At 61.2% G+C, this 55,202-nt stretch carries 61 protein-coding genes and 1 tRNA gene (1 of these 62 running past the window's edge); 22 read left to right on the top strand and 40 right to left on the bottom strand.

Translation table 11 applies throughout. The features are described from left to right. Positions 1–7 carry the 5' portion of a phosphoadenosine phosphosulfate reductase family protein gene (locus NO931_RS13310; RefSeq protein WP_256392823.1) on the bottom strand. Its footprint begins 971 nt before the window's first position, so 7 of the gene's 978 nt are visible here — the first part of the coding sequence; its start codon is at positions 5–7; its stop codon lies beyond the left edge, outside the window. A 149-nt stretch (positions 8–156) separates the two neighbouring features. On the opposite strand from NO931_RS13310, the gene NO931_RS13305 reads away from it, so the two are divergent. Both NO931_RS13305 and NO931_RS13300 read left to right on the top strand, forming a co-directional pair. Beyond that, complete coding sequence (locus tag NO931_RS13305) at positions 157–2,424, top strand: spermidine synthase (protein WP_256392822.1); 2,268 nt, start codon at positions 157–159, stop codon at positions 2,422–2,424. 99 nt (positions 2,425–2,523) lie between these two features. After that, a complete protein-coding gene (locus tag NO931_RS13300; RefSeq protein WP_256392821.1) occupies positions 2,524–3,108 on the top strand; it encodes a hypothetical protein in 585 nt (194 codons plus the stop codon). Positions 3,109–3,243: 135 nt separating this feature from the next. On the opposite strand, the gene NO931_RS13295 is transcribed toward NO931_RS13300, so the two are convergent. Next, on the bottom strand, positions 3,244–3,759 hold the full coding sequence (locus tag NO931_RS13295; RefSeq protein ID WP_256392820.1) for a DUF7529 family protein: 516 nt from the start codon (positions 3,757–3,759) through the stop codon (positions 3,244–3,246). 125 nt (positions 3,760–3,884) lie between these two features. On the opposite strand from NO931_RS13295, the gene NO931_RS13290 reads away from it, so the two are divergent. The 5 genes from NO931_RS13290 to NO931_RS13270 all read left to right on the top strand — a co-directional run bounded on the left by NO931_RS13290 (position 3,885) and on the right by NO931_RS13270 (position 10,459). Beyond that, positions 3,885–6,353 carry an ABC transporter ATP-binding protein gene (locus NO931_RS13290; protein ID WP_256392819.1) on the top strand — a complete coding sequence of 823 codons (2,469 nt, stop codon included), beginning with the start codon at positions 3,885–3,887 and terminating at the stop codon, positions 6,351–6,353. 85 nt (positions 6,354–6,438) lie between these two features. Then, positions 6,439–8,106 carry an ABC transporter substrate-binding protein gene (locus tag NO931_RS13285; RefSeq protein WP_256392818.1) on the top strand — a complete coding sequence of 556 codons (1,668 nt, stop codon included), beginning with the start codon at positions 6,439–6,441 and terminating at the stop codon, positions 8,104–8,106. 33 nt (positions 8,107–8,139) lie between these two features. Next, positions 8,140–9,183: an ABC transporter permease gene (locus NO931_RS13280; RefSeq protein ID WP_256392817.1), complete on the top strand. Its 1,044-nt coding sequence runs from the start codon at positions 8,140–8,142 to the stop codon at positions 9,181–9,183. Next, positions 9,180–10,118: an ABC transporter permease gene (locus NO931_RS13275; RefSeq protein ID WP_256392816.1), complete on the top strand. Its 939-nt coding sequence runs from the start codon at positions 9,180–9,182 to the stop codon at positions 10,116–10,118. Before NO931_RS13280 ends, NO931_RS13275 begins: the two co-directional genes overlap by 4 nt. Continuing rightward, entirely contained in the window at positions 10,118–10,459 is a 342-nt protein-coding gene (locus tag NO931_RS13270; RefSeq protein WP_256392815.1) for a DUF7268 family protein, read from the top strand. The genes NO931_RS13275 and NO931_RS13270 overlap by 1 nt, the downstream gene beginning before the upstream one ends. Before the next feature lie 26 nt (positions 10,460–10,485). On the opposite strand, the gene NO931_RS13265 is transcribed toward NO931_RS13270, so the two are convergent. From NO931_RS13265 to NO931_RS13255, 3 genes are all read right to left on the bottom strand, one after another. After that, a complete protein-coding gene (locus tag NO931_RS13265; RefSeq protein ID WP_256392814.1) occupies positions 10,486–10,749 on the bottom strand; it encodes a HalOD1 output domain-containing protein in 264 nt (87 codons plus the stop codon). Between the two features lie 233 nt (positions 10,750–10,982). Then, positions 10,983–11,969 carry a patatin-like phospholipase family protein gene (locus tag NO931_RS13260; protein WP_256392813.1) on the bottom strand — a complete coding sequence of 329 codons (987 nt, stop codon included), beginning with the start codon at positions 11,967–11,969 and terminating at the stop codon, positions 10,983–10,985. Between the two features lie 210 nt (positions 11,970–12,179). Next, positions 12,180–13,211, bottom strand: coding sequence for a hypothetical protein (locus NO931_RS13255; RefSeq protein ID WP_256392812.1), 1,032 nt, complete (start codon positions 13,209–13,211; stop codon positions 12,180–12,182). A 38-nt stretch (positions 13,212–13,249) separates the two neighbouring features. On the opposite strand from NO931_RS13255, the gene NO931_RS13250 reads away from it, so the two are divergent. Together NO931_RS13250 and NO931_RS13245 are read left to right on the top strand one after the other, a co-directional pair. Continuing rightward, complete coding sequence (locus NO931_RS13250) at positions 13,250–13,522, top strand: hypothetical protein (protein ID WP_256392811.1); 273 nt, start codon at positions 13,250–13,252, stop codon at positions 13,520–13,522. 20 nt (positions 13,523–13,542) lie between these two features. Continuing rightward, a complete protein-coding gene (locus NO931_RS13245; RefSeq protein ID WP_510629984.1) occupies positions 13,543–13,899 on the top strand; it encodes a type II restriction enzyme NmeDI-related protein in 357 nt (118 codons plus the stop codon). Positions 13,900–14,263: 364 nt separating this feature from the next. Here NO931_RS13245 and NO931_RS13240 read toward each other — a convergent pair whose 3' ends face one another. Beyond that, positions 14,264–14,926, bottom strand: coding sequence for a hypothetical protein (locus NO931_RS13240; protein WP_256392809.1), 663 nt, complete (start codon positions 14,924–14,926; stop codon positions 14,264–14,266). Between the two features lie 299 nt (positions 14,927–15,225). Here NO931_RS13240 and NO931_RS13235 point away from each other — a divergent pair, with 299 nt between their 5' ends. Further along, positions 15,226–15,891: a hypothetical protein gene (locus NO931_RS13235; protein ID WP_256392808.1), complete on the top strand. Its 666-nt coding sequence runs from the start codon at positions 15,226–15,228 to the stop codon at positions 15,889–15,891. Positions 15,892–15,999: 108 nt separating this feature from the next. On the opposite strand, the gene NO931_RS13230 is transcribed toward NO931_RS13235, so the two are convergent. Beyond that, positions 16,000–17,388: a pentapeptide repeat-containing protein gene (locus tag NO931_RS13230; RefSeq protein WP_256392807.1), complete on the bottom strand. Its 1,389-nt coding sequence runs from the start codon at positions 17,386–17,388 to the stop codon at positions 16,000–16,002. A 128-nt stretch (positions 17,389–17,516) separates the two neighbouring features. Beyond that, on the bottom strand, positions 17,517–18,107 hold the full coding sequence (locus NO931_RS13225; RefSeq protein ID WP_256392806.1) for a DUF7110 family protein: 591 nt from the start codon (positions 18,105–18,107) through the stop codon (positions 17,517–17,519). A 209-nt stretch (positions 18,108–18,316) separates the two neighbouring features. Here NO931_RS13225 and NO931_RS13220 point away from each other — a divergent pair, with 209 nt between their 5' ends. After that, positions 18,317–18,985, top strand: a complete 669-nt coding sequence (locus NO931_RS13220) for a bifunctional 4-hydroxy-2-oxoglutarate aldolase/2-dehydro-3-deoxy-phosphogluconate aldolase (RefSeq protein ID WP_375142058.1) — start codon at positions 18,317–18,319, stop codon at positions 18,983–18,985. 104 nt (positions 18,986–19,089) lie between these two features. On the opposite strand, the gene gfcR is transcribed toward NO931_RS13220, so the two are convergent. After that, complete coding sequence (gene gfcR / locus NO931_RS13215) at positions 19,090–19,734, bottom strand: transcriptional regulator GfcR (RefSeq protein WP_256392804.1); 645 nt, start codon at positions 19,732–19,734, stop codon at positions 19,090–19,092. 201 nt (positions 19,735–19,935) lie between these two features. Continuing rightward, positions 19,936–21,003 (bottom strand): glucose 1-dehydrogenase, encoded by a 1,068-nt coding sequence (locus NO931_RS13210; protein ID WP_256392803.1) that lies wholly within the window; start codon positions 21,001–21,003, stop codon positions 19,936–19,938. Between the two features lie 286 nt (positions 21,004–21,289). On the opposite strand from NO931_RS13210, the gene NO931_RS13205 reads away from it, so the two are divergent. Beyond that, entirely contained in the window at positions 21,290–22,633 is a 1,344-nt protein-coding gene (locus NO931_RS13205; protein WP_256392802.1) for an HAD family hydrolase, read from the top strand. A 25-nt stretch (positions 22,634–22,658) separates the two neighbouring features. On the opposite strand, the gene NO931_RS13200 is transcribed toward NO931_RS13205, so the two are convergent. Further along, complete coding sequence (locus NO931_RS13200; RefSeq protein WP_256392801.1) at positions 22,659–23,225, bottom strand: DUF5518 domain-containing protein; 567 nt, start codon at positions 23,223–23,225, stop codon at positions 22,659–22,661. Between the two features lie 133 nt (positions 23,226–23,358). On the opposite strand from NO931_RS13200, the gene NO931_RS13195 reads away from it, so the two are divergent. Further along, positions 23,359–24,129 (top strand): class I SAM-dependent methyltransferase, encoded by a 771-nt coding sequence (locus NO931_RS13195; RefSeq protein ID WP_256392800.1) that lies wholly within the window; start codon positions 23,359–23,361, stop codon positions 24,127–24,129. Between the two features lie 45 nt (positions 24,130–24,174). Here the strand turns inward: NO931_RS13195 and NO931_RS13190 are convergent, their stop codons facing one another. The 11 genes from NO931_RS13190 to NO931_RS13140 all read right to left on the bottom strand — a co-directional run bounded on the left by NO931_RS13190 (position 24,175) and on the right by NO931_RS13140 (position 33,975). Next, positions 24,175–25,290 carry an alanine racemase gene (locus NO931_RS13190; RefSeq protein WP_256392799.1) on the bottom strand — a complete coding sequence of 372 codons (1,116 nt, stop codon included), beginning with the start codon at positions 25,288–25,290 and terminating at the stop codon, positions 24,175–24,177. A gap of 3 nt (positions 25,291–25,293) precedes the next feature. After that, the gene (locus tag NO931_RS13185; protein ID WP_256392798.1) at positions 25,294–26,508 is read right to left on the bottom strand and encodes a M20 family metallopeptidase; all 1,215 of its coding nucleotides are present in this window, start codon (positions 26,506–26,508) and stop codon (positions 25,294–25,296) included. A 27-nt stretch (positions 26,509–26,535) separates the two neighbouring features. Beyond that, positions 26,536–27,972 carry an APC family permease gene (locus NO931_RS13180; protein WP_256392797.1) on the bottom strand — a complete coding sequence of 479 codons (1,437 nt, stop codon included), beginning with the start codon at positions 27,970–27,972 and terminating at the stop codon, positions 26,536–26,538. Between the two features lie 83 nt (positions 27,973–28,055). Further along, a complete protein-coding gene (locus tag NO931_RS13175; RefSeq protein WP_256392796.1) occupies positions 28,056–28,793 on the bottom strand; it encodes a helix-turn-helix domain-containing protein in 738 nt (245 codons plus the stop codon). Between the two features lie 313 nt (positions 28,794–29,106). Further along, a complete protein-coding gene (locus tag NO931_RS13170; protein ID WP_256392795.1) occupies positions 29,107–30,156 on the bottom strand; it encodes a tyrosine-type recombinase/integrase in 1,050 nt (349 codons plus the stop codon). Further along, the gene (locus NO931_RS13165; RefSeq protein WP_256392794.1) at positions 30,153–30,791 is read right to left on the bottom strand and encodes a hypothetical protein; all 639 of its coding nucleotides are present in this window, start codon (positions 30,789–30,791) and stop codon (positions 30,153–30,155) included. The genes NO931_RS13170 and NO931_RS13165 overlap by 4 nt, the downstream gene beginning before the upstream one ends. Continuing rightward, on the bottom strand, positions 30,791–31,282 hold the full coding sequence (locus tag NO931_RS13160; RefSeq protein ID WP_256392793.1) for a DUF6884 domain-containing protein: 492 nt from the start codon (positions 31,280–31,282) through the stop codon (positions 30,791–30,793). The genes NO931_RS13165 and NO931_RS13160 overlap by 1 nt, the downstream gene beginning before the upstream one ends. Beyond that, positions 31,275–32,189 (bottom strand): hypothetical protein, encoded by a 915-nt coding sequence (locus tag NO931_RS13155; protein WP_256392792.1) that lies wholly within the window; start codon positions 32,187–32,189, stop codon positions 31,275–31,277. The genes NO931_RS13160 and NO931_RS13155 overlap by 8 nt, the downstream gene beginning before the upstream one ends. Continuing rightward, positions 32,182–33,057: a beta clamp domain-containing protein gene (locus tag NO931_RS13150; protein WP_256392791.1), complete on the bottom strand. Its 876-nt coding sequence runs from the start codon at positions 33,055–33,057 to the stop codon at positions 32,182–32,184. The genes NO931_RS13155 and NO931_RS13150 overlap by 8 nt, the downstream gene beginning before the upstream one ends. Continuing rightward, a complete protein-coding gene (locus NO931_RS13145) occupies positions 33,054–33,773 on the bottom strand; it encodes a hypothetical protein (protein WP_256392790.1) in 720 nt (239 codons plus the stop codon). The genes NO931_RS13150 and NO931_RS13145 overlap by 4 nt, the downstream gene beginning before the upstream one ends. Further along, complete coding sequence (locus tag NO931_RS13140) at positions 33,766–33,975, bottom strand: hypothetical protein (protein ID WP_256392789.1); 210 nt, start codon at positions 33,973–33,975, stop codon at positions 33,766–33,768. Before NO931_RS13140 ends, NO931_RS13145 begins: the two co-directional genes overlap by 8 nt. A 216-nt stretch (positions 33,976–34,191) precedes the next feature. Here NO931_RS13140 and NO931_RS13135 point away from each other — a divergent pair, with 216 nt between their 5' ends. Next, the gene (locus NO931_RS13135) at positions 34,192–34,503 is read left to right on the top strand and encodes a winged helix-turn-helix domain-containing protein (RefSeq protein ID WP_375142057.1); all 312 of its coding nucleotides are present in this window, start codon (positions 34,192–34,194) and stop codon (positions 34,501–34,503) included. Continuing rightward, on the top strand, positions 34,503–34,793 hold the full coding sequence (locus NO931_RS20980) for a winged helix-turn-helix domain-containing protein (protein ID WP_510629983.1): 291 nt from the start codon (positions 34,503–34,505) through the stop codon (positions 34,791–34,793). Before NO931_RS13135 ends, NO931_RS20980 begins: the two co-directional genes overlap by 1 nt. Before the next feature lie 47 nt (positions 34,794–34,840). On the opposite strand, the gene NO931_RS13130 is transcribed toward NO931_RS20980, so the two are convergent. Next, on the bottom strand, positions 34,841–35,377 hold the full coding sequence (locus tag NO931_RS13130; RefSeq protein WP_256392787.1) for a hypothetical protein: 537 nt from the start codon (positions 35,375–35,377) through the stop codon (positions 34,841–34,843). Between the two features lie 449 nt (positions 35,378–35,826). On the opposite strand from NO931_RS13130, the gene NO931_RS13125 reads away from it, so the two are divergent. After that, the gene (locus NO931_RS13125) at positions 35,827–36,546 is read left to right on the top strand and encodes an HFX_2341 family transcriptional regulator domain-containing protein (protein ID WP_256392786.1); all 720 of its coding nucleotides are present in this window, start codon (positions 35,827–35,829) and stop codon (positions 36,544–36,546) included. Positions 36,547–36,554: 8 nt separating this feature from the next. Here NO931_RS13125 and NO931_RS13120 read toward each other — a convergent pair whose 3' ends face one another. The 5 genes from NO931_RS13120 to NO931_RS13100 all read right to left on the bottom strand — a co-directional run bounded on the left by NO931_RS13120 (position 36,555) and on the right by NO931_RS13100 (position 41,100). Then, positions 36,555–36,848, bottom strand: coding sequence for a hypothetical protein (locus NO931_RS13120; RefSeq protein ID WP_256392785.1), 294 nt, complete (start codon positions 36,846–36,848; stop codon positions 36,555–36,557). 70 nt (positions 36,849–36,918) lie between these two features. Continuing rightward, complete coding sequence (locus NO931_RS13115) at positions 36,919–37,458, bottom strand: tyrosine-type recombinase/integrase (RefSeq protein WP_256392784.1); 540 nt, start codon at positions 37,456–37,458, stop codon at positions 36,919–36,921. A gap of 295 nt (positions 37,459–37,753) precedes the next feature. Beyond that, complete coding sequence (locus tag NO931_RS13110; protein WP_256392783.1) at positions 37,754–38,842, bottom strand: restriction endonuclease; 1,089 nt, start codon at positions 38,840–38,842, stop codon at positions 37,754–37,756. A gap of 200 nt (positions 38,843–39,042) precedes the next feature. Continuing rightward, positions 39,043–39,651 (bottom strand): hypothetical protein, encoded by a 609-nt coding sequence (locus NO931_RS13105; protein WP_256392782.1) that lies wholly within the window; start codon positions 39,649–39,651, stop codon positions 39,043–39,045. A 162-nt stretch (positions 39,652–39,813) separates the two neighbouring features. Then, positions 39,814–41,100 carry a hypothetical protein gene (locus NO931_RS13100; RefSeq protein ID WP_256392781.1) on the bottom strand — a complete coding sequence of 429 codons (1,287 nt, stop codon included), beginning with the start codon at positions 41,098–41,100 and terminating at the stop codon, positions 39,814–39,816. A gap of 1,124 nt (positions 41,101–42,224) precedes the next feature. On the opposite strand from NO931_RS13100, the gene NO931_RS13095 reads away from it, so the two are divergent. Both NO931_RS13095 and NO931_RS13090 read left to right on the top strand, forming a co-directional pair. Next, positions 42,225–43,280 carry a hypothetical protein gene (locus NO931_RS13095; RefSeq protein WP_256392780.1) on the top strand — a complete coding sequence of 352 codons (1,056 nt, stop codon included), beginning with the start codon at positions 42,225–42,227 and terminating at the stop codon, positions 43,278–43,280. A 64-nt stretch (positions 43,281–43,344) separates the two neighbouring features. Continuing rightward, positions 43,345–44,154 carry an HNH endonuclease gene (locus tag NO931_RS13090; RefSeq protein ID WP_256392779.1) on the top strand — a complete coding sequence of 270 codons (810 nt, stop codon included), beginning with the start codon at positions 43,345–43,347 and terminating at the stop codon, positions 44,152–44,154. Between the two features lie 6 nt (positions 44,155–44,160). On the opposite strand, the gene NO931_RS13085 is transcribed toward NO931_RS13090, so the two are convergent. The 11 genes from NO931_RS13085 to NO931_RS13040 form a co-directional block, all read right to left on the bottom strand. After that, positions 44,161–44,544: a PD-(D/E)XK family putative nuclease gene (locus NO931_RS13085; protein ID WP_256392778.1), complete on the bottom strand. Its 384-nt coding sequence runs from the start codon at positions 44,542–44,544 to the stop codon at positions 44,161–44,163. A 157-nt stretch (positions 44,545–44,701) separates the two neighbouring features. Then, positions 44,702–45,871, bottom strand: coding sequence for a helix-turn-helix domain-containing protein (locus NO931_RS13080; RefSeq protein ID WP_256392777.1), 1,170 nt, complete (start codon positions 45,869–45,871; stop codon positions 44,702–44,704). Next, positions 45,864–46,637 (bottom strand): hypothetical protein, encoded by a 774-nt coding sequence (locus NO931_RS13075; protein WP_256392776.1) that lies wholly within the window; start codon positions 46,635–46,637, stop codon positions 45,864–45,866. Before NO931_RS13075 ends, NO931_RS13080 begins: the two co-directional genes overlap by 8 nt. After that, positions 46,634–47,185: a DUF8063 family protein gene (locus NO931_RS13070; protein WP_256392775.1), complete on the bottom strand. Its 552-nt coding sequence runs from the start codon at positions 47,183–47,185 to the stop codon at positions 46,634–46,636. The genes NO931_RS13075 and NO931_RS13070 overlap by 4 nt, the downstream gene beginning before the upstream one ends. Positions 47,186–47,187: 2 nt before the next feature. Continuing rightward, on the bottom strand, positions 47,188–49,122 hold the full coding sequence (locus tag NO931_RS13065; protein ID WP_256392774.1) for an Env/VP5 family phage fusion protein: 1,935 nt from the start codon (positions 49,120–49,122) through the stop codon (positions 47,188–47,190). Continuing rightward, a complete protein-coding gene (locus tag NO931_RS13060) occupies positions 49,123–49,254 on the bottom strand; it encodes a hypothetical protein (protein ID WP_256392773.1) in 132 nt (43 codons plus the stop codon). A 25-nt stretch (positions 49,255–49,279) separates the two neighbouring features. Beyond that, on the bottom strand, positions 49,280–49,717 hold the full coding sequence (locus tag NO931_RS13055; protein ID WP_256392772.1) for a DUF8023 family protein: 438 nt from the start codon (positions 49,715–49,717) through the stop codon (positions 49,280–49,282). A gap of 63 nt (positions 49,718–49,780) precedes the next feature. Further along, entirely contained in the window at positions 49,781–49,927 is a 147-nt protein-coding gene (locus NO931_RS20930) for a DUF7563 family protein (protein WP_445668786.1), read from the bottom strand. Beyond that, complete coding sequence (locus NO931_RS13050) at positions 49,924–50,313, bottom strand: hypothetical protein (RefSeq protein WP_256392771.1); 390 nt, start codon at positions 50,311–50,313, stop codon at positions 49,924–49,926. The genes NO931_RS20930 and NO931_RS13050 overlap by 4 nt, the downstream gene beginning before the upstream one ends. Before the next feature lie 196 nt (positions 50,314–50,509). Beyond that, positions 50,510–50,893 (bottom strand): hypothetical protein, encoded by a 384-nt coding sequence (locus NO931_RS13045; RefSeq protein ID WP_256392770.1) that lies wholly within the window; start codon positions 50,891–50,893, stop codon positions 50,510–50,512. Between the two features lie 261 nt (positions 50,894–51,154). Further along, positions 51,155–51,228 (bottom strand) — tRNA-Tyr (locus tag NO931_RS13040). A 150-nt stretch (positions 51,229–51,378) separates the two neighbouring features. Between NO931_RS13040 and NO931_RS13035 the strand changes: the two genes are divergently transcribed. The 4 genes from NO931_RS13035 (at position 51,379) to NO931_RS13020 (ending at position 54,071) form a co-directional block, all read left to right on the top strand. Further along, positions 51,379–52,005, top strand: a complete 627-nt coding sequence (locus NO931_RS13035) for a double zinc ribbon domain-containing protein (protein ID WP_256392769.1) — start codon at positions 51,379–51,381, stop codon at positions 52,003–52,005. A 219-nt stretch (positions 52,006–52,224) separates the two neighbouring features. Next, positions 52,225–52,401: a transcriptional regulator CdrS gene (gene cdrS, locus NO931_RS13030; RefSeq protein WP_256392768.1), complete on the top strand. Its 177-nt coding sequence runs from the start codon at positions 52,225–52,227 to the stop codon at positions 52,399–52,401. 2 nt (positions 52,402–52,403) lie between these two features. Further along, a complete protein-coding gene (gene ftsZ, locus NO931_RS13025; protein WP_256392767.1) occupies positions 52,404–53,618 on the top strand; it encodes a cell division protein FtsZ in 1,215 nt (404 codons plus the stop codon). Between the two features lie 141 nt (positions 53,619–53,759). Beyond that, on the top strand, positions 53,760–54,071 hold the full coding sequence (locus NO931_RS13020) for a hypothetical protein (protein WP_256392766.1): 312 nt from the start codon (positions 53,760–53,762) through the stop codon (positions 54,069–54,071). 62 nt (positions 54,072–54,133) lie between these two features. Here NO931_RS13020 and ncsA read toward each other — a convergent pair whose 3' ends face one another. Beyond that, a complete protein-coding gene (gene ncsA / locus NO931_RS13015; RefSeq protein WP_256392765.1) occupies positions 54,134–55,153 on the bottom strand; it encodes a tRNA 2-thiolation protein NcsA in 1,020 nt (339 codons plus the stop codon). Positions 55,154–55,202 lie beyond the last annotated feature (49 nt).

The following is a 55,202-nucleotide window of genomic DNA, read 5'->3' as shown; positions in this document are numbered from 1 at the left end:
GCGCCATCGTATAATTAGATGTCATTACGCGGGTTGAAGTTCTTTTTGGGTGCTGTCCGATTAGATGCGCGTTACCGAGTAACAAGCAGAGTCAGAGCGACTTCGCGCCGGCGGCCCCGCCAGTCCTTAATGCGTACTCGCCCTACGGGGAGACAGATGGCCACACAGGCGGGAAGCGTGCTGCGCCGACCGGCGAAACCGGAGATTGCGGTGTTCGTCTCCGGCGTCGTCAGCATGGGACTGGAGATCCTGGGCGGCCGGATCGTCGCGCCCGAGTACGGGAGCAGCATCTACACCTGGGGGACCGTGATCGCCGTCTCACTGGCGGCGCTGAGTCTGGGCTACCACGTCGGCGGGAAGCGCGCCGCCGAGCGCGCGAGCCTCGGACGATTGTCCTGGCTGCTGCTCGCCGCGGCGGCGTACGCCGGCGCGCTGGCGTTCGCGCACGAGCCGATGCTGGCGGCGACGGCGAACGCTCCGCTGCCCACCCGCTTCGAGTCGCTGCCGGCGGTGACGCTGCTGTTCGGCGTCCCGACGTACCTGCTCGGGTTCGTCAGTCCCTACGCCGCGGAGTTGACCCGGAAAGACGGCGTCGGTGCGGCGTCGGGCCACGTGTACGCGCTCGGTACGATCGGCAGCATCGCGGGCGCGTTCGGGACGACGTTCCTGCTCGTGCCCGCCCTGAGCGTCGAGCGGATCGCTCTGGCGTTCGCCGGCGTCCTCGTCGGCGGCGCGCTGCGTCTGGGGCGACCGACACTGTCGTGGAAACTGTGGGGCTCGGGCCGCGACTGGTCGACGAGGGCGTCACGGCCGGTCCTGCGAGGGCCGACCGACGCGGAACTGGCGGTGTTCGTCTCCGGGCTCGTCGGAATGGGGCTGGAGATCCTCGCGGGCCGCGTCGTCGGAACGCAGTTCGGGAGCAGCATCTTCACCTGGGGCAGCATCATCGGCGTCTCGATGGCGGCGCTGAGTCTGGGCTACCACGTCGGCGGGAAGCGCGCCGCCGAGCGCGCGACCGACGCGCGCCTGGCTCGGTTGCTGCTGGGCGCGACGGCGTACGTCGCCGTCCTGATCTTCGCTCGCGAGCCGCTGCTGGGCGCGACGACGGCGCTTCCGCTGTCGGCCCGCTTCGCGTCGATACCCGCGATCGTGCTGCTGTTCGGGCCGCCGACGTATCTGCTGGGCGCCGTCAACCCCTACGGCGCGGAGCTGTCGACGGTCGAGGGGACGGGCGCGGCGTCGGGCCACGTGTACGCCGTCAGCACCGTGGGCAGCATCGTCGGCGCGTTCGCGGCGACGTACGTCCTGATCCCGTCGCTGTCGGTCGAGGGCATCGGGCTGTTGTTCGGCGTCGCGCTGCTCGCCACCGCCGTCCGAATCGTCGTGTCCGCGCCCGCGCCCGAGCGACGCCCGACCGTCATGTCCGTCGCCGTCGCGCTGTTGCTCGTCAGCTCCGTCGCGGCGCCGTCGCTGGGCTACTCGATCCACGGGGAGGTCGTCCATCAGACCCAGACGCCGTACCAGGAACTGGAGGTCGTCGATCGAGGCGACACTCGGACGCTGTATCTCGACGGGAAGCGCCACAGCGCGATGGACCTCGACGACCCGAACCGTCACGTCTTCGAGTACACGCGCTACTTCCACATGCCGTACCTGCTCGCCGACGATCCCGACGAGATCGACCGGGTGCTGTTCGTCGGTGGTGGCGGGTTCACCGGGCCCAAACGCTTCGCCGAGGAGTACAACGCGACCGTCGACGTCGCGGAGATCGATCCGAAGGTGATCGACGCCGCCGACCGGTACTTCGGGCTCGACGAGTACCGCGAGTCCGGCGAGATAAACGTGCACAACGCCGGCGGGCGCCAGTTCCTCCAGGAGACCGACCACACCTACGACCTGATCGTCATGGACGCGTTCAAGCAGGACAAGGTGCCGTTCCAGCTGACGACGGTCGAGTTCATGGAGCTGGCGTCCGATCGGCTCTCCGAGGACGGGATGCTGTACGCGAACATGATCTCGGCCCGCAGCGGGCCGGCCTCGCAGTTCTACCGCTCGGAGTACAAGACGATGGGCGAGGTGTTCCCGCAGCGGTACAGCTTCCCGACCGACGACGCGAACGTCGTCCAGAACGTCGAGGTGATCGCGACCAAGGACGACGCGCCCGTCACCGAGTCGGAGCTGCGCGAGCGCAACCGCCGGCGCGACATCGGCATCGATCTGACCGAGGAGATCGGGTCGTACCAGCGGTCGGTCCCGACCGACGACGTGCCGATCCTCCGGGACGACCGCGCGCCCGTCGACAGCCTGCTGGAGCCGATGGTCGGACAGCGGTACGTCGTTCAGGAGACCGACGAGTCCGAGAGCGCGACCGCCGCGGGGGCGGTCGTTCGGGACCCGTCCGCCCCGGCCGCGACCGCGAGGTGACGGCGCCAATCCGGGCCGCCGGCGAGTATACGCAAAACGAGGCCTCCGAACGCCTTTCCACGTGACGACCGAACGGGAAGACGCGGTCAGGGGGAGATCATGGACACGTCACGACGAGCACTGCTACGGAGCATCGGCACGGGAACTGCCGCCGCGGCCGGCGTCGGAGCGATGGGAGCGGGGACGGCGAGCGCGCAGGACCTCCGGAAAGGGGCCGTGATTCCGTCGGTCGACGAGTTCGCCGACAACTACACCGGACAGTGGCTCGAACTCAACGAGGAGACGTCCGCGACCGGCGATCCGGTCAGCGGCTGCGAGGAAGCGGAGTGGTCGCCTGACGAGACGCAGGCGTACACCGGCTTCCTGATGGATCGACGCACCGGATCGGCGCCGATCATCGAACTGGACGTGCTGACTGAGGCGGGCGATCCGGGACCGGAACCGGACACCACGTTCATCGTCAACGAGGCGAGCGCGTGCGGGGATGACTTCGTCTTCCTCGACTTGCGGGTCGTCCCGATCAGGTCGGTGGCCGGAGGACCGGCGGGCCCGGAAGCCAATCAGGGCGACGACGGTGGCGGCGGGGGCGGCGGCGACAGCACGCCGGGGTTCGGCATCGCCGCCGCCGCCGCGGCGCTCGGCGCGGGCGCAGTTGCCCGGTTGCTTCGCCGAGACGACGGGTGAACGCCGACGGTTGGAGAAGCAACGAAGGAGGCCGACGACGAGCCAGAAGAAGGCCGATTAGTCCAACGAGTGCGTCGGCACCTGGGGATGATCAGCCGATCGGTCACGCGGAGACCGGTCGACAACCCGCGTCACTCAGCCTCCGTCCGCCGGCAAGAACGGCGACGGGTCGTCCTGCGCGAACGTGAACACACGCCGGCAGTCCAGCGGCCGGACGTGCAGGCGCAGCTCGCCCTCGCGGGCGATCGTCGCGAGGAAGTTCTCGGCGCTCCGGACGTCGTAGTACGCGGGCACGAGGATCGTCGTCTCGGCCGTCGTGTTCTCCAGCGCCGCGACGACGAAGACGATCCCGTTCTCCTCGGCCCGGAAGACGTCGACCTCGTCGAACGCGCCCGTCCCCTCGACCGCCGCGGCGACGCGCTCGAACTCGTCGTCCGGAACGAGCACGTCGATCCCGGTGCGGGCGTCCGCGCGCTCGACGTCGGCGTCCCCCACCGCGGTCACGTCGCCTGGGTGGCAGACGATGGCGTCCCAGCCGTCCTCGCGGTACGCCTCGGCGGTCGCCGCCGCGTCCTCGATCACCCGATCCCAGACCGGTCGCACGCGGCTCGCGACGGCGTCCGCGCGGTCGGCGTCGTCGATGCTGCCCATGTGCGTATCGGGAGCGGCATCCGACAAAAAGGCTTCAGCGGCGCGAAACGCCGTGCGGTTCCGAAGCCGCGCACCAGTTCCGACCACGCAAACAGTTATTATTTATCACGATCCCTAATGACATAGTGACGGACCTCCTGTCGATCAGCGACCTGCGGACGCAGTTCACCACCGAGCGCGGCGCGGTCAAGGCTGTCGACGGCGTCGACCTGACGGTCGAGCGCGGCGAGACAGTCGGGCTGGTCGGCGAGAGCGGGTCAGGCAAGAGCGTGACCGCGCTCTCGGCGATGCAGCTGGTCGACGATCCGGGGGATATCGTCGACGGCCGGGTGCTGTTCAGAGACGCCGAACTCGCCGAGCGGCTCGCGGAGCAGTATCCGAACCGGGCCGACGAGTTCGTCGCGGGCGGCGCGGTCGACCTCGCGCGGGCGCCGGAGGCCGCGATGCGGGACGTCCGCGGGGGCGAGATGAGCATGATCTTCCAGGATCCGATGACGTCGCTCAACCCCGCGATGACCGTCGGCGAGCAGGTCGCCGAGAGCCTCCAGCTGCACCGCTACGGCGCCAAGCGCCGCGACTCGTGGCTCAACGCCGTCCGCGAGGTGTTCCCGGGGCGGGATCTTCCCGAGGAGGTCGTCGACGACGTGATCGAGATTCTCGACGCGGTCGGCATCCCGGAGCCCGAGGAGCGCTTAGAGGAGTACCCCCACGAGTTCTCCGGCGGGATGCGCCAGCGCGTGCTGATCGCCATCGCGCTGGCGTGTCGCCCGCAGCTGCTGATCGCCGACGAGCCGACGACGGCGCTGGACGTGACCATCCAGGCCCAGATTCTGGAACTGATCAACGACCTGCAGGCCGATCTGGGCACGTCGGTGCTGTTTATTACCCACGACCTGGGCGTCGTCGCCGAGACGTGCGATCGGGTCGCCGTGATGTACGCCGGCGAGATCGTCGAGGAGGGGCCGGTCGAGGAGATCTTCCACAACCCCTCGCACCCCTACACGTACGCGCTGCTGGAGTCGATCCCGCGAGAGGACAGCGACCGGCTCCGGCCGATCGAGGGGAACGTCCCGGACCTCGTCGACATGCCCGACGGCTGCAACTTCGCGCCGCGGTGTCCCTGGGCCCACGAGGCGTGTGTCGGGAACGAGATCCCTTACCTCCAGCACGGCCCCGACGACGTCGATCACGCCGCCAAGTGCGTCATGGAGTCGTTCGACGAGAGCGAGTACGGCGTCGAGGCGCCGTCGATTTCCGGCGAGTCCGAGACGTTCGTCGGCGACCCGCTGCTGGAGGTCGAGGGGCTCCGCAAGTACTTCTCCCGGGCGGACGACCTGCTCGACAAGTGGCTCTCCTCGGAGCCCCAGACGGTCAAGGCGGTCGACGGCGTCTCGCTGGAGGTCTACGAGGGCGAGACGCTGGGACTGGTCGGCGAGTCCGGCTGCGGGAAGTCGACGACCGGCCGGTCGATCCTGCAACTGCTCGAACCCACCGATGGGCGGGTCCTGTTCGCCGGCGAGGACCTGACGACGCTCGACGCCGACGACCTCCGGGCGAAGCGGCAGGACCTCCAGATGATCTTCCAAGACCCGATGTCGTCGCTGGACCCGCGGATGACGGTCGGCCAGACCGTCGTCGAGCCCCTGAAGATCCACGGGCTGCCCGAGGAGACGGGCGACATGTCTCAGCGGCAAGCGCGACGCGAGCGCGCGCTCGAACTGTTAGAGGCGGTCGGGCTGGAACGGGGGCAGTTCGAGCGCTACCCCCACGAGCTCTCCGGCGGGCAGCGCCAGCGCGTCGGCATCGCGCGGGCGCTCGCGGTCGACCCGGACTTCATCGTCGCCGACGAGCCCGTCAGCGCGCTGGACGTCTCCGTGCAGGCCCAGATCCTGAACCTGCTAGAGGACCTACAGTCGGAGTTCGGGCTGACGTACCTCTTTATCGCCCACGATCTGAGCGTCGTCCGGCACATCTGCGACCGCGTCGCGGTGATGTACCTCGGGAAGGTCGTCGAGTCCGCGCCGACGGCCGAGCTGTTCGCCGATCCGCGCCACCCCTACACGAAGGCGCTGCTGTCGTCGATCCCGCGACCGGACCCCCTGGCCGACACCGACGACCGGATCATCCTGCAGGGCGACGTTCCGAGCCCCGTCGATCCGCCGTCGGGCTGTAACTTCCGGACGCGCTGTCCGGAGGTGATCCCGTCGGAGGGACTGGACGTCGAGCAGTCGACGTTTCGGGCGGCGATGAACTTCCGCCAGCGCGTCGAGGCCGACGAGATCTCAGCCGACGCCATCCACGGCGGCGGCGGGCCGAGCGCCGACGCCGAGGCCGAGACGATCGAAACCGCGACGGACGGCGGCGCCGACCGCGATGTGCTGGTCGGGCGGCTGCTCGATCGCGAGTTCGACGAGCGCCCGACCGGCGAGGTCGGCGAAGTCGTCAGGCGAGCGGCCGGCCACCTCGTCGACGGCGACCGCGACGCCGCGGCGGAACTGCTCCGCGAGCGGTTCGAGACGCCCTGCGAGCGCGAGGAGCCGGTCCGCGGCGAGGGAGCCCACGGCGCGGCCTGCCACTTAGTCGACGACGGCTGACCGGTTCCGTCGGCCGTTCCGTCCAGTCCGTTTCTCGTCGATCGCCACCCCTCGCATTTAATAATAGCATGAATTATAGTTACATATGTCGCACGATGCAAGCCGGCGGGATTTCCTGAAAGCGGCGGGGGGCGCAGCCGTAGCGACGACGGCGACGGCGGGCTGCCTCGACGGGGGCGGCGGCGACGGCAGCGGATCGCTCGTGTACGCGCGCGGCGATCACCCCGAGAACTACGACCCCCAGCAGACGACCAGCGGCGAGGTCGCGAAGGTGACCAACCAGATCTACGACCAGTTGATACAGTTCGAGCCCGGGAGCGGGGGACAGCTGACGGAGGGGCTCGCGACGGAGTACTCCCTCGAAGGGACGACGGCGACGCTCACGCTCAGAGAAGGCGTCCAGTTCCACAACGGCGAGGAGCTGACCGCCGAAGACGCGCGGGCGACGATCCGGCGGTTCATCGACGAGGAGTACGACTACTACCTCGGCGAGAACCGCTCGGGGTACGGCGCCTTCACCTTCGGCAACTGGGTCGACAGCGTCGACGCGAGCTCGGACTACGAGCTCTCGATCGAACTCGTCCAGCAGTACGCGCCGTTCCTGCGGAACCTGGCGATGTTCGCGGCCGCGATCCTCTCGCAGGCCCAGATCGAAAATCTCGGCGCCGATCCGGAGAGTCAGGTCGAACTGGGCACCGATCCGAAGGGAACGGGAGCGTTCACGTTCGAGGAACTCGACAACGGCAACGAGCGGGTTCGCCTGAGCGCGTACGACGACTACTGGGGTGACGGTCCGAACGTCGACGAGGTCGTGTTCACGACGGTCGGCCAGAACTCCTCGCGCGTCCAGGAGGTGATCAACGGCGACGCCCACATCACCGACAACCTCGACTCGCAGTCGTCCCAGCAGGTCCAGAACTCCGGCTCGGCGTCGCTGCTGTCGAAGAACGGGATCAACGTCGGCTACATGGCGTTCAACATGGAGCGCGTCGAGGCGTTCCGCAACAGGCAGGTCCGGCGCGCGGTCAGTCTCGCGGTCAACACCGAGGCGATCGTCAACGACATCTACCAGGGGTTCGCCGAGCAGGCGACCCAGCCCCTGCCGCCGGACGTGATGGGGCACAACGATAGCCTCGAACCCTACCCGCAGGACAAACAGCAGGCTCAGACGCTGCTGGAAGAAGCTGGCGCGACGGGGCTCAGTTTCGAGCTCGCGACGTTCTCGAACCCGCGGGGGTACAACCCGAGCCCGGTCGACACGGCCAATCAGGTCCGGTCGGACCTGGAGGACATCGGGATGTCGGTCGAGATCAACCAGTTCTCGGATTTCGGGTCGTACCTTGACTACACCGACGCGGGCCGCCACGACGCGTGCTTCCTCGGCTGGTACACCGACAACGCCGACCCGGACAACTTCATGTACGTCCTGCTCGACCCGAAGGTCGACCTCGAACAGGTGCCGGAGGGCCAGGACTGGGTCAGCTTCGACACCGAGGGGTACAGCCCGCTCAACGCGGCGGCGTGGGCGAACAACGAGTACATGCAGACCGTCCGGGAGGCCCAGGCGTCCTACGACGAGGCGACCCGACAGAGCCTCTACGAGGAGGCTAGCCAGCTCGCCCACGACGAGGCGCCGTGGGTGTTCATCGACTACGCCCAGACGCTGCGCGCGGTCAACGAGGCCGTCGACGAGGACTCCTACACGGTCAGCTCGGTCGGCGGTCCGTACCTCGAAATGGTGTCGCTGAACTGACCCCCGCGAGGGGCCACTCCCCGCGACTCACTCATGGTTTCGAAGCGCTTCATCCTCAAACGGCTGCTGTTGCTCGTTCCGGTACTGTTCGGAGTGGCGTCGCTCGTGTTCGCCATCCTCCACCTCGCGCCGGGCGATCCAGCCCGCCTCATCGTCGGCCAGCGCGCGCCGCCGTCGCAGGTCGAGGCGGTCAGGGAGAGCCTGGGGCTGAACGACCCGCTGTACGTCCAGTACGGCCGATTCCTGGTCGACGCCGCGCAGTTCGAGTTCGGCGACTCCTACCAGGTGTCCCGCGGGAACCCCGTCAGCCAGGTGATCAAGACGCGCCTGCCCGTCACCGTCGAACTGGCGCTGTACGGCCAGGCGATCGGTATCGCGCTGGGCATCCCGCTCGGGATCGTCTCGGCGGTCAAGCAGGACTCGCTGACGGACCACGTCACCCGAGTCGGCGCGCTCACCGGCATCTCCGTCCCGATCTACTGGTCCGGCCCGCTGCTGATCCTGTTTTTCTCGGCGTATCTGGGCATCTTCCCGGCGGCGGGGCGGATCGGCTCGACGATCTTCCTCGACGATCACTGGGTGCTGTTCGGCCGCGAACTGCCGCTGACGGGGATGGTCACCGTCGACACGCTGTTGCTCGGGCGCCCCGACGCGTGGTTCTCGGCCGTCCAGCACCTGTTCTTGCCCGCGATGACCATCGGCGTCTACTCGATGGCGCTGATCTCCCGGATGATGCGCTCCTCGATGCTCGAAGTCGTCAGGCAGGACTACATCCGGACCGCTCGCGCGAAAGGTCAGGGCGCGAAGATCACGGTGCTGAAACACGGGTTTCGGAACGCCTTCATCCCCGTTATCACCGTCATCGGCATCCAGTTCGGCACGCTGCTGGGCGGCGCGGTGCTGACCGAGACCGTGTTCGGCATCGGCGGCGTCGGGACGACGCTCGTCGAGGCGATCAGCGACTCGGACTACCCCGTCGTTCAGGGGATCGTGCTGACGTTCGCGCTGCTCTTTACGCTCGTTAATCTCGGCGTCGACATCACCTACAGCTACCTCGACCCCCGCATCCAGCAATGAGCGTCGAATCAGAAACCACCACGGCGACCGAGTCGCGAAGCTTCCTCGACCGACTGCGCAACTCGCCGTTCCTCTCGGAGCTGCTGTCGAACCGGCTCGCGCTCGTCGGCCTGGCGATCATCTTCGGGATGCTGTTCGTCGGCCTGTACGCGCGGCTGTCCTACGACGTGAGCGTGCTCCGCAGCTCCCGGCTCGGCGGGACGATCGCCGACCGGGCGCCGCCGGTCTGGACCGGCGCGGCCGACGCCACCGGCCTGTTCGGCACGGACGCCTCGGCGCGGGACATCTACAAGCGAACCCTGTACGGCGCCTGGATCGCCCTGAAGTTCGGCTCGATCACCGTCGGCATCTCGACGGCCGCCGGCGTCGGACTGGGGATCATCGCGGCGTACTACGGCGATATCACGGACAACGTCATCATGCGTACGATGGACGTGCTGCTGGCGTTCCCGTCGCTGCTGCTGGCGCTCGCGCTAGTCGCGATCTTCGGCGCGGGCCTCTGGAAGGCGGTGATCGCGCTGATCCTGGTGTACACCCCGCGGTTCGCCCGCGTCGTCCGGGGCGCCGCGCTGAAAGTGCTCGAGGACGAGTACGTCGACGCCACCGTCGCGATCGGCGCGACCGACCCGCGCGTGCTCGTCAGGCACGTCCTGCCGAACACGCTCGCGCCGATCACCGTCCAGTCGACGCTGAACTTCGGGCTGGCGATCATCGACATCGCCGCCCTGTCGTTCCTCGGGTTCGGCGCGCAGGCCGGGACGCCTTCCTGGGGGCTGATGCTCGCGAAGGGCGTCGAGAACGGCCTCCAGACCGGGAAGTGGTGGATGTCCTTCTTCCCGGGGCTGTTCCTGGCGATCACGGTGCTGGGCTTTAACCTGCTGGGCGACGGCATGCGCGACGCGCTCGATCCGCGCATGCGCGACGCAGTCGACTGATGAGCGCCGCTCGGCGCCTCCGGCTGGTCGGGGGCGGTCTCGCGGTCGGCGTGCTCGTCGGCGTCCTCGGGATTCCTGCGCTGATCGCCACCGGGCGGACGGGGTTGCGCGCCGTCGAGATCGCCTTCGGCGTCGGGGCGCTCGCGTTCGGCGTCGGCCTGCTGGGCTGGTCGGGATCGGTGATGGCCGGCAGCGGCGTCGAAGCGATGCAGGAGCACATGAACACGAACTCCGACTGGACAGAGGCGAAATCGCGGCGTGCCATGGCGCGGGTCGGCGGGTTCGGCGGCGGGCTGATGGTCGGAAGCTCGCTCGTCGAGGTGCTGGCGCTGAGCGCGTGATCGGCGTCCGAAAACTGCCGACGCGCTTACGACGGCCGGGTGACGTCGATCCGTCCGTCGCCCGTGACCGTCACGCTGAATCCTTCGTACTCGAACGCCACCGACCCCTCGGCGTCCATCGATCGAACTGCGGCGTCGAGCGCGTCGGGATCGATCACGCCGTACATCGGGTCGAGATCGAGCGTGTCGACGCCCTTCGCTTCGGCGACCGCCTCGGCGATTCTGGCGTCGATCGGTACGTCGTCGTTCGTCTCGGTGCGATCGTCGACTGCATTCACGAGTGCTTGCACAGTAGATGCTGCAAGGTTGTCACTTATAAAGTGATGCTACCGTTCAAACGGGCTCAAATGCAAGACTGCGTCGGGGTGGGCCGTCGGCGTCAGACGCGCGTCGGACGCGGCCCGGAGCGATCGACAGAACGGAATCGGTACGACGAGCACGACATGCCGCCGGCTGCTACGGACGCCAGCTACCGGCGCCGACGGGACGACGCCGCTGTTCACTCCAGCCGCCGAGCGTCGACTCACCGCCGACTTCGAAGAAAGCGCTCGGCACGTCGCTGACCGCGTTGGAGCAACCGATCGACGAACTCCGGATCCCGGTCGATTTTCGTCGGCGCGGGCAGGTCACTTCCCAGGTCGACGAACTCGACTTCGACCGGCTTGTACTGCTGCGGGAGGCTCCCGCGTTCGATGAGGTCGTTCATTTTCTCGATGAAGTAGACCTCCTGAAACAGTGAGAGGTTGGCGGACAGCTCGTTCCGCCGATCGGCGATGTCTTCCACCGACTCGGGGACCTCCTCGCGGTGCTTGGGGTTGATCTGGACGATCCAGATCTCGTCCGGCTTTTCCGACGCGGTCTCTGGCATCGTGAGGAAATCCCTGATGGGCGGGTTCTGCGAGAACAGGCCATCCCAGTACCAGTGGTCGCCGATCCCGACAGCCTCGAACAGCGTCGGAATCGCCGCCGACGCGAGCACCGTCTCGGCGGTGACCTCCTCGTTGACGAACGTCTCGAACTCGCCCTCGGTGACGTCCGCCGCTCCGAGGATCAGGTCCGCCGACGCGTCGGCGGCGAGATCCGGAATCCGATCGAACTCGACGTGCGTCTCGAGAGTGTCGAGAAACTGATCCCGCCCGAACTTGGTGTACGGTAGTTCGTACGGGCTGAACAGCGGGATCGGCCCGCCTCGCGCGGCGAACTTCGCCAGCGCGACGAACCAGGCGTTAGCGACCCTCTCGAACGGCGATGTCGCCGCGAAATCCCGCCAGACCGACTCCAATGTCGCGGCCGCGTACTCCGTCCCGCGAACGTGCAAGCCGTACCAGGCGGCTGTCGCACAGACGGCCCCGCCGGACGTTCCGCTCAGCCCGACGAGTTCGTAGGAATCGCCGTCGAAGATCGGCAAAACTCGTTCGAGAACGCCCGCGGTGAACGCCGTGTGGCTACCGCCGCCCTGACAGGCGATCGCAACGCTGGTGGCACCGTCGGCATCGCCCCTCTCGCTCATACGTGACAGTGCCGATGCGGCGCGAGATAGTGTTGGGGGGCGAGCGAGCGCCAGAGGTCCAGAACCGTCGACTGTGGAGTGGTGTAGCTACTGACAGTCGGTTCGAGACTACCCGAGGAACGTTCGATCGGCGGCGGTGCCGTACGCTCAATCGCTGATGAACTCGTTACCGTTGGATAGGTGCCTACCAGCTATGTACTAATTCCATTCTCATACTGATACAGACACGTTGTCCCTTTTGTGAATTTCATCGTCAGCCATTTTGTTCAACTTCTCTCTTGTCTCTTCCAATTCTGCGAGCAAATCAAGAGCCTGCCCCATCATGCGAGCCGCATCGTTCTTGGAAATCTCACGATAGTCTTTGTGAGCTACCTTGTTCCGATAGTCGATCAAAAGTTGAATCAGGTGATATTGGCGCTTAGAAATCATCTTACCCGAGTCATCTGGCATATCAAGATTGTACAATGCTTCCGCTCTCTCCCAGAAACGCGCTGAGTCCCAATCCGTGTGCGGGCTAAATCCGTTTACTGACTTGATTTTCCGAGCATTTCCTAATTGTAGAATTGCTCTTTCTACAGCTCTTCCTAGTACAATCAATCCTGTTGAGTAATAGCCTAAGCAGAAGAGATCACGTGCTTCAAAGACTTCTTTGTGATACTCGTCTGGTGCGTCATATGTATTGAACTCATCACCATACCGTTCCAGAAAACGCTGAAGTTGGTTAATAGGGCTAGTATGGTTTGAATCGGAAATGTTATCTAGAATATTACTGACTTCTCTATAGAGCCCTCCAAGATCCTCCCCTTCAAAATTAAGTGCAGCATCGAATCTTTCGTCTTCAACCCGCCAAAAGGTGTGATGTACATCTTCCTGAAATCCAGAGAACCAAACCTTTTCACCCAATTCAGGAAATGCATATTCAATAGAATCTAATGAACGCATCAGCTGTTTCACTCCAAATAGAGCCCCGCTCGCTACCTCACGCGTCATCTGTCCTTCATCATAGCGATCCTGAAAAGCCTTCAACTGCTCAACGGACTCCTGAATTTGCTCAAGATGCCGCTGTATCTCAAAGACTCTTGCAAACACGTTTCTACTCATTCCTTGCCCAACAATCTCACTAGCAAAGTCCCTGTCCTCCGCAAAACGATCCGGATTCATGCTAAACACTACTGGTGTTTGGAGAATATTGATACTTTCGCGAAAGTAATAATCGAGTATAATTTCTACAGTCTGGTGCATGAACGTTATGCACCAAGAGGCTAATCGGCCGTGCGGCAATGCCAGACAGCGAACAAGACTACGACAAGGAAAACGTGAACCTCTGGGTTGACCCGGAACGAAAAGCACGCTGGGAGCAGTATCTGGACGAAGAAAGCGAGTTTCAGTACTTGTCACAACTTATTCGGCAGGCAGTCGAATGCGAGATTCAGCAGCGACAGGACGGTAACAGCTCAGTTGAGCTGTCGGAGGACGTTGCGGGACACTTCGACGAGCTTCGCGGCAGTATCGACCAAGTGGAGCAAATCGAACTTACGACGGTAACCGATTAGGCGAAGACTGTATTGAACAGTTGAATCTACCAGGTTTCAGTCAGGCCGTGACCCGGATTATCGAATATGTCGACGTGATCTGGCTTGAAGACGATGTCATCGTTGGGATGTTCGAAGTAGAAAGTACGACGAGCATCTATAGTGGGATACTCCGAATGACGGACTTCACTGCAAGAGTTCCCAACGTAGGAGTAAATATGCATATCGTGGCTCCTGCGGACGATGAGGACAAGGTCTGGGAGGAAATGAATCGACCGACATTCAAGAAAGTGCTTGACCAATCGAAATACTCTACCCTTCGGTATCTATCATTCGAGGAGGTGCGAGAAACACATGAAACCGTCCACCAGGCAGGGCCCCTCCAACAAGTATTCTAACAAGGATCAATGCTTGGTGCGGCGACCTAGGTTGACGGAGATCTGTAAATACTCAATTAGGTGCCATGGTGATGAGTTTCAGCTGAGGTTCCAATTCTCGATCTCACAGTGGTTTAGCAAGACTAAGCCACCAACCATAACAAGCACAATTAACCCCGGACCCATGGCTGCAACTAGAGACCATAGAGAGGTAGCAATAATACCTGCAACGAGTATCTTAGCACCCCGGAGGAATAGCTTATCTCCTTTTTAATCCAACTACCCCGCTAGAGATACCCACCACTTGTAGATCGACCGAAGATGCCACTCAGTACGACTGTAGCAACAGCTCCGAGGATACCCGTTACCAAGAGAGCGATCGGCGTCATCCTTCAACGACACCCCCACTGAGGACCTCACTAGGTACCCAGTAACGGTAACCCTTGTGTAGCCACTCTACTCGCCCATAGGAGTCCCGACTATCAACTTCCTCATGGGCTTCAACTACATTGATTGCCTCGTTGAGTTTCTCCCGCTGCTCGTCGATAGTCCCAGTGTGTAGATGGTCTTCTACCTCTTCTGGGGGGACATCGAACTCTACAGCGAGGATTCGTCGGAGTGGTACTACTCCGCCGTCCGCCCACGCCGTAAGCTGTTCTTCCTGCTCATGAATGTGCTCAATGAGGGCTTGCTGGTCCCTCAGGGTGACCTCTTCCCAAGATTCGAATACAACGTCATCAAGACGCTCGCTCACGATGATCGCATCATTTCCTGCGTCCGGATAGTATCTGGCGAGCAATCCTAGGTCGTGCAGGTTGCCCAGTGTCGTGTTGACGTTGTGGTTGAGGTCGATTCCGTACTCTTCGACGTGTTCCCTAATTGGTCCCACCGTCAGGGCATTATCTCGATTGGTCAGCTCCAACCAAACGAGGAAGGGAAATAGGGCTACTTGGTCATCAACACTGGGCTGGTGCCCGTGTTCGTCTCGAATTCGCTTCTCGTATCCGCTGATTTCGTGCATTGATTCGTGGATGGAGTTGGGACTCACTGCCGCCGACGCCGCAACACAAACCATTAATAACTCCCAGTGGGACAATCAGATTGCCAGATCGATTGTCAGCTGGGAGACCAGCTCGGCCGTCCGGATTGCCAACGTCGGGGATTCGGGCGGTCAAAGTCACTTGCTCAGTAGTTACATCATTACTTCTCACCACCATGTTCTACAGCCATGATTAAAAACCTTCCCCAGAGTTCTACCCCATCCATGAATAGAATTGGTCCACCAGTACTCGTTCAGAGAACCAATCGATGGCAGTATTTATGGCCCTCGCCTGATTTGGAGCCAGTATGGAGAAAGAGGAGCTGTCCCGGGGTCAGTACCGGGTTTATCTAGACCGATACGAATACCGGACGCTCCTTAACAATGCTCCTGATCCTACGACGGCACTGGCAATTCGGCTAGGTGGAGAAGTTGGGCTCAAAGTCTCCGAGATCGTCAATGTCCAACTTCAACATGCTGAGCGGAGTGATGTTGCCCCGGACAAATACTTTCTCTTCATACCTACGGAGGAAGATGAAGATGATCAGTATGCTCGTGGGCGGCCCCGCAGAGCATATCTCCCCAGGAGCGTTCACGAGTTCATGCAAGAGTATGCAGAAGCCAATGACGTCAGTCACAATGAAGACCTGATACAGTACGCGATGCGTTCAATACAGAATTTCGTGAAAGACGCAGCCAAGGCAGCTGCAGAGGAGACAGGCAAAGAGGACTTTGAACTCGTTTCATCGCTCGATCTCCGTATCTTCTTTGCACGGCAGGCAATTAGTCGGTGGCGAATTCATCCTCGCGTTCTTCTGGAAATAGGAGGGTGGAACGACATGCAGTCTCTTCGAGAACAGTTAGAAGAACCTACAGAAACCAAAATTATTCGCGAATTCGAGCGTGTCGAATTTCAGGGATTGGATGAATGGATGACCGATGTTGGTCCTCGTCCGATGCAGGATCGAGACTAATTCACGTTCTTTCCCTAATCAAGAAGCAAAAATAGTTCTTTGCGAGTAGTAGAGGTTAGTTCTCAGAGATCGTCTCGATACTCACAAAAGGTAGAAATTAGACATAGATCACCAAGTCGCCCGTCTTCCAAGAACGAAAACCAGTAGAGCCAATAGAAGAGCGCCGAGAAATGCTTCAAGACTGGCCAAGAGCTGAGTAGTTTCCTTAGCGGGACGAATATTGCCATATACGAGAGTTGTGAAGGTTGCTACACTGAAATACAGAAACTGTCCCGCAGAAGAAGGGGTAGGTTCTAATCCTCCAATAAGTGAATATAATACAGCAAATATAGAGATAACTCCGACAGACGCCCCAATGACACGTTTTGGGCTTTCCCCATACAGCATCACCCAGCGATCAAAGCTTAGTTTGAGCCACTGCAGATATTGACTTTCACTTAGAGCGAGTTTCCGTCTTGCGTGCTTTTCACGAATCCTAAACAGCCGAATGTCCTCCGGAAGAGATGCTTCTCGGAGCAACCGTTGATAGAGCCGATAAACACGAATGGAACTCTGTAAAGAGTCCGCGTCGTCCGTCCGATTGCGACACCGGTTGCCAAAACGTTCTACAGCGCTACGCACTCCACCTAGTTCAGTCCGAGACCCTGAGTCCTGTGAGATACTAGCGTCCATATCAGCTTCTTGTTCGTAGATAGATGTATCGCCGAATTCTGTACCTTCATTAATACGGACGTTCCGGACAAGCGTTTCGTAGAATTTTGCATTCCGGAGATCAACATCCCGTAGATCAGCATTTTCTAATTCTGCTTCCTCAAGATTGCATCCCTCCATTGTTGCTTGCGTCAAACGAGTTCCGTTTAGTTCCGCTAGACGGAGGTTTGAGCAATTGAGATCGCTGTCGTGAAGGTTTGCGTCTTTTAGGTTTATACCAATCCAATCGGCGTTCTGGATAGATTGTCTCAAAACTCGCGCGTTTTCAAGATTGGCGTACTTGAAATCTGTCCCACTCAAATCGCAACCCTGAAACAGGGTAAAACGGCACACGGACTCCTCGAAATTTGAGCCGTTTAGCCGGACATTCCGGAAAGAAGATTGGCTAAAGTCGCTGTGGTAAAAGTTGGAACCAAACATAGTGCAGGAGCTGAAAGACAGTGGCTGCTGGAAATGATCTTCTTGCCGATTTTCATCTACCTCATAATTTCGGAGATACGCATGATCAAGACGCCGGGTTAAATCAACCTCACCAAATCTTTGGGGCCAAGTCCGTTCATATTTTTGTGCCTTATGTAGATCACTGGATCGCTTTATCGGCTCTTCGGCATGCCAAATGCAACGCTCGTTGCCATTCCATACGGGACGATAGCAACACCAGCCGCCCCACTCATCAGGGAGTGACTCCGTCTCAATAGAATATTCACACCTCTGAGAGGCATCAAATGGGGCAGGGAGATCGTCTGCATGTACAATATCGTCAAATTTAGCAGCGAATGTGTGCATCCCTGAAAACAACTCTTCTTACGTGAGATAAAAGTGCAGTCTCATATTCCATCGACTGCATTCCACGGAGAATCACCGATAACTGACTCTGGACGAAGTTGAGAACGGTACCTAACGGCTAGGCACCGTCAGTCGCTGATGAACTCGTTGTTCCGCCAGTCGACGCCGCCGCCCTGGGAGTCGGAGTCGCCCGCGCCCTCGACGACCTCGATCGAGCTGGGGCGCTCCTCGCCGTCGACGATCCGGGTGGCCTGCAGGTCGCCGTCCTTCTCGGTGATGGCGGTGAGCGTTCCCTTCTCGGCCTCGCGGGCGATATCGCAGAGCACGAGGAACATCTCGTACTGCAGCGTGGTGTTTTGAAGTACCGTCTCGCGGTCGCCCTTGAACGCGGCGAACTCGACGAGTTCGGACTCGGGCTCTTCTTCCTCTTCGTCGTCGCCCCACTGGGGACCGCTGGCGCGGCGGCGGACCTCCTCGGGCTCCTCGTAGACGCGATTCTCCGTGACGCTCGCTTTCAGTTGTGCCGTCGGGGTGTACTTGCTGATCGACTTGTCCTGGGCGACCGCCTTGAGAATGAGGGTGTTGTTTCGGCGCGTGATGTCGACGTCTTCGACGCCGTCCGGAAGGGCCGCATCGTCGAAGAACTCGTGAACGTCTTCGAGCGGCAGTTCCAGTGTGGAGTGAAGTCGATACACGTGGCTGGAATTATCTGTTGACATGGTGGGGTGTCGAGGGGTGTGCGACGGCCAAGCTCTCACTCGACAATAGGCACCGGACGTTTAAATGACCTTTCGTTTGCTCCTTTCACAGCGGTTCGGAAGGAACGAACGGGCGGCGGGCCGCGCTCGATCGCAGACGGCGCCGCTCCGACGACGACGCGGCGACCGCCGCGACGCAAAGAAAAGCAGTTATCCGGGCGGCCGCCGACGTGTCGCTCATGAGCACGCACGAGGACCTGCAACAGATCGTGGACAGCGGCGTGATCGCGGTACTGCGCGGCGTCGAGCGCGACGACGTCGTCGACGTGGCCGACGCGCTGATCGAGGGCGGCGTCACGACGCTGGAGGTGACCGCCGACACGCCTGGCGCCATCGACTCCATCGGCGATCTGGCCGACCGCTACGCCGACCGCGACGACGTGCTGGTCGGCGCCGGCACCGTGCTCGACGCCGAAACCGCGCGGGCCGCGCTGCTGGCCGGGGCCGAGTTCGTCGTCAGCCCGAGCACCCACGAGGACGTCATCGAGACCTGCAATCGCTACGGCGCGGTCGTCGCGCCGGGCGTCGCGACGCCCACGGAAGCCGTTGAGGCATACCAGGCCGGCGCCGACGTGCTGAAGCTGTTCCCCGCCTCGGATCTGGGCCCGAGCTACCTCTCGAGCGTGAAGGGGCCGCTCGGTCAGGTGCCGATCGTCCCGACCGGCGGCGTCGGGCCGGACAACGCCGGCGAGTTCATCGAGGCCGGCGCCGTCGCGGTCGGCGCGGGCGGTTCGCTGATCGACGACGAGGCGATCGCGGCCGGCGAGTTCGAGGCGCTCACCGAGAACGCCGAGGAACTGGTCGCGGCCGTCGAAGACGCCAAGCAGAGCGCCGAGTAAGCCCACCGGGCGCTCGGTCGAGAACCAGGCGGCGCGAAAACGGACTGCGATTTTCTGCGGTCGAAACGCCGAGAGCGGCGCCGATCACCCCTCGACGACGCCGATCACTCTTCGGCGACGCTGATGACGTTCAGCAGCGAGTACACCGGCACGCCCTCGATGTCGTCGATCCCCTGCTTGTCCGCGAGCACGATGCAGGCGACGGGGTCGCCGCCGTCCTCGCGGATCGCCTCGACGGTTTCGCGCATCGTTGTCCCGCTGGTGATCGTGTCGTCGACCACGTAGCACTCGCGATCGCGGATCTGCGCGAAGTTCCGGGAGAACGTGCCGCCCAGATCCTCCATGTCGCCTTCCTCCCACTGGTGCTTGCGCGGGGCGTACGTCCCGAGGTCGGTGTCGAGTTCGCGGGCGACCACGGTCGCGAGCGGCGCGCCGGCCTTCTCGATGCCGATCGTCAGGTCGACTTCCTCGCCGTGCTTGGCGAGCATGTCGGCCATCGCCGTCCCGACGTGGCTGAGGCGCTTGCTGTCGCGGCCGATCGCGCTCCAGTCGACGTGGATGTCGTCCGGACCGCTGGCCGTCGGGCTGGGCGCCGAGACGGCCTCGGCGGCGCCGCCGGCGCCGCTGCGTTCCACGAGCCAGCTCGCCGTCTCGCGCGAGACGTTGAGCTCGTCCGCGATCTCCCCCTTCGAGAGCCCGCGGTCGGCGAGCTCTGCAGCGCTCTCGATGAGATCGTCGACGTTCTTCATGCCACAAGGTTCGCGGCCGTCTTTTATAAAGCCAGCGAGGAGATAACGCGGGTGCTACGGCCGTCCGGCGGCGTCGAGACGCCGCGGCGACGACGGGACGAGCAAGCAAGAGAGACAGTCGGGACGAGGTGGGCGATACGAGTTCGGTCGCAGTATCGGGAGGACGAGGCAGGCGTTGTGGGCCCGATCGCGTCGCGGCGACTACAGCGAGTCGAACTCGACGGCGGTCTTGATCACGTCGTCGCCCTCGTCGAAGGCTGGATCGAGGTTGTCGACGTCGTAGATGCCCGTGATCAGGTCCTCGAACAGCCACTCGGGCAGTTGCTGGATCGTCTCGACGGCGGCCTCGAAGTGTTTCACGTGGGAGTTGACGCTGCCGATCAGCGCCTTGTTGTGCAGGACGAACTCCTCGTGGAGCCGGCCGCCGTCGATCTCGAACTCCCAGGAGTCGGGCACGCCCAGCAGCGCGCCGACGCCGTTGGGCGCCAGCGCCTCGATCGTCTGGAACGCGTGGGGCGGATAGCCGGTGGCCTCGTACACGTAGTCCATCCCCTCGTGGGCGGCAGGCACCTCGTCGACCGGCGTCTCGCGGGAGTCGACGTACGTCGCGCCGAGCTTCTCGATGATGTCGATCGTCGGGTCCGGCCGGTCGCGCCGACCCAGACAGTACGTGCGCTCGAACTCCTCGGTGTGCTCGAACATCGCGAGCGTCAGCAGGCCGAGGCTACCGTTGCCCAGCACGAGGGCGGACTCCGGATTCCACTGGAACGCCGATCGGGAGGCGTAGGCGTGCTCGTTTGCCTTCTCGGTGATACTGATCGGCTCGACGAGGAAGCCAAGCTCCGCGAGGTCGCGGGGAATCTCGATCAGGAACTCCTCGGGGCTGGTGAAAAAGTCGGACATGTAGCCGTGGGCGCCGACGATGCCGCGCTCGAAGTACTGGCCGTCGGGCGCCATGTCGGGCTCGCCGCGCTCGAAGTACTCGTTGGTGCCGTCGGGGGCGCGCCGGACCGTCGGGACGACGACGTCGCCCTCCGAGAAGCCGGTCCCGTTCGGGTCCTCGACGACGCCGACGGCCTCGTGGCCGAGCACGAGGTGGTCCTCGCCGTCGGGGAACCCGCCGTGGGCGCCGCTCATCACTTCGTGATCGGTGCCGTCGACGCCGACGCGGAGCGTCCGCACCAGCGCCTCGCCGTCCTCGGGGTCGGGTTTGGGTTTCTCGATCACGGTGGGCTGTTCCTCGCCGCGGCGCACTGCGACAGCTTTCATACTCCGTTCCTGTACCCGGGAGAGCAAAAGATTTATTCTTTATCGAGTAAAGCATGAAGCTGACGGCGGGTGCCAACCCCCGTGGCCGTACCGGCCGCACGCCGTGGCCGTCTCCCCCATGTCGTCCGGTTTCCCCCACCGGACGCCGAGCCACATCCCCTCTCCCGTCTCCGGCACCCGCCGTACCCGTGCCATATCCTTTCCCCTCGCCTCCGAGTGTATCGAGCGACTGCGCGACGATCGCCGAACGCAACATCGTTAAGACGGTGCCCGCGCGCATGGGCGTATGGAACGACACGATCTGCTGTATCGGCTCTACGACGATTTCGACACCGAGCAGCTCCGGGAGTACCAGCAGTTCGTCGACCTGTTCCCGCCCGTGGACTCGCGGGTCGCGCTCGAACACTGGCAGAACGCCAACGAGGAACTCGACGACCGGAAAGACGAGATCCGCGGCGCCTTCGCCGTCGGCGAGACGTTCGCCGAGATTGCCGCGCGTGCGACGCGCGATCAAGCCTTCGCCGCGCTGGACCTCCACGCGAAGTACGACCGCGCGGTCAACGTCCTCGTGTTAGACGTCGACGAGACGCTGCGGTCGGCCGGCGGGACCGACAACGAGATCCCCCGAGACGTCCTTCACGTGCTGACCGAGTTCCACGAGGCGGGCGTCCCGATCGTGATCTGTACCGGCCAGACGCTCGAAAACGTCAAGGGGTTCATGATCCAGGGGCTGGGCAGCGAAATCGTCCACTCGGGCGATCTCTCGATCGTCTACGAGGCCGGCACCGGCGTGTTCACGCCCGGACACGGCGCCGACACCAAGCAGCTACTCTACGAAAATCTCGACGCCGAGACGCGGTCCGTGTTCGACGCCGTCCGCGCGCGGGTGCTTCCCGACGCCCCCGACGAGTTACGGCACTGCTGTCACCTGCAGGGCAACGAGTTCAACGTGACGCTCAAGCCCAACTTCGAGACGGGCTCGACCCGCGCCCGCGAGGTGATCGACGACGCGCTCGTCTACCTGCTCGACCTGCTGGGGGCCGTCGTCGTCGACGAACTGGCGGTCGACGCGGCCGCGGCGGCGTCCGGCGACGACCCCGCGATCGGCGCCGCGACAGACGACGAATCGACCGGCGACGGCGCGGGGAGCGGCGCCGACACGGACGCCGGCGTCCCGGCGAACGCGTGGGCGCGGGCCTTCTACGCGGACGCCGACCCCGAGATCCGGCGCGTGTTAGAGCGGGCCGGCCAGTTCCCCGAGGTCGCGCCCGACGAGTTGCCAGACGCCGTCGCGACGACGTTCGACCGGATCGACGTGGCGTACTACGAGGCCGACGCAGCGGAGATCGGCAGCCTCGAACTGAACAAGGTCGTCGGCGTCGAGGCCGCCTTCGACGTGCTCGGGATCGACGACCCGTTCGCGCTCGTGATGGGCGACAGCAAGAGCGACCGCCGCGTCATGGAGTGGGTCGACGAGCACGACGCCGGCATCGCCGCGGCGCCCGAACACGCCTCCCAGGAGACGCTCGAACACGTCCTCGACCGGGATGAGTTGGTGTTCGGGCAGGGTCAGAGCGCCGAGATGCTCCGGACCGCCTACGCGCTGAATCAGCTCGCCGGGATCCCCTGACCCGACGCCGAAGAAGAAGCGACGATCAGTAGCCGTCGTCTCGGCGGTCCCGGCCGTCGACCTCCGAGTCGTCGTGCCCCCAACTCGCCTCGCTGTCGTCGTCCCAGCCGGCGTTTTCGTCGGGGCGATCCGTGTTCTCGTCCTGGTCGGCCCGTCCCCAGCGTTCGTCGTCCGAGCGCGACTGGCCCGGAATCGCGTCGCCGCCGCGGCGCGATCCGCCGTGACGAGCGTCGCGCCCGATATCCGTCTCTTCGAGCACGTAGACGCCGATATACCCGCCGAGCGCGCCCAGTCCGATCGTGTACGCGACCGCGGCTGCCCCGACGAACAGCAAGAAGAAGCCGAAGACGATGCCGCCATCCGCGGGGGCGAAGCCGAAGAGAAAGAGCATGATGATGAAGCCGAAAAACAGCATCGGCAGCAGCGACAGGGCGCCGGAGATTCCGCCGATCTTCGCGCCCTCGTTTCTCGTGCCTCCCTGCAAGTAGCCAGCGACCGCACCGCCCAGAATCGGGGAGAACGGCAGGAACGACGTCACGATCGTCACGACGGCGCCGATCCCGGCGTTCAACAGCGTGTCTGATTCACCCATACCGAGAGGTAGGGATCGCGGGAGGTTTAATGTCACCGACCGCACAGCCGCGGCGGCGCGCGTCGAGGTGACCACTTCCACTCTGTCTGTCGACGCCCGGCCCTTATATCCGCCAGATCGCTACTGCAACTCGATGTCGCCACGCGACGAGCCCGACTGGGACGCGACGGCTTACGAGGACGACCACTCGTTCGTCTACGAGTACGGCGCCGACGTGCTGGAACTGCTCGCTCCTGCAGCGGGCGAGCGCGTGCTCGATCTCGGCTGCGGAACGGGTGCTTTGACGGGTAAAATCGCTGCGAGCGGCGCCGACATCGTCGGGATCGACAGCGCGGCGGAGATGATCGAGCGGGCACGCGCGAACCACCCGGAACTCGCGTTCCGGCAGGCCGACGCACGAACCGCGACATTCGACGAGCCGTTCGACGCCGTCTTCTCGAATGCCGCGCTCCACTGGATCGACGAGCAGGACGCAGCCGTTTCGACCGTGGCCGACGCGCTCCGACCCGGCGGCCGCTTCGTCGCGGAGCTGGGCGGCGACGGCAACGTCGCGGCGATCGTGGACGCGGTCCTCGCGGAACTCGCCGAGCGCGGCTACGACGCCGACAACCCCTGGCACTTCCCCACTGTCGGCGAGTACGCCTCGCGGCTGGAGAGGCATGGCTTCGAGGTGCGGGACGCGACGCTGTTCGACCGGCCGACCGAACTCGAGGGCGAGGACGGACTCGAAAACTGGCTGGACGTGTTCGCCGACGGGCTGTTCGCGCCGCTCTCGGAGCGCGAACGCGAGGCGGTCGTCGCGGCCGTCGAGGAGCGGCTTCGGCCAGCATATTACGGGGACGGCGTCTGGACTGCGGACTACCGGCGGCTGCGGTTTCGGGCGGTCTATCGCCCCGAACCGTAGCACCCACCAAACGAACGGTAGCGCCCACCAGGACGCGGCTGCCGGTCACTCGTAGTCGATCCCGACGTACGGCGACGCCGCGGCGCGGGCGAGCGCCCCGTACTGCGGGTCGAACGCGAGACTGTCGCCGGGCCGTACCGATCCGCGGGCGTCCGTCACGTCGAGCACCGCGTGATCGCTGCTCGCGCCGACGATCTCGACGCCGTCGCGCCGCGGCGTCAGTCCGTCGACGGCCGTGTCGACCCGACCGAGGGCGACGATCGCCCGATCGCGGACGCCTCGATCCTCGACCGTCGACGACTCGCCGAACGCGTCCCGGCCGGTCGGGCCTTCGGGTGCTGACGGTTTTTCCTTGCGCTCGATCACGTCGGCCGAGAGCTCGAACGCGTCTGTTTCGAACTCCGGCAGTGCGTCGCCGCTCGTCGGATCGGTGCCCAGCAGGATCGCCTCGCCGATCCGAAGCTGGGTCGCTCGATCGTGGAGTTCGCCGGCGAAACACAGCGAGAGCGCGTTCGAGCTGCCAGCCGAGACGATCGGAAGCTCCCGGCCGAGCGTCGCTTCGGCCTCCTCGACGGCGTCGACGAACCGCCGGATCACGTCCGCTGTCGGCACGACGCCGTTGAGTGAGCCGGTATGGGCCGCCGCGCCGGCGACCGAGATCCCGCCGAGGTCGTCCGCGAGGGCTGCGATCGACGGTAGATCCTCCGGCAGGACGCCCTCGCGCCGGTCGCCGACGTCGACCGCGATCAGGACGCGATGCTCGACGCCGCACCGCGACGCCGCCGCCGCGGTCGCCCGGAGGATCGACGGCTCGGTCTGCATCGAGACGTCGGCACTCTGGACGACTGCGTCGACCTCGCTCGGCGACGGCATCCGGAGCAGGTGACGCTCGTAGTCGTCACCGTCGGTCGGGAGTCGCCGCAGGTTCGTGATCCGCGAGTCCGCGAGCGCCGCGGCGCCGCCGTCGAGCATCGCTCGGGCGACGCGCGGATCGCCGGAGAGCCCCTTCGTGACGCCGACGAGGTCGCCGTCGAAGCGCTCGGCGACCCGCCGGGCGTTGCGCTCGACGACCGCGGGCCGGACGGTCAGGACCGGCCCGCCCGAGCGCGCGTCGGGAGGATTGGCGTCGGAACGGGCGTCGGCGTCGGGGCGTTCGATCACGACCTAGCCCGCGTACTCGCTTGTCGCCTCGACGAGCATCCGCGTCACGTCGACGACCTCGTCGGTGTAGACGAACTCCCCGGCGCCGTGGATGTTCTCGCCGTCCGGTCCGACGATGATCGTCGGCAGCTCGGCGCGGTGTCCGAAGTAGTTGAAGTCGCCGACGCTCGAGAAGTAGCCGATCGCGGGCGCCTCGCCCGTGACCGACTCCGAGGCGCCTTCGAGCGCGCCGACCAGCGGGTGGTCCTCGTCGGTGACGTAGGGGCCGTACCGGACGTCCGGCGCGGGCGCCTCGCGGAACCCGATCTCGACATCGGAGTCGAGATCCAGATCGGCGGCGACGCGCTCGGCGTCGGCCCGCACTGCGTCTTCGTCCTCGCCGATCACGACGTGGCGATCGACCAGCAGGCGACAGGACTCGGGGACCGACAGCGTCTCGCCGCCCCCCTCGATCGACAGCGGGCAGACCGACCCGTCGCCGAGCTTCGGGTGGGTGCCGACGTCCATCTCGGCGAGCGCGCCGGCCAGCGCGCCGGCGTCGACGACGGCGTTTTTGCCTTTCTCGGGCTGCGAGCCGTGCGCGGCGTGGCCCCTGACGGTGATATCGTAGAGGAATCGCCCGCGCGCGCCGAGGATCAGCGCGGGGTTCGCGATCTCGGTCTGAGCGAGGATCGGCCCCGGCTCGGTGACGATCGCGGCGTCGCAGTCGTCGGTGACGCCGTCGCGGATCATCTGGTCGGCGCCCAGTCCGTAGGGGCCTTCCTCGTCGACGACCGCCGAAAACACGACGCTACCCTGCAGGTCGGCGTCCGCGAGCGCCCGGAACGCGACCATGATGGCCGCGAGGCCGCCCTTCATGTCGCAGGCGCCCTGTCCGTACAGTTTGCCGTCCTCGATGCGCCCCGAGAGCGGGTCCTCGTCCCACTCTTCGACGATTTTGACGGTGTCGAGGTGGGCGTTCAACAGCAGCGTCGGCGCGTCGGGATCGGTTCCTTCGCTCCGCGCGAGCACGTTGGCGCCCTCGAAGCCGGTGATCTCGGGCTCGCTGACCGGGTGGTACTCGGGGTCGAGCCCCTCGGCGTCGAGCCAGTCGTAGACGAACTCGACGATCTCCTCCTCCTCGAAGTACGGGCTCTCGATCCTGACGAGTTCCTGTAACAGCTCGATCGTCTCGTCGTAGTCGATCTCTTCTACCGCGGTTCGGGTTTGTTCGCTCATGATGTAGTTTTGAATCGCAGTTTTAGGTCAGTCGTCTGCGGGCGTCCCCTCGTCGGCGATCGTCGGCTCGTCGACCAGTTCGGGGCTGTACTCGTCGGTCGGAACGCCGGGGAGCGTGTCGAGGATGGCGTCGACGTCGGTGTCGGAGCGCTTCCCCAGGAACCAGAACGCGGCGAACACGACGAGGCCGATCGCGAGCCACGGGACGTAGATCGTCATCGAGCCCTGGTAGGCCTGGGAGATCAACAGGACGCAGCCGCCCAGCCCGAGCAGCCCGGGGACGAAGATCCACCGGCCGGGGTCGAACGCCGCCTTCTCGCACAGCTCCGGGCGCCTGAGGTAGACGTACATCGCGGTGAACGACGTCGCGCCGTAGGCGATCAGGTAGCTGAACGTCGCGATCGCGATGACCTGGTCGAGCCCGCCGGTCCAGAACGTCAGGCCGGTCGACACCGCAAACAGCGTAAACAGCGACCAGTGGGGCGTGCGCCAGCGCTCGTTGACCTCCGAGAACTTCTTCGGGAACACCTCGTCCCACGCCCAGCAGTACGGCAGCTTGATGCCGGCGGCCATCACGGCGTGGACGCTCGACGCCGTCGCGAGCAGCCCGCCGAACCCGACGACAGCGGTCGCGTTCAGCGGCAGGAACGTCTCGGCGGCGGTCGAGAGCGGTCGGTCCGAGGCAGCCAGCACGGTGTAGTCGCCGACGACGCCGTAGATCACTGCGGCGGTCCACATGTACAGCACGATCAGGATGAGCGTCCCGCCGGCCATCGCGAGCGGCAGGTTCCGCTCGGGGTTTTTCACTTCGGCGCCGATCTCGCCGGCGACGGCGATCCCGATGTAGGCGTAAAACAGCGGCACCGCGGCGGCGAGCGCGCCGTCGAACCCGCCCGTGAAAAAGGGCGTGTAGTTGCCCGCCTCGACGGTGAACGTCCCGGGGACGACCAACACCAGGATCGAGACCATCAGCAGGATGAAGATGGCGTTCTGTGAGATGCTGTACCGGCGCGCGCCGAGCATGTTTACGAGGAACAGCACGGCGATCAGGCCGATCCCGGCGAATCGCGGGTCGACGCTCGGATAAAACACCTGCAAGTAGCTGCCGAACCCGAGCGCCAGCACCGACACCGCGGCCATATACCCCAGCCAGAGCGACCAGGTCGCGACGAACCCCGCGAGGCGATTCCGGAACACTCGCGTCACGTAGGAGTACGTCGACCCCGCCGCGGGGAAGATCGTCGCGAGCCAGCTGTAGTTGATCGCGATCGCCATCGCGATCACCCCCGAGAGGGCGATGATCAGGATGACGCTCGGCCCGGTCGTCGAACTCGCCGTGCCGAGCGTGACGAACAGGCCGGCGCCGAGCGTCCCGGCGACGACGGTGGCGATCGCGCCCAGCGGGCCGATGTCGCGCGCGAGACTCCGGTCGGATCGATCGGACGTGGCTGTGTCGGTAGCCATGACAAGTGATGACTAGACACGATCGAGGGTTAACCCCCTCACCTAGGTACACAGGGGGCCGACACAGAAACGCTCCGTCGCGTTTACGCGGAGTCAGGATCGAGAAGCTTCGCCTCGGCTTTCCGGAGGTGTTCGAGCAGCGTCGCCTCGGAGATGTCGAGTTCCGCGGCCAGATCGGCGGCGCTCACCTCGCGCGGCCAGGTGTAGTAGTGTCTGCGCCGGGCGAGTTCGAACACCTCGCGCTGGCGCTCGGAGAGCCGGTCGGTCGGGAACGCGCCGCCCCGGAGCCCCTCGGCCATCGCGCGCATCGACTCGATCCTGACGCTGGCCGACTTCTCCTCGCGGATTTCCTCCAGGCGCTCGGCGATGGCGTCGCGATCCGCGTGGGTCACGACGGTCCAGTACTCGCGCCCGCCGGTCATCCGGACCGGCTCGTCGGGGAGGAACCCCCGCGAGACGAGCGCGTCGTTGATGCTGTTTTCGAGTTCGTACTCCACGACCAGCCCGGTCGTCACGTTCTCTGAGTCGGGCGCCCCGACGTCGGTAGCGTAGTGCTGGTCGGCCTCCCAGACGTCGTCGGTCAGCGGCGACGCCTCGACGGCGTCGACCAGTGTCGCGACGTCCTCGACGCACCGACCGTAGGCGGTGAACCGGCCGGTGGCCTTCCCGTCGATCGCGTACACGCCGTGGCCGAGCAGGCCGCCCGGCGCGCTCTCGGTGACCTCCAGCGTCCAGCAGTCGGGATGCCAGATGTCGAGTACGAGGCGGGAGCCGATGGTCTGTTCGTCCGTCTGGGAGACAGTCACGGTGTGTGTTATCATACGGCAGGAAGGGATAAAAGGGTGATAGGGACAAGACAGGGATAGAGCCCCAACATTCGTTCCTGACAGGATTTCGATTCCAACGAAGACGGACGAAAAATCTGATCAGCTACGGATCAACTGGAAAACGAGTCCGCCCTCCCCGATTTTGAACACTGTGAGACGTGCTCGCTTCGCTGCGCGCGACTCACAAGCTCAAATCGGGTCGGGATCGACGTGCTTTCCGCTCACCGTCCGGTTCGCGGAAAAGCAGTCCGCCCTCCCCGCGCTCGGTTTCGAGGGTGCGTATCGTCTCGGGTGGTGAACATTGGTGTCATGTGTCGGGTAGGTGGTTCCGTCGCTGCTCGGCCTTCCGTCGCTCAGAACGCCGGTCGTAGTGCTTGTCGAGAATGTCGTCGCTCGCGTCCATCCGGTCGCTAATGACCGTCCGATCTACCTCGTGAAGCCTGTAATACGTCAGGCGACCGCTCCGGACGTCGTGGGGCGATCGGGACGACGGACACGAACTCATGCGCTCCTGCTTCCGGTACTCGCACGTCTCCGGATCCTCGTCGTGCGGGCATGGCTCACCGCGCCAGCAGGGCCGCGTCACCCGGTACAGCGTGTTTCGGAGCGTTGTCCGGGCTATCCGACCGTTCGCAGTCGAGATTAGCGGTTCGCGTCCGTGTTCGTCGCGTACCCGAGCTCGACGGTCCTTGACGTAATCGTCGAGCACGCGGGCGACGTAGTCGCTGATACTGTTCCACCGCTCACTCTTGGACTTGTTCTTGAGCGGCGTTCCAGTATCGGGCCGGTGGACAAAGTGGATCCCCGGCCCATCCGCGTTCGGCCGCTCGCCCTCCAGGTCGAGATCGTCGACGTCCAGCGCCCGAAGTGCGCCCATCCGGCAGCCGGTATGCCACAGCAGCAGGAAGGTGACGTGCGTCCTGCTGGCGTACTCGTAATCCCCGAGGTAGTCGAGAATCGGCTCGGCGCGCTCGGGGTCGAGCGTCGACTCGCTCACGTCGTGACCGTTGACAGACGGCAGCGGAACGCGGTCGAAGAACTCCGGTGGGACAGCGTCAATGTCGCCACAGAACCGGAGGAACGCCCGGAGTGTAGCGAGGTCACCGCGTAGCGTCGATGGGGCCAGCTCGTCGTCGGCGTCGGTGTAGTTGCCCTCACGTCTCCAGATGCGATAGGCGTAGAGGTCCCGCCCATCGAGTTCGTCCAGGCTGTGGATGTGCTCTTCCTCGCACCACGTAGCGAACGCGCGGAGCCGGTAGAGCTGTCCCTCGCGGGTCATCTCCGTGGTGTCGTCACGGCGGGCGTCAAGGTACAGGTCGATCGCCTCGCGTGGGCCGATGGGCTCTAGATCGGTCACGGTTGATCGCCCTCCAACCGACTAATTCCCGTGCTTTCATCGCGGGCGGTTCCGCCGAACCAGCGCGAACCAAAGTCGCTCTGGCCTGGTCTCTTGTCGACCACCGAGAGGTAGTCGTTGCACCGTCCGAGCGTGTTCCAGACTGCCACCTCGCGCCGGTCGTAGTCCATCGACGCGGGCATACAGGTGGTCGTAAATCCGAACTGGATCACCCGACCGCCGGGCTTCAGCAGCTTGTCGAACTGGCGTTTCGCTATCGCGTCCCGACCGGCGACGACCGCCTCGCCGTCTCCGAGGTCGTAGCTCTCGTTCGCTTGGTTCTCCGAGAATGGCGGGTCGTAGAGAATCGTTCCGAACGACTCGTTCTCGAAGTGGTCCGCAATCTCACACACATCGACGTGGAGATCGGCGTCACGGCTTTCGTCGAGATCATTCCGGACGATTTCGTGGTCGTGGGCAAGTTTCGTTTTTCCGGCACAGGCGTTCAGAGTCCGTCCCCGTAGCCGTTCTTCGACCCACTGACGGATCTTCTTGCTCTGGAAGGTCCATCGGTTCGGGGAGACAGCGTGATACGAGAGCTCGAGGCCATCCCAGTCATCGCGGTCAGAGTCTTCCGCAGCTCCGAGAGCGCCCATCAGAGACAGCCCCCGAAATGTGAGATGCCGCTCGTGTCAGTACCGCCGTCAGTGATCAACTGGGACTGTTCCCCTGGCGCGTTCGCCTTCTTGAGCGCTTGCTTCCGCTCACCAGGACGGAGACCACGGTTGTAGTCGACCACGTCGTAGCCGCGCGCTTCCAGCTCGGCGACCAGCGGGTCGACGTACCGCTTTCCGGCGAGGATCGTCACCTGATCCACGCCGTAGAACTCCAGATCGGCGAGGAGATCGTCAAGTACGAATGCGCCCCAGACCGGCGTCCGGTCACTGATGTGACGCTCGTAACTCTCCACTGCCTTCCACGACCGGAGATACCCGTGCTTGGCCGACAGAATGCCCCAGTGGACACCCTCGCGTTCGGCAAACGTCCGCCGTTTCCCGAAGATGTCGCTGGGCTCGTAGAGGTCCTCTCCGCGGTGCATTCCGTCGAGTTTCGACTTCGAGCAACTGACGAGCACGAACTCAGTCATCAGCACGAACACCTCCGAACTCGCCGAGACCAGCCTGCTCGGTCAGGCCCTCGAAGTCGTCATTGAACTCCGTGAGCCGGTGCGTCGCCTGTACGAGCATCGCGAACTCGAAGGCGCCGTGGACGCTGTTCTGGTACTTCCCATCAACGTTGGGGCAGTCCCGGGCTTGCCAGTGCTTGTCGAGCACCTGCCCGTTTTGAGCCGCTTGCGACGGGCTTGAGTTATCGACCGAGTCCAGCAGCGTCGGCTCGTCACGGATCGTCGCGACCAGCTCGTCGTCGAGTCCCCAACCGAGTCCGTGCGCTATTGGCTCCTCACCGATCTCCCGACGGAACGCCAGCAAGGCGTCGATCCGTTCTGATGGCGACGCGGTTGCCAGCCCGCCGAGCATGTATCGGTGGTCCAGTTGCGATTCCTCGACAAGCGGGTAGACCTTCGCGACGTGCTCGTCGTACGGCGGCTGGAGCGGGACGAACGCCCGCGGGTGCACGTCGGGGTCGTAGAGGTCGACGAACTTGCGGATGCTCTCCGTGGTCGCTTCGGGGTCGTGGAGGTAGTCCTTGGCGACGACCGCGGTCGCGTGACGCTCGACCGCGTGGTCGAGAACCTCCTCGTTACTCAGGTCCTTGCCGATTGCCGAATCAAGGATGCGGTCCTGGGATCGCCAGAAGCTCGCTGGGTAGCACTCGGCGGCGTTCTGGAGACGGTACGGCCACGGGTGCTTCAGTGACGATGCAGCGTAAATCCGAACCGGACAGGCGTCGAGAAGGACTTCCAGCCGTCGGAGATAGCCCAGCGCAAGCCCTCCGTCGAAGGTTTCGATCTCGTCGGCTGTTGCTCGAAACTCGTCGGGGTGGTTGGCCTGGCGACCGTAGCGGTCAATCCCGCTCGTTGGTCCCTCACTCATCGTTCTGGATCCGTGGGGAGAGCATGTACGTCGCCTCGAAACCCCAGTCATCGTGTTCGATCTCGAAGCGCGCGGGGAACTCGTCGCCCCACTTGACCAGCAAGCGGTCGGCCTTCCCGCGCTTACACGACTCGGCGATTTCGGTCAGGTAGTCGAGACTGAATAGCGACGAGCAGGGTGCGCCGTCGCCGTTTTCGTTCCATGCCGAATCCGCGAACATCACTGCATCCTGTGGGCTATCGTCGTCGGACGGCGTCGTGTCGCCACCGTCCTGACTCCCGAGAACGAACGTCGAGACGTCGCGGGTCACGAATGCCGACTCGTGGTTGCTGTCGATCGCCTGCACGGCCTGGTTGAACGGCTTGACGTCGACCTTTGCACGGCCCGGCAGCGAGAGGTCCGGAATGTTCGGCTCATCGCGGATCTTCCCTGGATCGACACCGAACCACTCCGTAACGCGGGTGACGCCCTGGTCCGGGCGGGTGACGCGAACGCGCATCCGCGCGGGATCGTCGTAGATATCGATCGCGACAGAGTCGCCGTCGCCACCACGCTTTCGGGCCCACGAAACGGCATTCTCGAACGCCGAGAGGGAGAGGCCGAAGGTCATCGGTTCAGTCACGTCGAACTGATCGAAGCCTTGGGCGTGGGCCGTAAAGTCGACGAGCGCGACGTTCGCCGGATCGACGGCGCAGGTGTGAAGGCCGTCCTCGTCGAGCTGAACGCGGAACTCTTCAGCGACCGGGCTGAGGATTTCCGCGAACGAGCGGATCGGATCACCGTTCGTGAGGATGCTCACCGTCGCGTCCTCGTCGGTGGTTACCTCCAGCTCGTCGCTTCGGTCGTCGGCTTCGACAGCTTGGCTCATGCGTCCACCTCCTTGACGTCGCCCGGCGTCGGTGGGGCGTTGGCAGGAACATGGCCGATCGCTTCTGCCTCGAACGTCTCGACTTCCGCGGCGGGCGCCCCACTGTGGTACTTCCGGTTGTGTATCTTCCGATCAACCGTTGCACTGACTTTCAGAAGTCGCGGGAGGTTGATCCCGTTCTCTTCTCCACACGAGGCGCACACCGCACGATGGAACGTCTTGGTTTCGCGGTCACGTCCGCCGTCGGTCGCCACCGGCTTGACGTCGACGTCGACCAGCTCGCCGAGGAAGGTATTCTGGCCCTCCGTGACGCTGTAGGCGTCAAGCGTCTGTCCGCCGGTGGGGTCGAAGCGCGCCAGGATCACTCGATCATCGCGGGAGTCTTCGACAACGATCTCGCAGGCCGTCTCGGTCTCCAGTTCGTCGCCTTCGAGGGCAGCGACGTCGAGAATCGGCCCGCCCACGTCGATCGTGTTCTCGCTTCGGATACTCTCGTAGGTGAGCGTGGCGACGTCGCCGGGCTGTGGCCGTTCGGACTCTCGCGTGAGGGGCTTGACCGCAGTCGGCGCGCACGCGAGACCGTGATTGTCGGCATGGCTGTGTGCTCCAGCGCGGGAGCTGTGGAGCTTGAGCAGGCCGCAGTCAGTGCACCGAACAGAGAATTCGTCAGGGCTCTCGTGGTCGACCGAGTAGCCCCGCGGGACGCCCTTAGGCATCGGCACCACCCTGAACGTCGGTCGTGGTCAGGCCACCATCGGCCCACAGTTCCGCGCAGTCCTCGCAGGTGGCTTCGTCCAGCTGGGCGTCGTAGCCGTCCGCTTTCGCGCCGCACGGGCAGCGTCCGGCGTCGTCAGGTCTTTGGGCAGGCGATACGTCTGTCTGATCGTGGGGCTGATGCCCCGCGTTGGTTTCCGTCATTGCGATCACCGACGGAACAACCTTATCGGGACGACGGGTCCAGCGTCGTCCCGGCTTCATCTGCCTACAAGAGTCATCTACATACCGATTGGTTGCTCCTTGATTCTGCCAATGGTCGCCTATTGCATAAATGCAACGACTGACCAAATAGAGTCATAGAACTTGTTTTAGAGAATCCCATGAGATATAGGTGACTAAATGACAAAATGAGTTTCAATGAGGAAGTCGGGAACTTGGATGACAATCTGGGATGATCGAATTCTCGAATCCGTTAGAAAAGACGGGCCGAAACCAGTGGGTGAACTGGCTGAGAAAGATAGTGTGAGAATTTCGCATTCTTCTGTGTCTCGACGCTGCCAGAAGCTTGCAGAAAATGGCCTACTTCGGCCGATCGGGAATGGCGTCTATGCAATAACTGACGAAGGTGAGGCATATCTGGAGGGAGAATATGATGCCGAGAATGGCGTTTTCCTCAACGGAAACGGTGCTAACAACGGTCCTACTGCTAGCGAGACTACTGAGTCATAATGGATCGAAAGCCCGCCCGGTGGATGTGTACCCTTGACGAGCGAATTCTCGAGCATCTAGAAGAAGATTCGTGGTCGACACCGCGATTCATGTCGAAGAAGTTTCGCTTCAACGCATCACAGGGCCGGGTGGAGGAACGTTGTAGGAAGCTTACACAGGCGGGGCTGATTGCCCCGATCTATGAGGAAACGAATCTGTATGCGATCACAGGTGAGGGACGGCAGTATCTTGAAGGAGAGTTGGATGCGGCCCATCAGCCGCTTCCTTATCGGACGCAACTACGAAGGTAGGCTTTCCCGAGTGGAGTCACCTCCAGCTCGGCAAAGGACTCAGGTTCTCAGATGTGATTACGGATTTCAGAGAGTGCCGATTTCCGCAATCGGTACTCGTTCGGGTCGGAGACGATGATGAGTACCGTATCGGACAACATCATGTTGACCTTCGTACAGACTTCCCCCATGTAGCGGAAGTCGATATGGTCAACACTTGCATTCCCTCGACCCTCCTTCTTCAGGACCTCTCGAACCATTCGGCTTAGTTCGGAAGGTGTGAGTCCAGTTAGTGGGTCGTCAGGGTCTGCATGGTCGCCGACGTACAGGACGAAGGGTACGCCGTCGCTCTGGTGCGTCTTCGTCAGATAGCCATCCTCCTCGACCAGTTTGTTCAACATCTTCGTTCGGACGACGATTTCACTCTGGTCGTCAACGACTTGGGAGAGGTCCGTCTCGTCTATGGACTCCTCCAGGTCACGACGAGTGAATTCGTCCGTTCCCTGTGTGACTGCGATTGCTTTCAGTAGCCTCCGCCGAGTGTCCGAGGGGAGGTCATTCCAGTTTGTCAGCGTTGTACTTCTCGATTTCGTGGGTTTGCTCATTTGTTGAGTTGGTTAGCGTCGTAGTATACCTCACCCACTTGCCAAAAATGGCAAAGGTTAATATGATCCCTTGCTGAAATCCAGCACGGAACCTCAGACCCAGACCATCAGGCACGCGGGGACAACCTGCATCGCTTTGCTTTGGCAGGCCAGCGTTGCAGGTTTGCGTTGCGCCAAGTCGTCGTTCGTGTTGGTTTCGATGTCGCCTATTTGCCGTATACTAAGGCGCGCCCCGACTTGAATTGCGTGATGGTTTGAAGAACTAAACCATCTTATTCTACATCTGTAACATAATGGCCACGAGAATCGTCTATAGTCTTTTTTAGAACGACATCAAGAAAACCACTGAAAACAGCAAGACCATAGACTAATCCCTGTTATCAACAGGTTTTTATGTCTCTCTTTGACCCCGCACTATTTTATCCACGGCAACATGTCTTCCAGTACTCATGATGAATGTCTCCTTCAGGGTTCATATCATGCCTGTCGGTTATGAAACCGAACGGGTTTACGAATCAGCCAAGAAGTATAGTGCTGAGAAGGTCGTTCTCATCAAGCATGAGCAACCAGACGATCAAGCCGAGGAATGCGTTGATGAAGTAGAAAGGAAGCTAGAAAAATATGACATCGAATATGACTTCGCCCACTGCGACATTTTCGATCTATATGACTCAATAGGAACAATTGCTCAAACGATATCTGAACACGCCAATCACGATATCCATGTGAATCTATCCACAGGGAGCAAAGTAACAGCTATTGCTGGCATGATCGCGTGTATGGCAACTAACGCTAAACCGTACTATGTCAAGGCTGAGGACTATGGAGATCTCTCTGTTGCTACCGGTATTTCTGATATCAATGAACTCCCTGCATACCATATGGATACACCGCAAAAACAGCAAATACTAATCCTCGATCACTTGGCGTCAGAAGGACCACTAACGAAGATAGAGATAATTGAATTTGGCGAAGAACACGATCTTCCGTTTATTGCTAATCGTGATATTAGCGCTGACAAAGCAAAGTATGGACCATTAGAAGATTTGATAGGGCCAATTCTTGAGAGAGATTGGGCCAAGTCCCGGCGCATTGGACGAGAGAAACAAGTTCAAATCACGGAACGTGGCGAAGATACCCTGAAAGCATTTAGATATTTAATAGAATAACGGTCGATCTATAGCAAGGATGGGTAGGCAAAGGCGTCTAATTCCTTTGCAAGCTCCGTGGCTATCTCTTTTGCTTCCATCTTATTATCAGTACTAAACACAACCCGATATCCTTCTGAACAAGGAGTCACTCCTAAGGCACCCTCATATTCTTGTACAACTCCAAACCAGTCTTGTTCGGATCGTGGATCCACAGGTTGTGATTCGATAATGCACTCGTAGCCCGAACGTGATTCAACTATCTCACAGTGGCTTGGATATGCCATTCTCTCGCTTTCTACTGTCCACTTTTCCTTTTCCATGCTTTTTGCCATGTTGGTCAGTAACATAATCCTCTTATTTCAATCCAATGGGCAGAATGGTTCTCCACCGCTATCCCCACACCTCGCTTGCTTCCTCATTCAATTGCACCCCACTGTACTCGATGTAAGTATTCGCGCTCGATAGATCGGCATGCCCCATCGTCTGCCGGATGTACTGCGGCGTCGCTCCTTTCGAGGCGATGAGCGTTCCGTAGGTGTGCCGGAGCACGTGCGGCGTCACCTTCTTCTGTATCGCTGTCTCGTCGGCAACGCGCGTCACGCGGTGGTACACCGCCTGCCGGCCCACGCCCACGGCTTCGTTGCGCTTGAAGAACTCGCGGATCACTCGTAGCGTATCGGGGTCACGAACGGGTATCGTCCGCGCGGCGTGCTCGGTCTTGGGCGTCCATCCGTCCTGCTCGACGGGCACCCGGAGCTGTTCGTTCTGCCAGTCCATCCAGTCGCTCCGGAGCTGGGCGAACTCCCCAGCGCGGAGACCGGTGTGTACCAACGTCCGGATCGTGAAGTCGTGGTCAAGATCGAACGTCTCTGCGACGTCGAGCAGCTCGGTCAATTCGTCTTTCTCCAGCGGCTCTCGTTTCCAGGTCATTGTACGTCGGCGCCAGCGGTGTGTAAAACGGTCTACAAAGAAGGTTGGGATCGCGGGGTTTCGAGGGGATTCGGCGGGTTGCGTTTAACAGACTTGTAAGACTGTTAATTCTGCTTGGCGCCAATATAGGTCAACAGCAATGGAGCGCGCCCGATTTATCCAGGAAGTAGCAGAAACTGCATGCTAAATATAGAGGATATGATCAGCTGGGGGGTATAACCACAGTACGGAATCAAGAATCCAAGCGCTAGGAAGGACACACACTCAGGGGCCATACTAATAATATCTGTGAGAGTCACTCCGCAAAACGCAATTCATACAGCTTCTTATCGAGTATTTCATAAAAGCTCATACCCTTCCTTATTTGTTTAAGCTCGTAATCACTGATGACAATGATGGCAATTCCTTCATCCCGAAAGATATCTCGTACTCGTTTTGATGCGTCAGCACCAGTATCTCCTGATATCCCATTACGAGCAAAGAACACCCCGAGATCAAGCCCATGCTCATTCAACCGGTCTTTAAATACACGGATCTGATCAGATCCAACTGAGTCATTCCAGTTCTTACATTCAGCTAAAATAAACCGAGAATATTCGTCAAATATTGTCAAACTATCTGATCCTAGATACTCAACGATGACGTCAATCTCGCCTGTATGAGTTCTGAGCTTTCGATCGCGCTTCCGAAGAAAGGATATCCCTGAAAAAAGCAGCACTGCCAATCGCTCAAATGAATCGCCCTTCTCCACAGTTGAGTCTGCCTCATCTACCTCCCGGAGAGCTCGTATATACTCTACAGTATCGAGCTCGAAATACTCCGTTTGGATAGAGTTTGTTTCAGCACTCTTGATTGACGGAGCGATTTCTCGTGGAAGCTCCTCTGGCGCTCGCAATAGTTCCCAGATTTCTGTTGCGTCGGCCAGAGAGATCTCCCGCAGATCATAGTTCGAGACCCCCTCATCACAATAAACAACTAATGAGTAATTAGTCAAATATACAGAATAGGTCGGGTTAAAGGCATCAGTATATAATTCTAGCTGCTCAAAGAGGACATGATCATACAGTTCTATGTCCCCACTATACGGGAGTTCTTCTGAGTATTTTGCCTCAATTACTATATACGGTCTAGAAGAAGTGCTTCTTGCTACTCCTGCATCTGCCTGAGTGAATCGGAATACGTCTTCCTCCTCTGAGATCCTATCTTCATCCAAATGAGCAGGATCTACTTTGTACTGACCACCTAGCTCATAGAATATAATATCTGGTTCATACTGCAGAATATCTAGGAATTCTGATATATTCTGGTACATAAAGTCACTACCTGTTTCGTGATCCTGGTCCGGAAGTTCGCTTAGAAACTCAAAAAGCCTATCACGGGTCATGACTGCAGAGTTTTGTTCAAGTGTATTAAATCAACCTCAAACACAGGTCTTGCAAGATCGCGTTGTGCATTCAGCACGCACCTGCAAATATACTCAGTGAGCGATAGAAGTTCCAGCGTTAGATTCGCAGTTCTACTTTTCGGTGATAGCTCCCATGACTTCTACATACTTGTTAGACTGTAGATTGCTGAGATCAGGTATTATTCTGAGATAAGTCGTGCAACTATCTGGAGCGTAAACCCTACAATGAGTAGTCGAGCACCCAGTCCAACAATGATTTTGTTCTTTTTGTTATCTACTTCTTGGCGTACCTTTTCTATCGGAACACTATCAATAGAATCGTCTAGATACCAAGGTTCCAAACCTTGCTTTCTACGATTTTTCAAGACTGAGAGTAATGAAGTGTTTAAATAGACCCTAGATACATCTGGCTGGTCTGTATGTCCTCTTGGTATCATCCCCAAATTAATACGATTGAACTGTGGTAAAACATCTAGATCATGCACCAGAAGATCCTTTAGAGGGTCAAAGCCGTCATCCCACTTGTTAATTGGAGGTGCATTTTTGATCCAATTCACCTCCTCAAATTCCCCAGATAGAAGCCTATTTTCAGCTAAGGTCAGTTGATGAAGGTAATTCAGCCTACGCAATGGATACCCCATAATTGGTATCTTTGATAACCAAAGGTCCCCTGCTCCTATTCTCAGTAAACGGTTGTATAGTGGACGCCAATCCGCCGCTAAGACTAAAACAGCACCCGATAAGTCGAGAAGGAGACCTAATAATCCGATCCAAGTAGGATTAGCCATTTACCTCCTTTCTTCTTAACACGAATAGATATACATTCTCACTTATCCTGGACTTTGTGAGATAGAATTACGGTGCCGTCCGACCACAACGCGTCGAAATGTGTCACAAGGTGACCGAGAATCGGGCCATGGGCACGGAACACTCTCATTAAGAACAGCGAGTCAGAATGTGAATCGAAACTCCCTGTGATCCATTATCGAATCGATCGTGTCCTCACGGAGGTTGTCTCCGGCCCCCTTAATGCGTTGAGCACCTGGTGGGAATTCCCACCCGTTCCGCTTGTAGACGGCCAGGTAGTCGATTTCATCAGAACAGAACGTTTTCGAATTCGCATATTGAGTACCGGGACGGCGGAGTTGGACTGCTGTTTGACGAATCCGTTGTCGGATATAGTGGAGAAGTCGCTCTGGCGTATCAAGGACTTCTGCAAGAATCTGTAGATCGTAAATATCGCAGACGTACGGGACTGGTGTGATCTCCAGTATCTTCGCGAAGTCCCGTGTTGCGATCGATCCATACGATTCCCCAAGAACAAGCCACCGACGAGCATCCTCAAAGGACGCGGGATCTAAATCGATCGTCGTCCCAGTCGATGTCCTGATTTGTGTGATTTGGCCGGATTGAACGCCGGCAACCAATCGATCAGCCTGATGGTATGCGTTCCCGATCCCCCGTTCGACGTCTTCCTTAATCGTGTCGACACCACCGAAGTTTCCCTTACGAGTCTCAGCTCGGAGCTTCTTCCCCTTACATTCGATGATAAGTGGCTCGTCACCGTGGAGGATCAGGATATCACCCTCCACTTTCTCCCCATCGTACTCATAGGTGTAGTTCTGAATAATCTCGTCTTCTGTGAATACTTTCGAGAGACAATCTGTAGCCCACTCCTCAAGCCAGTCCCCAAACTGTAACTGAAATTCGCCTTGGTACTCTGAATCGATCAAGTCATAATAGAATGTGTTAGCGAGAGCATATAGAACGGTGCGGGGAAGCGGAAGCAGGTACTCATCATCAGATTGGACGAATGGTGCCTGCTCCAGTGGATTCACATCCACTGGCGTTCGAAAATTGGTGACGGTGCCCGGTTTGACCGTCAGTCGATTTATGAAGTTATTGAAACGTGGGCTGTCGTCGCACCAGTCTACAAGGGTCTCTTCGGACGCCCACACCGCCTCGTCAGTAAGATCGATTGCCTTCTGAGGAAAGTCTAGAAGCGAAGGAGAATACCTCGCAACTTCCGAATCCCGTCCTTCGAATCGCGGTGTAATCCAATCCGTGAGTTCACGCGTATAGTATACAGCATCCTCGATGGAAAAGCCGAGAAGCTCTTCCATCTTCTCCTCCCACGGTTTGTATGCCCGGTACGCTTTTTCAAGCATCTGAAAGCCATCTGCGTGGCGAAGCGTCGTGAGTTCACGCCATACCATTCCGAAGTACGGATCTGCCATTGGTGAGACAAGAGGGAGGTGTGAACTTCCCTGGCGAGCGTACCAATTTTTGAGTTCAAGAAGATGTGTCGCGATTTGCTTGAACGTCTGTGGATCGTTCGTTTCAGTATTCGTCCGGAGAGTAATACCGACGCCGAACTGGACAAGTCGTGGTGGGAGCCCTGGATCCTGCTCCGGTGAGATTTCTAAACCAGTCGGATTTGACGCTGCGCGGCTCCGATCTGCTTGGCGTAACAGCCGCATCCGAAGGAGATTGTGGACATAGAACTGCGTTAGTGTTCGGTGAGTCCCATTCGCGCGGATCGTCCGAAGGAGCGAAGAGAGAATCTTGTCGTGGTCGGTATGAGCGAGAGAGTGATTGCCCCGCTGGAGCTTTTCATCTAGGTTATGGACCTCTGAGGGGTCAAGATGATTTGGAGAGTTCGGAAAAGGTGGGTCCCCATTCATGCCATTCTTGAATAGCGGTTGAGACGGTATTCGGATAAAACAACGTATTGTATTCTCACCAAACAAGCGATTATTTGACAAATATTTTATAGGGCATCGTCAGTCAGTCAGTTCTATCGAATGATCGTAACGCAGTATATTTCAACTCTGAAAAGCGACATCAAATGTTTATTCGGTCCCACTCAAGCGGTAACAGTAAATTCTCTATAGCCAGAACAAGCTGAGCCTTGTAGTATGATGAGTCGTAGGTTTGGTGGTTGAATCAGCCATTCTCAAGATTTGTGGTTTGGGTTCAGATGCCGCTTTCCTACAGAATTGTAGGACTGTAACACTTATTGCTGTTCACCTCTCGAAAGTCGGAGCGCTCAATCCTCGGAAGAGATTTCACGTCGCTTTTTGCATTCTCCACAGAAATTAGAGGGAAGCTCGGACTCCGAATCTACAACCTTTGACGCGGTGAATTGATCTTCAATAGCATATTTATCGGCCCACCCACATCGGGTTTCTTGAGCGAAATGCCACATCTGATCGTCCTTCCGCTTGATTATCATAGCTACCAGCTACATATTAGGTCCCCATGATAGTTACGTAAGCAGATCTCTTTTGCTTGGACTATCCTCACTATCGCCACCTTCCCAAAGCATATATTATATGCTATGATTTTGGGTAGTAGAATCATGAATCCTGGCTCCAAATTATCATATGATGACTCTCAGTTTCGAGATTTAAACGACTATCCCAGCGAAAACACTCTCACTGTGAATTTAACTCATCAACAGCTAAATCGTCTAAATCCTCCATTTGGTAGATTGGTTGCAATATCTCCATCACGATATGAAGAAGGAGCGAACACATCATCTAATAAACCAGATGGCTATGACATAAAACTAGAGACTGCTAAAGAGATCGTCTTCCAACACAAGTCTCCAGACAATACCGTAGTCCGAGACGGTAAACAGTGGCTCAATTATAAAATTGACATGGATCAATTGAGAATTCTCTTCCACAGATATAACCCCCGAGAAGCCTTCTATGCGCTTCCGGCGACACCACAACACAAACAAATCCAAGAAGGGCTTGACCGAACTATATTTGTTGATATTTGTGCCGTCTACGCAAAATACCTTGAACAAGGAGAAGAAGTCTCCCGGATTTATGTGGAGTATTGTCCAGGCTCATCTACGATACCTGATGTGAAAACCAAGTTCAATACTACAAAGAGGGAAATGGACGGATATCCCTACCGAGATTTAAGATCGTCTAATAGAATCTATGAAGAGGCAATCACATGGAAGCCAATCGAAAAGAAGCTTAAAAGTTGCAAACTGGGACTTCCGATTCGGGGAATTCCTCCAGAGACATACCCGTATTATGAATCCGATAGGAGCCTTCCGGGGTTTGCAAATCAGCAACTTGAGCAATTCAATCCAGCGTATCGAGAACATCTAAAGAACAGCTACGCACTTGATCAATATGCTAAGAATGAGGATTACCGAGAAGAGATGCTTGATTGGCTACTGACTTCTCTACGAATTCAAGCAGATATTGCTCATCAACAAGATTGGTATTTAGATACACTGAATATCGATCTTTCTAGCGATCGAGTTTTAGATTTGATCAGAAGAGATCTTGATAGTATATCTAGCAAACAAAAAGCTCCATCCAACTATCTCAATAGAACGCGGAGGCATATTCTGGAGAAGGGTGATCGCTCCACGACGATTAGTGTTTGAGATTTGAAAACACAAATGATTGACCCCTCGTAACAACTCGCTTCCGCTGAAAATCCATCTTAAAATGCCAGCAAATCCATTCGACGTTGGTGAGACGTACGATAGAGTTGAAGATATCCATCAGCAGTTCGGCGGGAATAGGTACAGCGGAATTGCTCCCTGTGCTGACTACCCCTATGTGTTCATCTTCTTCGGAGAATCCGGTGAGTGGCACGGCTACGATGACGAATTACTAGATGATGGACGATTCTTCTATACGGGTGAGGGACGCGACGGCGACATGACGATGGACGGGGGCAACGCGGCGATTCGAGATCATGCAGCGAACGGTGACGAGCTGCATGTATTCGAGAGCAGGGAGGGGGCCTGGGAAGTCTCCTACGTGGGCCAGTATGAGTACAAGGATCACAAGCACCCACGCCTCCCAGATCGAAACGGCAACATGCGCGATGCTATTCGATTCGAGCTCGTCCCAGCGGGAGGGCAAGATATCGACGTCGGTGCTCGAAGTCTCGACAATCTCTCGACTGAAGAACTCTACGAGCGCGCTGAGCAGAGCGTTTCTGGAGAACGACGCCCGGCTGAGGGTTCGAGTTCCCGAACTGTTTACCAGCGGTCGGAAGTCGTGAAAGAGTACGCCCTCGACGCCGCTGACGGAGTTTGCCAAGGGTGCGGGGACGATGCTCCCTTCCACGACGAGAACGGAGAGCCGTTCCTGGAGGTCCACCACCTACGTCGACGAAGTGACGGGGGTGCCGACCATCCTGATAACGTCATCGCGCTCTGTCCGAACTGCCACCGGCGAGTACATCACGGAGAAGACGGCGACGAGTTCAACCAGGATTTGATCGAGAAAGTAGAATCCCGAACCTAGCTCTGTTCAGAAGATTGCCGAAATATCGATCTTCGCTTGTTGCGTATCGCGGTGGTCACCACCGCCGTGCCACCGAATTAACGGGAGATCGCCCGCGCGGACCATCTTGTCGTCGAGCACGGTACAGCCCGAGCGTCCGTGTGGCCGATACACGACGAAACAGTACCAGCCGTCAGCCTGCCGGAGCCGGTCGTGGTACTGCCGATAGATCTTGAAGTTACCGGGCTGGCCGTCGGCGTGCTCGACCATCGTGCTCTTGATCTCGACCGGCGTTCCGTTCTGGAATCGTGCGTCGTGCCAGCTCGCCCGGTCGAGATCGAACCGGCGCTTCTTCGCCATTCGCTTCTCGCAGATCGTCCCGAAGTGGTTCGCTCGCTTCGACCGATTCACTCGGACCACGCGCATCGCGCGCTGTTATATATAATCCTCCGCTGGCCACTCGCTCGCGCGCCCATCGCAATCGTACGACGACCGTCTGGGAGTCGAGCGGCGTATGGGCTACTAAAGGGGGGTCGATTGCGATTTACAGCTTTACACCGTCGCGCCCTCATGCGATTGCGGCCTCCACGCTGGAAACCCACTCGCGCTTCTCGCCGCCTTCGTCGTACTCGTTCAACCAGTTGTTGACGGTAGTGTGGCTGTAGGGCACGAACTCGGCAGTTTCACGCGGCGACATTCCCTGTTCGCGACAGGCCTGCATCGTCCACATCGCGACGCGTTTCACGTCCGTATCGTCGATTCCCGTATCTGCTGTCTCCTCGCCCGACGGCGCTTCCCAGGACCACTCGCTGGCCTCCTTTGTCGCCATGCTCCAATCGGTCTGGGGGATGCCACGGAGTGGGCGTGACTCGACGTCGACGAGCTTCCCGTTCGAGATTCGATCGGCGACGATCGCCTCCTTCTTCGACGTCTTCTTGATGATCGTGCCGACGCGCCAGAGCATCGGGTGGATCGAGCTCTCGTCGTGGCCGATGTAGATGAGTGCGCCGCCGTACTTGCGGATCTTGAACACCAGCGGCCCCATCAGCTTCCGGACCTTGTGGCCGTCCTCGCCGGTGCCGCTGCCGTGCGACGAGAACTCGTCACCGATGAACAGCTTCGGCTGCTGGGGATTTTCGACGGGATTCCCGTCCTGCTGGACCCACTCAGTCAGCAGTGGGTAGTTCGGGATGTATCCGTCGTCGACTGTTCCATCCTCACGCACCCACTCGTCGTTCCTCGAGAGCGTCCGAATGTTGCTCCCGACGAGTAGATCCTGGTCGACAACGTGCGCACGGAGCTGGCCCAACAGCCCAGCGAAGTCGGACTTGCCGGCGCCCATCTCGCCCAAGACTACGATCACCGGCGCCGGTCCATCGACGATCTGCTCCAGGCGCATCTTCGCTTTTAGTCCCGCGAGGTCAGCCTCCTGCGAGGGATCACCGATGTAGTGCTTGAGGGTGAGCGAGTCGCCGTTTTCGAGTGCCTGCCGGGCCGTGTGACCTCCTTCGGCCCGGAGAATATCGAGGTTCTTCTGTACCCCGAGGTAGTCCGCCGGCGCTTTCGATGTCCACCGGTCGGGATCATGGTGGAGCGCCCGGACGGTCATCTGCCGGTCAAGTTGTTCGTCGCGCACGAACCCTGAGTGCGGAAGTACCTCGTCGGGATCACGCGCGAGATTGTCGCTCTGGTACTCGCGGAATCCGCCAACCGTGTAGTTGTCCTGTTCGTCACTCATCGGTTCCTCCGTCAGTGGTGGCAGGCGGCTGCACACCGTGTTCGTCGGCGTATTCGTTGGCGTACTGTTCGATGTCCTGTATCTCGTCGTTCTCGGCTTGCTCGGCGTTCTTCTTTGCCGCCTCGAACCGATCACTCACGGCTGTCCGCGGGTTCATCTGACCGCGCTCGTCGGCCTCGGCTTCTTCGTTGATCACGTCGGATTGGATCTGCAGCCCCATCTTGGAGATTCGACCGCGGAGCCGGTTCAGGTCCAAGTACGCCTCGACGAGATCGCCGTGGACGTCTTCGAGCATCGCCTTACAGGTGACGAGTTTCGAGTCGGCCATCTGGCTCATGTAGCAACCCCGGACGGCGAGCGTCCCGACGTCTTCGTGCCAGTCGAACTCCCGAACTTCGTAGGCGTCGCCGTTGTTGCAGAGGTATGGGCTTGGGCCGTCGACGGTCTTCTGTGACCAGACTTCCGGTGCGACGTAGTACTTCTCGCGCTCGTCAGTCCGGCCGTTGATGTGGTAGACCGTCACCATGTTCCGGTTCCGTAGTGCCCGCGCGCCCGTGACGAACAGTCCGAGCAGCGGCGGTCCGAGTAGTAGCAGTGCCGCGAAGATCCCACCGGCAATCGGTGGGATACCCGGTAGCGACGGCTTGAACCAGACGATCAGGATGCCGACCGAAACGGCCAGCCCCGCCGCAAGGAGCTGGCCCTCTGCCAGCAGGTAGGTGATGCGGTCGGACCACCCGCCGAAGGTGCCGCTGGTGTCGCTCATGCTTCGATCACCCCGGAGTTCTCCGAGCGGACCACGTACCACGCCGAGACAGCCGCCAGCGCGATCGTCATCAAGACGCCGGTGAATAGCCCGGACTCCCCACCAAACGTTGTCAGTGGATTCTGTTGGGTTTCCTCGTCGGTCCCGATCGAGACGTACGCGCCGGTGCCCTGGTCCATACTCGCCGGGGTCGTGATCCCGACCGCGGCGCCGTCCCGATCGCTGACCGGCACGACGACCGTCGAGCGGCCTTCACCGACGACCTGCTCGACGTAGTTGAACTGGCCGCTTCCCTCACTCCACGTCCCTGCCTCTGTGATCGACACCGAGGTCGGTTCATCCGCTTCGAATTCGAGCGTGAATTGGCCGGCGGTGTACGACCAATCGACGAGTCGGACGTTCGGGCCGACCGTCTCTTCGTAGTCCGCGCCCGCCTCGACTGCGCTTCCGTTCGTCGTGTTCTCCTGTGCGAGCGCGCCGCCCGCGCCCATGCCCATCGCCAGAGCCATCGCTACAACCAGCGACAGCGCGAAAAAGAGCCGGCGCATGGTCAGTTCCCCGGCAGCAGGTTGGTCACGGCAGCGCCGACTGCGATGATCGCCCCGCCGATGATCGCCAGCCCGGCGAGCGGGCTCCCGGTCCCGAGGTCGAAGTCGTCGGGGATGAGCGGTCCGCCACTGCCGCCCTCGTTGATCACGTTGATCGTCTGGTTGCGAGCGTCTTCCTGGGCCGTGTTTAGGTCTTCGAGGTTGTCGACGACTTCTTGCCAGTCGTAGTCCGGCGTGGACACGTCGCGGGCGTTCATCGTCAGCGTGTCCGATCCGTCGGCCGTCGCGACGATCTTGAACGGCTGGACCAGCTCGGAGTAGGTGCCGGTGTCGTCGTCCTGCTCGCCGTCGAGCCCGCCGTCGCTCGTATTTCCGTCCGTGGTGTTCCCGTCCGTCGTATTGCCGTCCGTCGTGTTCCCGCCGTCACTGTCTGGGGAGTCCTCGGTCGACACGTCGTTTTCCCAGTGGGCGAAGAAGATCCCGCCCTCTTGGTCTTCGGGGTCGATCACTTCGCCAACGGGGAAGCCACCTTCGGGCGGGTTCGTCGCGCCGAGGTAGCCGGGTGCCTGGATCGGATTCCCGTTCAGGTCGGTCTGTTCGGGGAACTCCAACAGAACGTCGGTCTCGTTGTTGACGGGGATGCCCATCCCGCGAAGTTGGAGCGCCGCCTCTGCCGGATTCGAGGCGTTGGCCGCCGAATCCTGGAGTGCCGACGGCCCGACCATATCCTCGCGGTCCCACTGGTTGGGGTTATCTCGCATCTCGACGTAGTTGCTGTTGGCCCAGGCTTCGACGCCGTCGAGCGAGTTCTGGCGCTCGGTCTCGATCGTATCGAGCACGTTCAGGTAGCGCGTGTGCATCAGCACATGCGCGTTCGGGTGGTCGCTCACGTCCTCGACCTGATCCTCGTTCACGTCGAAGTGCGCCGGGTTCGGCGGGTAGAACCGCAGCCCGAGGTACACGTCGTTCGGCCCCGCGCCGGTATCGCTCGTGGCAGTCCAGATCTCTGGGGGACTGTACTCAGACGAGCTTTGATCCTCGGGGAACTCAAACCCGCCGTCCATGCGGTTGCCAACGGAGTTCCAGAGGCTGTAGTCGTCGTAGGTCTCCCAGTTGGTCCCGCCGCTGTACGGCGTTGTCAGGTCATTCGGCAGTTTTGCGACGAAGAGCCCATCCGGCGCCATCGGCTCGAAATCGTTCGGCCCCATGCCCTCCACGTCGACCGACTCCTCGTAGGTGCTGATCGTGTAGGTGTTGTCGACGCCCACCCAGACGCCATTTTGCTCGATCTTCCCCGAGAACGGGCATTCGGGGATCATGGAGTACGCGATGCTCCCGTCGTCGGTTGAGATATCCGTCGGGAGGCCGTTCAGGTGGTTGTACCAATTGCGAACGGCCAGCACGTTCTGCTCGAAGTGGGTGAGCATCTGCTGGAGGATCTTGTCCCACTCGTCGCGCACGACTTGCTTGGCAGCTGCAGTCGCATCCGTTCGAGAGGCGCCGTTCTCGGCCTGATTGAACAGTTCGAGCAGGCCATCTTCCATCGCAACGCGACTGTACAGGTTCGCTTGGTTCTCAACGCCAGTGAGCGCGCGCTTTTCCATCTGCTCGAAGTCGTACGCTCGACGGTAGATCTCCAGACGCTGCTGGTACTCGTACTTCTCCTTGAACGAACTCTCGTCGCCCCAGGGCGCGAGCGAGGCGATGCCGTCGATCGCCTTCCCAGAGAAGTACGCGAGCGAACCCATCCCGTAGCCGAAGTTCCCCACCGCGGCCATGTACTCCGAGTCCGGATCGGTGTAGTTACCCGTCCGGTTCCGTGCCGAGGCCGTCCCTGCGAGCGCTGCCGTGGCGCCTGCCGCACCGAGTCCGCGTAGTACGTCACGCCGGCAGACTTCGCAGTTCAGGCGTGGGCTGTGGCCGTCATCAGTCGCCACTCAAATCACCCCCGCACCGGCAGCGGTCAGTCCGGCGATCCCGGCGAGCGCGGTTGCCGCGCCAGAGAAGGCGAGGAACGCAATGGTCTCCGGGTGCGTCTGTTCCAGTTCGTCCGAAATATGAATGCTCATTGTGTTGAGTCTCCGTTTTCCGCGGTTACTTGTAGGCGATAATCCAGAAGCCGGCGCCGTTGAGCATCACCATGAACACGCCGAGGTACCAGGCCGCGCTGACCGCAACAGCGACGGCGGGCACGAGCGCGCTCAGGATGTTCAGAATCACCATCAGGAGCACGATCACGAACTCCATGTCGGTCAGATCCTCGCGAGTGGTCTGGCCATTGGTGATCCAGGCGACGAAGATCACCGCCATCGTCACGACGAACGCCCAGGTGATCTCGGTGCCGTGGGCGGCGTACAGCGCGTCGTTGAACGACCAGTTGTACGGGAAGGTCCCGGTGGTGAGGTTGAACAGCCCCGTGAGCGCGATCGTCGCCATCACGAAGATCGGCGCGAGGATGCTGTCGGTCAGATCGATGCCGTCCTCCCGGCGCACGCCGGCAGGGATCATGTTCTCCGGTAGGTTCAGTGCCATAAGGCGCCGCCGGTGTGTAAAATCGAGCTACAAAAAATCGCAGGTTCGGCCGCTGAAAGTGGCCTATTGCGGCGGTGCGGTCTGCCGGAGATGCCGGTCCTGGCACCCCGACGTACACTCGGGGCAGTTCCATACTCGCCCGTCATTGTCGCCACAGACGCGCGCGAATCGATCGGAGACGTGGGCTCCGCAGCTCTGGCAGTACGTCATCGGACGGTCACCCACGGATCGTTAATTGGGTCACCACCCCACGCGAGATACCCACGGCGTTCGAGACGCTTGAGCACGCGCCGACTGACGCTCTCAGAGGGGATGTTCGTCTCACGGGCGACGATGCTCTTTGCCTCGCGTACCGGAACCGACCGCCCGGCACCTGCCTTCCGAAGCGCCGCGTAGCCTTTCGCCAGCGTTTCATCGTCGGTCGGCGGCTGCCGGCTCTCGTCAGGGTCAGGAGCGTTGACGACGCTCCGCATGTAGCGCCGAATGTCCTTGCTTCGATCCGTCTCTCGGTCCTCCAGCGCCTCGTCGTACTCTTCGAGGAGGCTCTCGGGCACCCGAATGGTGACTCGACTCGTCGCGTCAGTCGGGCTTTCCATCCGACTCACGCCGACCACCTCTCTCGCATGACGCAAACAGCCCGTGTCATACGCGACGAAACCCCGGTACTGCGAACGATTTTCGTGTAAACCGAGAGTACGTAGGACACCCCTCCCTGGGTCGCTGGGAGACTCACGCGCTCGCCCGTGCCCGTGCGCGGGACTGGACATGCCTGCCGCTCTCGGCGGTAGGTGTTCATCGCCCACCTCCGATGGACAGCCACCAAGGCGGTGAGACGTGCGTCTCTCCGGTGTCGAGATCGACGACTGCGAGATCCGACCGGACCCAGCGCCACCAGCACGACGCGACATGAGCGCACCAGCCGCGGTAGCGGTAGCCCTCGCAGTCGCACTCGGCGCGTAGCGCGCCGTCGTAGATGGCGAACAGTACGCGGTGGGGTTTGCCTCCCCCGAGCAACACGACGCGCTCAGCGGGCGAGACGGGGCCGCCAGCATCGCGCTCCCGCTGAGCGCGTTCCCACGACGATGTAAACGTCCAGTCGTCGGGGAACCTGAGTCGGGACGGCTCACCGAGCTGGCGTTCGATCGACGCCGCCGCTTGCTCGACGCCGAGACTCATTCGTCACCACGCCCGCAGTCGGGGCCATTCTCGCAGACGCGGCGAGCGATGCCGCCGCGCGACGTCGTGGTGGTCATCCGCCCGCCGCAGCGTGGACAGAACCGGCTCATGCCGGCCCTCCGTCTGCTATGAGATTCGCGGGACGGCGAAGGGGTGCGATTTGAAACGTGTTCAGTTCACGATTTTCGGCTCTCTGGAAGGGCCGGAAATCGCAGGGCGGCACGCTATTCGCTGTCTGTTCGAAAACGACTGCGGAGAAGATCCGCCCTCCCCGATTTGAACGGGGGACAAGTCGATCTACAGTCGACTGCTCTACCAGTCTGAGCTAAGGGCGGGCACGCGATTTCAACTAAAACCGCAACCGGACTTAAGGGTTATTATCCGACGGCTCCGTGCGAGCCGTCCACAGCCCGGTGACAGACACGCGTCAGACAGCGTACGAACATTGAAATAGCAGGATGACGGACAAATTAACGAACGGGGCCATGAGCAAAATCACGTTCCGCGCCGACGACGACCTCGTCGAGGAACTCGAGACGTTCGAGACGTCTAAGAGCGAGGTGATGCGCCGGGCGCTCCGCGAGTATCTGGAGGCGTCGGACAGCGCCGACGAGTCGACCGACGCTACCGCCACCGTGTCGGAGTCCGAGGATGCGGGCCGAGCCGAGAGCTTCGACGATCTCCTCGCGGCACGCGTCGACGAGTTAGTCGAACGGCGGGTCGACGCCGCGCTCGACGAGCGACTCGGCGCTGGTCACGCGGGCGCGAGCGGGAACGGTCCCCAAGATGTCAACGTCAACGTGACGGTCGAGGATTCGCGCGGCGCCGCCGTCGAGGACGCCGACGACGAGTGTAAGACACGGGCGTCTGCCGACGCGCGCACGGCCGAGGACGAGCGCCTATCCGACCCGAACGCCGACGACGCGCGCGGTCAGACGTGCGGACAGTGCGGCGAGACGGTCGACGGCGACCACGTCTACTGCCCGAACTGCGGCGAGAAGGCGACGCGTCGCGTGTTCTGCGAGTGCGGCGACGAGCTCCGATCGGACTGGGCGTTTTGTCCGGGCTGCGGTCGTCGGACGGCAGCCGCGGACGTGCTCGACTCGGCGTAAACGTTGCGGAGCGGTTGCGAGACAGTTGTTTACTGGCGCGTTTTACGTCCGGCGTTACCTTTATTACGTATGCCCAAGAGGCTATAATCGCGTAAGACGGTCGTCTTACACGCGGGAGGCGAGGGCGTGTGCCCGGAAGAACGGGTCGTGCGGGGCCAACGGCGCGGTGCGTGCGAGTCCCACACGCTGTGGCCGTCTTACCCAAGGGGAATACAAACCATGGAGCGTGTGACACTGCGAATTCCGAAACAGCAGATCGAAGCCGTCGAACAGATGGTCGACACCGGACAGTACCCGAACCGCAGCGAGGCGATTCGGGCCGCCGTCCGCGAGATGATCGACGAGCAGGAAGCCAGTCGCGAGAGCTCGAGCAAGCGCGGCCTGGCGAAGGTGTAACAATGCAGGATATCGTTCAGGAGGCGCTGGAGAACGCCGAGGAAGAGCAGCGGGACATGGAGGCGATCGCGGACAGCGACGACGAGTTCGGCGATCCGCGGATCGTGATCGTCGGCTGCGGCGGGGCCGGTAACAACACCGTAAACCGCCTGTACAACATCGGCGTCGACGGCGCCGAGACGATCGCGATCAACACCGACAAGCAGCACCTCAAGATGATCGAAGCCGACACGAAGATCCTCGTCGGCAAGTCCCTGACCAACGGGCTCGGTGCGGGCGGCGACCCCTCGATGGGTGAGCGCGCGACCGAGATGGCACAGGGCACGATCAAGGACGTGCTGGGCAACGCCGACCTCGTGTTCGTCACCGCTGGGATGGGCGGTGGGACGGGCACGGGCGCGGCGCCGGTCGTTTCGAGCATCGCCAAAGAGCAGGGCGCGATCGTGGTCGGCATGGTCTCGACGCCGTTCAACGTCGAGCGCGCACGCACGGTCAAGGCCGAGGAGGGCCTTGAGAAGCTGCGCGACGAGGCCGACTCGATCATCGTGCTCGACAACAACCGCCTGCTCGAGTACGTCCCGAACCTGCCGATCGGCAAGGCGTTCTCGGTGATGGACCAGATCATCGCCGAGACGGTCAAGGGAATCTCCGAGACGATCACCCAGCCGAGCCTGATCAACCTCGACTACGCCGACATGACGACGATCATGAACCAGGGCGGCGTCGCGGTGATGCTGGTCGGTGAGACGCAGGACAAGAACAAGACCGAGGAGGTCGTCAAGGACGCGATGAACCACCCGCTACTGGACGTCGACTACCGCGGCGCCTCGGGCGGGCTGGTCCACATCACCGGCGGCCCCGACCTCACGCTGAAGGAGGCCGAGGGCATCGCCGACAACATCACCGAGCGGCTGGAGGCCAGCGCCAACGTCATCTGGGGCGCCCGCATCCAGGAGGAGTACAAGGGCAAGGTGCGGGTCATGGCGATCATGACCGGCGTCCAGAGCGCCCAGGTGCTGGGCCCGACGACCCAGAAGCAGGCCGAGAAGTCCAAGCAGAGTATGCAGGGCGTCGAGGAAGCGTCGTTCGACGCCAGCGAGAACGTCGGCGAGTTCTCGGACAACCAGGGCGGCTCGGGCGGCAAGGCCTTCGGCGCCCAGAGCGACGGCGGCAAACGCGAGGTCGAGAAGAAGAACGGCCTCGACGTGATCCGGTAACCTGCCGACGGCCGGCCTTTCTATGGACGCTCGATCTTCCGTAGCGACGCCGCGGCGTCCAGACCGCCGGCGAAGCCTGGACTCGCGAGGGTTTCGGACGGTTTTTGTCCGCCGGCACCGTACGACGGAGCCGAGACCACCGTGACCCGAACGCTCGAAGCTCTGCTCAGCCGAGGACGCCGGATCGCCGCGACCGTGGTCGCCGGAGCGCTCGCGTACGCAACCCCGGCGCTTGCTCACACGGGCCACACCGGAGAGTCGGCCGAGAGCGGCGGCGCGGCGTCCCCGCTACCGATCGCGGCGGTCGTCGTCGGCGTCATCGTCATCGCGACGAGCCTGTATCTGGATTCGGTCGGTGACGTCCCGCGGAAGGCCGCCGACGCCGGCGTGTTCGTCGGCATCGCGTTCGCTGCGGTCGGCGCGACGGCGTTTTTCTGGGGACACGGTATCTGAAGATCATCGAAACTGGCGACAAAACGAAGTCGAAGCGGCGTCTCGACGCCGCTGTGTGGCGTCTACACCGCCGCGAGCGACTCCAGCAGCGCGCACTTCCGGCACTTGTCGCGAGTCGTCGTCGCACCGCACTCCTCGCACTCGCCGAGGTCGGCTTCCTGATCGGTGCCCTCGTATTCGTCGGCGACGATGCCGGCGAGCTCCTCGTAGCCCGCCATGATCGAGTGGCGAGTACCGGGATGGTTCTCCTCTAATTTCAGAAGGAGTTCCTGAATCTCGCCGCGGTAGGCCTCGCTGGAGTGGGGACACTCCGTGATGTGGGCCGGGAGGTCGGCGAGGTGGGCGTACAGCGCGACTTCCTTCTCGGGGACGTCCCGCAGGGGCTTGGCGCGGGGGACGAACTCCTCTGTTTCGGTCCGCGATCGCGAGCGCTGCCCGCTCTCGCTGTCCGAATCGCTTTGGGCCTCGCTGTCGTCGAAGGGACCGAGCGACGCGTCGAAGTGCTTGGCGATCTGGGAGACGTCGCCCTCCAGGAAGTTCATCAGCGCGGTCTGGGCCTCGTCGTCTAAGTTGTGGCCCGTCAGCAGCTTGTCGGCACCCAGCTCCTCGGCGTACTTCGAGAGCAGGTCGCGGCGGAACACGCCGCAGTACGCGCAGGCGGCCATGTTCTCGGGATCGTCCTCGACGACGTCGTCCATCCGGACGCCGAACTCCTCCTCGTAGCTGACGAGTTCGTGTTGCATCTCCAGATCCTCGGCGAGCTCCTCGCAGGCCGACACGCTCTCGTCGCGGTACCCCTCGATCCCCTCGTGGATCGTCAGCGCGATCATCTCGATCCGGGGGTCCTCGGCGAACGTCTCGTCGAGAATGTGGGTGAGCACGACGCTGTCCTTGCCGCCCGAGAGCCCGATCACCCACGTCTCGGGGTCCTCGGGCGTCGCCGACCGCGGGACGAGATCGTCCTCGCGGACCCGCCGGCGGACGCGGCGCTCGACCGACTCGCGCAGATGCTCCTCGCAGAGGTGCGAGCCGGAGTAGGCCGCGTGCATCACCGCCTCGCGGCCGCACTTGGTACACTCCATCGGCGGGACGTAGCCGCGGGACGTCCATCACGGTTTCGTCTCGGGCGCG

It is taken from the genome of Natronoarchaeum rubrum (assembly GCF_024494695.1).
The sequence above is the reverse complement of the archived record's forward strand: the minus strand, read 5'-3'. Positions and strand labels throughout refer to the sequence as shown.

What these genes read in the sequence shown, in the direction of transcription:
- NO931_RS13155 (WP_256392792.1), bottom strand. Translation starts at nt 32,189, where the DNA reads ATGAGTGAGGGACCAACGAGCGGGATTGACCGCTACGGTCGCCAGGCC.
- NO931_RS13070 (WP_256392775.1), bottom strand. Translation starts at nt 47,185, where the DNA reads ATGCGCCGGCTCTTTTTCGCGCTGTCGCTGGTTGTAGCGATGGCTCTG.
- NO931_RS13300 (WP_256392821.1), top strand. Translation starts at nt 2,524, where the DNA reads ATGGACACGTCACGACGAGCACTGCTACGGAGCATCGGCACGGGAACT.
- ncsA (WP_256392765.1), bottom strand. Translation starts at nt 55,153, where the DNA reads ATGGAGTGTACCAAGTGCGGCCGCGAGGCGGTGATGCACGCGGCCTAC.
- NO931_RS13120 (WP_256392785.1), bottom strand. Translation starts at nt 36,848, where the DNA reads ATGGAAAAGGAAAAGTGGACAGTAGAAAGCGAGAGAATGGCATATCCA.
- NO931_RS13150 (WP_256392791.1), bottom strand. Translation starts at nt 33,057, where the DNA reads ATGAGCCAAGCTGTCGAAGCCGACGACCGAAGCGACGAGCTGGAGGTA.
- NO931_RS13205 (WP_256392802.1), top strand. Translation starts at nt 21,290, where the DNA reads ATGGAACGACACGATCTGCTGTATCGGCTCTACGACGATTTCGACACC.
- NO931_RS13165 (WP_256392794.1), bottom strand. Translation starts at nt 30,791, where the DNA reads ATGGGCGCTCTCGGAGCTGCGGAAGACTCTGACCGCGATGACTGGGAT.
- NO931_RS13100 (WP_256392781.1), bottom strand. Translation starts at nt 41,100, where the DNA reads ATGGCAGATCCGTACTTCGGAATGGTATGGCGTGAACTCACGACGCTT.
- gfcR (WP_256392804.1), bottom strand. Translation starts at nt 19,734, where the DNA reads ATGAAGAACGTCGACGATCTCATCGAGAGCGCTGCAGAGCTCGCCGAC.
- NO931_RS13295 (WP_256392820.1), bottom strand. Translation starts at nt 3,759, where the DNA reads ATGGGCAGCATCGACGACGCCGACCGCGCGGACGCCGTCGCGAGCCGC.
- NO931_RS13255 (WP_256392812.1), bottom strand. Translation starts at nt 13,211, where the DNA reads ATGCACCAGACTGTAGAAATTATACTCGATTATTACTTTCGCGAAAGT.
- NO931_RS20980 (WP_510629983.1), top strand. Translation starts at nt 34,503, where the DNA reads ATGGATCGAAAGCCCGCCCGGTGGATGTGTACCCTTGACGAGCGAATT.
- NO931_RS13115 (WP_256392784.1), bottom strand. Translation starts at nt 37,458, where the DNA reads ATGACCTGGAAACGAGAGCCGCTGGAGAAAGACGAATTGACCGAGCTG.
- NO931_RS13275 (WP_256392816.1), top strand. Translation starts at nt 9,180, where the DNA reads ATGAGCGTCGAATCAGAAACCACCACGGCGACCGAGTCGCGAAGCTTC.
- NO931_RS13225 (WP_256392806.1), bottom strand. Translation starts at nt 18,107, where the DNA reads ATGTCAACAGATAATTCCAGCCACGTGTATCGACTTCACTCCACACTG.
- NO931_RS13200 (WP_256392801.1), bottom strand. Translation starts at nt 23,225, where the DNA reads ATGGGTGAATCAGACACGCTGTTGAACGCCGGGATCGGCGCCGTCGTG.
- NO931_RS13095 (WP_256392780.1), top strand. Translation starts at nt 42,225, where the DNA reads ATGAATCCTGGCTCCAAATTATCATATGATGACTCTCAGTTTCGAGAT.
- NO931_RS13235 (WP_256392808.1), top strand. Translation starts at nt 15,226, where the DNA reads ATGGAGAAAGAGGAGCTGTCCCGGGGTCAGTACCGGGTTTATCTAGAC.
- NO931_RS13125 (WP_256392786.1), top strand. Translation starts at nt 35,827, where the DNA reads ATGATGAATGTCTCCTTCAGGGTTCATATCATGCCTGTCGGTTATGAA.
- NO931_RS13280 (WP_256392817.1), top strand. Translation starts at nt 8,140, where the DNA reads ATGGTTTCGAAGCGCTTCATCCTCAAACGGCTGCTGTTGCTCGTTCCG.
- NO931_RS13135 (WP_375142057.1), top strand. Translation starts at nt 34,192, where the DNA reads ATGAGGAAGTCGGGAACTTGGATGACAATCTGGGATGATCGAATTCTC.
- NO931_RS13140 (WP_256392789.1), bottom strand. Translation starts at nt 33,975, where the DNA reads ATGACGGAAACCAACGCGGGGCATCAGCCCCACGATCAGACAGACGTA.
- NO931_RS13175 (WP_256392796.1), bottom strand. Translation starts at nt 28,793, where the DNA reads ATGATAACACACACCGTGACTGTCTCCCAGACGGACGAACAGACCATC.
- NO931_RS13045 (WP_256392770.1), bottom strand. Translation starts at nt 50,893, where the DNA reads ATGAGTCTCGGCGTCGAGCAAGCGGCGGCGTCGATCGAACGCCAGCTC.
- NO931_RS13210 (WP_256392803.1), bottom strand. Translation starts at nt 21,003, where the DNA reads ATGAAAGCTGTCGCAGTGCGCCGCGGCGAGGAACAGCCCACCGTGATC.
- NO931_RS13185 (WP_256392798.1), bottom strand. Translation starts at nt 26,508, where the DNA reads ATGAGCGAACAAACCCGAACCGCGGTAGAAGAGATCGACTACGACGAG.
- NO931_RS13230 (WP_256392807.1), bottom strand. Translation starts at nt 17,388, where the DNA reads ATGCACACATTCGCTGCTAAATTTGACGATATTGTACATGCAGACGAT.
- NO931_RS13110 (WP_256392783.1), bottom strand. Translation starts at nt 38,842, where the DNA reads ATGACCCGTGATAGGCTTTTTGAGTTTCTAAGCGAACTTCCGGACCAG.
- NO931_RS13285 (WP_256392818.1), top strand. Translation starts at nt 6,439, where the DNA reads ATGTCGCACGATGCAAGCCGGCGGGATTTCCTGAAAGCGGCGGGGGGC.
- NO931_RS13260 (WP_256392813.1), bottom strand. Translation starts at nt 11,969, where the DNA reads ATGAGCGAGAGGGGCGATGCCGACGGTGCCACCAGCGTTGCGATCGCC.
- NO931_RS13130 (WP_256392787.1), bottom strand. Translation starts at nt 35,377, where the DNA reads ATGAGCAAACCCACGAAATCGAGAAGTACAACGCTGACAAACTGGAAT.
- NO931_RS13075 (WP_256392776.1), bottom strand. Translation starts at nt 46,637, where the DNA reads ATGAGCGACACCAGCGGCACCTTCGGCGGGTGGTCCGACCGCATCACC.
- NO931_RS13105 (WP_256392782.1), bottom strand. Translation starts at nt 39,651, where the DNA reads ATGGCTAATCCTACTTGGATCGGATTATTAGGTCTCCTTCTCGACTTA.
- NO931_RS13035 (WP_256392769.1), top strand. Translation starts at nt 51,379, where the DNA reads ATGAGCAAAATCACGTTCCGCGCCGACGACGACCTCGTCGAGGAACTC.
- ftsZ (WP_256392767.1), top strand. Translation starts at nt 52,404, where the DNA reads ATGCAGGATATCGTTCAGGAGGCGCTGGAGAACGCCGAGGAAGAGCAG.
- NO931_RS13180 (WP_256392797.1), bottom strand. Translation starts at nt 27,972, where the DNA reads ATGGCTACCGACACAGCCACGTCCGATCGATCCGACCGGAGTCTCGCG.
- NO931_RS13160 (WP_256392793.1), bottom strand. Translation starts at nt 31,282, where the DNA reads ATGACTGAGTTCGTGCTCGTCAGTTGCTCGAAGTCGAAACTCGACGGA.
- NO931_RS13055 (WP_256392772.1), bottom strand. Translation starts at nt 49,717, where the DNA reads ATGGCACTGAACCTACCGGAGAACATGATCCCTGCCGGCGTGCGCCGG.
- NO931_RS13080 (WP_256392777.1), bottom strand. Translation starts at nt 45,871, where the DNA reads ATGAGTGACGAACAGGACAACTACACGGTTGGCGGATTCCGCGAGTAC.
- NO931_RS13270 (WP_256392815.1), top strand. Translation starts at nt 10,118, where the DNA reads ATGAGCGCCGCTCGGCGCCTCCGGCTGGTCGGGGGCGGTCTCGCGGTC.
- NO931_RS20930 (WP_445668786.1), bottom strand. Translation starts at nt 49,927, where the DNA reads ATGACGTACTGCCAGAGCTGCGGAGCCCACGTCTCCGATCGATTCGCG.
- NO931_RS13060 (WP_256392773.1), bottom strand. Translation starts at nt 49,254, where the DNA reads ATGAGCATTCATATTTCGGACGAACTGGAACAGACGCACCCGGAGACC.
- NO931_RS13090 (WP_256392779.1), top strand. Translation starts at nt 43,345, where the DNA reads ATGCCAGCAAATCCATTCGACGTTGGTGAGACGTACGATAGAGTTGAA.
- NO931_RS13145 (WP_256392790.1), bottom strand. Translation starts at nt 33,773, where the DNA reads ATGCCTAAGGGCGTCCCGCGGGGCTACTCGGTCGACCACGAGAGCCCT.
- NO931_RS13305 (WP_256392822.1), top strand. Translation starts at nt 157, where the DNA reads ATGGCCACACAGGCGGGAAGCGTGCTGCGCCGACCGGCGAAACCGGAG.
- NO931_RS13195 (WP_256392800.1), top strand. Translation starts at nt 23,359, where the DNA reads ATGTCGCCACGCGACGAGCCCGACTGGGACGCGACGGCTTACGAGGAC.
- cdrS (WP_256392768.1), top strand. Translation starts at nt 52,225, where the DNA reads ATGGAGCGTGTGACACTGCGAATTCCGAAACAGCAGATCGAAGCCGTC.
- NO931_RS13250 (WP_256392811.1), top strand. Translation starts at nt 13,250, where the DNA reads ATGCCAGACAGCGAACAAGACTACGACAAGGAAAACGTGAACCTCTGG.
- NO931_RS13050 (WP_256392771.1), bottom strand. Translation starts at nt 50,313, where the DNA reads ATGGAAAGCCCGACTGACGCGACGAGTCGAGTCACCATTCGGGTGCCC.